Source organism: Staphylococcus simiae, from assembly GCF_002902085.1.
In the GTDB taxonomy this organism is placed as follows: Bacteria; Bacillota; Bacilli; order Staphylococcales; family Staphylococcaceae; genus Staphylococcus; species Staphylococcus simiae.
Genome location: NZ_PPQR01000051.1, coordinates 1 through 44640, shown reverse-complemented (window position 1 = coordinate 44640; position 44640 = coordinate 1). Strand labels below are relative to the sequence as shown.

Below are 44640 nucleotides of genomic sequence, written 5' to 3'. Positions count from 1 at the left end.
GCTATAAAGTACTACAATTTAAGGCTATAATGTATTAATAAATGTAAGTTAATTAACTGTCTAAGAACTATATAAATCCGAAGATAATTAATATAATAATTACACTAAAAAATAAATATAGGAGTATCAACAATGAATAAATTTTTAAAATACTTTCTGATTCTTCTAGCATTAGTTCTCCTTGTTATTCCAGTTGTCTTTGCAACTATATTGTTCAAGACTTCCGAAGAGGCTTTTAACTCATCACAAGATAGTAAAAATGCTAATAGACAATCAAATTTAAGAGATGGTAAAGTAAATCCTGAAAAGCAACCCATCTCAATCTTATTTCTAGGTATTGATGATAATGAAGGTAGACGTAAAAATGGTCAAACAGATGAACATTCTCGTTCAGATGCTATGATTTTAAGTACTTTCAACCAAGATAAACATCAAATTAGAATGTTAAGTATACCTAGAGATACTATTAGTTATATTCCTAAAGTAGGATATTACGATAAAATTACACATGCACATGCCTATGGTGGTCCTATTGCCGCAATGGATTCCGTTGAAGCTACGATGAACGTCCCTGTTGATTACTATGTCCGTGTTAATATGAAAGCATTTGTAGAAGCTGTAGATGAACTAGGTGGTATTTATTACGATGTACCATATAACTTAAATGAACCAAATACAGATGATACCGGTAAAATTAAAATAAAAAAAGGTTATCAAAAATTAAATGGTGATCAAGCTTTAGCAGTAGCTAGAACGAGACATCACGATTCTGACTTAAAACGTGGACAACGACAAATGGAATTAATTAAAATCTTATTCAAAAAAGCTCAGAATGTTGATTCAGTTGCTAAATTAGATGATGTGATACAAATTGTCGGAAAAAATGCTAAACATAATTTAACTAATTCAGAAATTAAATCATTAGCTAAAATGTATTTATCTAGTGATGTTGATATCAAGACAGCTCAATTAAAAGGTAAAGATGACTTTTTAAATAATATTTATTACTATCACCCTAGTGTCGACAGTATTCAAAAATATTCTAACCTATTACGTAAAGATTTAGATTTACCTGAAATTACAAATAAAAAAGATTTCTTAGATCAACGTGTTATAGACAAATACGGATCATTAATACCATTAACAGAACTAGATGAGAGCTTATTAAGAAAAGCTCAGCGAGATACTACTGACACAGATAAAGATAAAGACGAAGACAAAGACAATCAAGAGAATAATAATGAGCAACAATCACCACAAAATAACTACCAAGTGCCGACAAATAATCAACAACAAGCTATCCCAAATCAGAACCAGCAAATGAATAATAATCAAATGGGAGCACCTGATTATAATCAATCTGTCTATTAACTAAAATGGAGGTATTCATAAAATGAGTCGCAAAACATACGAAAAGATTGCAAACATTAATGGCATGTTTAATATACTTGAACAACAAATTGTGCATAGTAAAGATATGGCACATTTTCGAAATGAATTTTTCTATGTTAATCACGAACATCGCGAAAATTACGAAGCACTATTAATTTACTATAAAAATATCATCGATAATCCAATAGTTGATGGTGCTTGTTACATTGTTGCACTTCCAGAAATCTTTGATAAAGTAGATGTTTTTGAATCAGAGCTACCTTTCTCATGGGTATATGATGAACATGGTATTACGGAAACGATGAAAACAATTAGCATCCCATTGCAATATTTAATTGCTGCAGCACTTGAAGTAACGGATGTTAATTTATTTAAACCATCTGGATTTACTATGGGAATGAATAATTGGAACATTGCTCAAATGCGAATATTTTGGCAATATACTGCTATCATTAGAAAAGAAGCCCTATAAAATTAATCGATTTAATAATACTAAGTTAAACTGTAATATGTACTAACAAATGACGTACATATTACAGTTTTTTTAGCTATTTGATAGATAAGTCAATTTTCCTTAATTTTATGCTATTATTGATAAATTAAATTAAAAAGGAGGTATTTAATGTTTAATCAAGTAATTAATGCTGCAATGTTACAAGACTGTTTTAAAATTAGAGAAGAAGTATTTGTAAACGAACAAGGGGTCCCATTAGAGCATGAAATAGATAACTACGAAGATAGTTCTACCCATTTAATTGGTTATGAGAATGATATACCGTTTGCTACATTAAGATTGCGCCCTATAGATGAACAAACAGCAAAGATTGAACGCGTCGCTGTGTTAAAACAATATCGCGGACAAGGTCAAGGTCAAGCGCTAATGATTGCCATAGAAAAGATAGCTCAACAGCTAAACTACAAGACATTAATTTTAAATGCTCAAATTCAGGCACAAGATTTCTATAAAAGTTTAAATTATGAAACACATGGGAAAGTCTTTTTAGAAGAAGGAATCGAACACATTAAAATGTCGAAAAAGGTATGACAAAATATTACAACAACGTATGATTCTTTTTAAAATGTTTGTAATAATACTTAAGTTAAGTTGACGACAATTTTATTTATTTTCACACGTCCCTATTGGTTTAGCTTAACTTTATTGTGCTAAATTATGACTTTTTTTAAATTAAGAGTATATTACAAATTGATTAAATACCATACAGAATTTCAAGCAAATACTATAATGTTAATAAATTAATAAATGTTAGGAGTAATATATATAATGGCGAAAAAGTTCAATTATAAAGTACCTTCAATGGTGGCTTTAACTTTAGTTGGTACAGCATTTACTGCACATCATGCACAAGCTGCTGAAACAACTCAGGATCAAACATCTAATAAAAACGTCTTAGATAGTAACAAAACATTAAATAAAACTAACCAAGCTAAATCTGAGGTTTCAAATCCAACGCAAAATATCTCAGGCACACAAGTTTATCAAGATCCATCAATTGTTCAACCAAAAACTGCTGACACAACAAAAACCCATGATGCTTCATTAGAAGAAAAAACTCAAGTTGCTAATAGTGAGGCTAAATCAGAAAGCTCTAAAGACCAGCAAGCTAATGATAATGTATCAGATCAAACAGTTAATGAAGACAATGCATCATCAGCAGCTCAACAACAAACTGATAATGAACAAAATTCTGATGCTCAAGTTACTAACGAACAACAAGGTAGTCACACAAATGAAGAAGTTACGACAGTAGATAACGCTCAACAACAAAACCAAGCTATAGCTAATAAAAATGCTGAGACAAATCAACAGACTGAAACAACTAAACAACAAACAACTACTCAAGCAAACGATCAACAAGACGTTAAAAAGCAAGATGAGCATAAAGTTATTCAAACTTTAGATAATAATACAAACAGTTCGGGATATCGCTTTGATGATGATGAAGACGACGATGTAACAGAAAATGAAAGTCATACTGAGATCAATCCACAAACATTAAAATCTTTAGCTCAACCAGCGACAACTCAAGCAAATGACAAAGCAGCAACAGTAAGCGAATCAACTAATAATGTTACACCACGTGTTGCAACATTTAGTTCTATCGCCAAACCAAGAATGTTACTTGCTAAAACGTCAACAACTACTAAAAGTTTACCGAAGTATAAACCACAAGTTAATTCATCAATTAATGATTATATTCGTAGAAATAAACTTCAAGCACCAAAAATTGAAGAAGATTATACTTCTTACTTCCCTAAATATGGTTATAGACATGGTGTAGGTAAACCTGAAGGTATTGTTGTACATGATACTGCAAATGATAATTCCACTATTACTGGTGAAATTAATTATATGAAAAATAATTATAATAATGCTTTCGTACATGCATTTGTAGATGGTAATAGAATTATTGAAACACATCCTACAGATTACTTATCTTGGGGTGCAGGTCCAAACGCCAACAATCGTTTCATCAACGTTGAAATAGTACATACACATGATTATGCTTCATTTGCGCGTTCAATGAATAACTATGCAGATTATGCTGCTACACAATTACAATATTATGGTTTAGTTCCTGATAGTGCTGAAAAAGATGGTCGAGGTACAGTATGGACTCACTATGCAATTAGTAATTTCCTAGGTGGAACTGACCATGCCGATCCACACGGTTACTTAGCTAGCCATAACTACAGTTATAATGAATTATATGATTTAATTAATGAAAAATACTTAATTAAAATGGGTAAAGTTGCTGCTTGGGGAGCACCATCATCTGGAACGACTAGTGGATCAACATCTAAGCCATCAACACCATCTAAACCTGCAGCAAATAATTTAACTGTTGCTGCTAATAATGGTGTAGCTCAAATTAAACCATCAAATAATGGTCTATATACTACCGTGTATGATAAAGCTGGTAAAGCCACTAAAGAAACTCAAAAAACATTAGCAGTATCTAAAACTGCTACATTAAATAATCAAAAGTTTTATTTAGTCCAAGACTATAATAGTGGTAAAAAATTAGGATGGGTTAAACAAGGTGATGTAGTATACAATACTGCTAAATCCCCTACTGCTGTAAACCATTCTTACAGTATTAAACCTGCAACAAATATTTACACAGTACCTTGGGGTACATCAAAGCAAGTAGCTGGTAAAGTATCTGGTTCAAAAAACCAAACATTCAAAGCCACTAAACAACAACAAATTGATAAAGCAATTTATTTATATGGCTCAGTTAATGGTATTACTGGTTGGGTAAGCAAATACTACTTGTCAGAATTAGCTAATAATACACCTAAACCATCAACACCATCTAAACCTGCTACTAAACCTACAACAAACAATTTAACAGTTGTTGCTAACAATGGTGTAGCTCAAATCAAATCATCAAATAATGGTCTTTTCACAACTGTTTATGATAAAACTGGTAAAGCAACAAAAGAAATTCAAAAAACATTTGCCGTTTCAAAAACAGCAACATTGAATAACCAAAAATTCTATTTAGTACAAGACTATAATAGTGGTAAAGCTTTAGGATGGGTTAAAGAAGGCGATGTAACATATAACACTGCTAAGTCACCTATTAAAGTAAATGAAACTTACACTGTTAAATCAGGTTCTAACTTATACACAGTACCTTGGGGTAGTTATAAACAAGTGGCTGGTAAAGTATCAGGCAATGGTAATCAAACATTTAAAGCTACTAAACAACAACAAATTGATAAAGCAATTTATCTATATGGTACGGTTAATGGGCAAAGTGGTTGGATTAGTAAATATTATTTAACTGCTCCAGTAGCAACTAAGACATCAGTTAAACCAGTTTCAGCTGTTAAACCAATAGCTAAATCTGTACCTGCAACAAATACAACTCAAACTGTTAGCAAAATTGCACAAGTAAATGCTAAAAATAGTGGCGTGCGCGCTTCAGTTTATGATAAATCAGCTAAGAGTGGTACAAGATATGCCGACCGTACATTTGTCGTTACAAAACAACGTACACATGGTAATGAAACTTATGTCCTATTAAATAACTCAAGTCAAAACACACCTATTGGTTGGTTTAATGTTAAAGACTTAAATTTACAAAATTTAGGAAAAGATGTTAAAACAACTGAACAATATAAAGTGAATGCAACAAATAGCGGTTTAACTATGATTCCTTGGGGAACTAAGAATCAAATTATCTTAACGGGTAATCAAATTGCTAATAAAGCATTTAATGCTATTAAACAAGTAGCAGTTGGCAAAGATGTCTATCTATATGGTACTGTTAACAATCGTACTGGATGGGTTAACGCTAAAGACTTAACAGGTAATTCTAAACCTGCGACTGTAACTAATGCTAAAGATGTTAACTACACATATGTTATTAAAAATGACAATGGTTATTATTACGTTTCACCTAATGCAGCTAATAAATATTCTTTAAAATCTTATCATGAGCAACCATTTGCTGTTATTAAAGAACAAGTTATTAATGGCCAAAAATGGTTCTACGGTAAATTATCAAACGGTAAATTGGTTTGGATTAAAGAAAGTGATGTTGCAAAAGAATTAATTAAATACACAAAAACAGGACAAACGTTGAATCAAGCTGCTAGTATCCAATCTCATTTATATGATCGTCCACAAGTACAACGTGTAGCTGGTTCATGGACAAATGCTAACTATAGTGAAATTAAATATGCTATGGATACAAATCGTTTAGCTAAAGACTCAGCACTTAGATATCAATTTTTACGTCTTGATCAACCACAGAATATTTCAGTTGATAAAATCAATAAATTCTTAAAAGGTAAAGGCGTATTAGAAAACCAAGGTGCTGCATTTAGCGAAGCAGCTAAGAAATATGGTATTAACGAAGTCTACTTAATCTCACATGCCTTACTTGAAACAGGTAATGGTAAATCACAATTAGCTAAAGGTGCAAATATTGTTAATGGTCGTGTTGTAACTAATACAACAACTAAATATCATAACGTATTTGGTATCGCAGCATTTGATAATAATCCATTATATGGCGCTATAAATTATGCTAAAAATGCAGGATGGAATTCTGTATCTAAAGCAATTGTTGGTGGTGCTAAATTTATCGGTCAATCTTATATTAAAGCTGGACAAAATACACTTTATAAAATGAGATGGAATCCAAGCCACCCTGGTACACATCAATATGCTACTGATATTGATTGGGCTAATATTAATGCACAAATTATCAAAGGCTTATATGATAAAATTGGTGAGGTTGGTAAATACTTCGATATTCCAAAATATAACTAATTTGAGTTTCACTACTACCCAAATTAGTAGCTCATTATAAATTTAAAATTAACTTAACCACTAAAAATTGAACCCCAAATGCTGAATGTCATCAGCATTTGGGGTATTTTAATACAACTATCAATCGACTATAGTTGTTAAGGGTTCTATATTAAATGACTCTATAATAACTTCAGTTGATAAGATAATTTGAAAGTTATCTTACCAATCGAATTTGACAATGAGCCGTTATTATAGTTTCTCTACTAAATTAGATTGATATGTAATGATTATAAAATCTACCATAATTTATCAGCCACAAAAAAGTGAACCTTATTATAATCATTTAAACACAGTTAGTTACAACATTACTTATAAAAAATCGCTAAAATATGTATGAACTTTAAAAATAGGTCATTCATATATTAGCGATGATTCTATATATTTTTATACATTTATTTATCATGATATTGCTCTTCTCTTACAACATAATGCGTCTTTGGTTTAATTTATCTAGTAATTGATTTAATTGTTGTAATTCATCAGATGATAAACACTGGCATCTTGCTTCAATTAACTCACATCTAGCATTATTAATTTGCGTTATTAGTGTTCTTGCTTTGTCAGTTAATATCAACTCTTTACATCTTAAATCCTCATTCGATTGTTGACTTGTAATATATCCCTTTTGTACTAATTTTTTTATCCAGCGTGATACTATCGACTGTTCCCTGCTAATCTTCATCGTTAAATCATATTGTGATAGTCGATCAAAATTATAAAGTATACGTAATAATTCAAGTTGATCACCCGTAATATCACTTCGTTGGCCAAATCGTCTGTTTACTAAGTTCAAATCATTGTTTGTCAGTGTAATTAGCTTTTCTAGTTGTTTGTACATGTTGTTCTACTCCACTACATTTTATTTATAATATTATATTATTTTTTTATTAAATAGACAATACTATTCGACAGTTTAGACAAAATTGTTGCATAACTAGTTCTAAATATAATAAATTAGTAACAGTCTTAAGAAATAAAGGAGACAAACAATGACTACATTAAAAGATAGAGATTACTTCTTTGATAACGCACGCGCAATACTTATCTTTTTAGTTGTATTTGGACATATGTTACAACCTTATACTAGTGGAGACAAATATTTATCAGCGCTTTATTTAGTAATTTATAGTTTTCACATGCCAACATTTTTATTTATATCAGGTTATTTTGCTAAAAATATAGATCAACCATTCTATCTAGAAAAAATTGCAAAAAGATTATTAATACCTTATATCATTTTCTTTATGTTTTTCTCTATCTATTATTTTTTGACAGGAAAAAGCGATGACTTACAATTAGATCCATTTAATCCAGTATTTGCATTGTGGTTTTTAATGACACTCTTTTTCTTTCATGTCATTTTAGTAATAGTACGCAGGTTTAATCCTACTAAAGTATTAATTGTATCAATTATTTTTTCAGTGATAGCTGGCTTTTCAGTAAATATTGATAGTTACTTAAGTATTTCAAGAACCATTGTCTTTTTCCCAATCTTTTACATCGGTTATTTATTTACTAAAGATAGAACAATGATATTTAGACAAAAGAAATGGATACCAGCATCAATTATCATTTTCTTTGTTTACTTTATCATTTACATTATTCATCCGATTAATGCTGATTGGTTGTTGGGTGCTTCTCCATACACTTCATTAGAACATGAAGGATCAAATATATTCAGTCCATTTAAACGTTTATTATTGTATATGGTAATATTAGTTGCGATGTATGCTTTTTTAAATTTAGTACCAAAACATAAGCAATTTTATACATATATAGGTCAAAGAACGATGTATATATACTTGTTACATGGTTTAGTTATTGGCATAGTTAGAGGACTAGGTTGGTATCCTTTTAAAGGAACACATTCAATTATGATTTATGTATTTTTAGTTGTCATTTCGACCATTATTGTAATCATATTGTCATCTAATGTTGTTTGTAAATGGACGAATCCAATAATAAATTTAAAACAACCTTCACAATTTAAAGGTTAATTTTAATTTACCGCTAATTATTGCACATAAATAAAATTGTTGTGATATAAACTATATTCAGTCGTAATTGTTTAGATTGTAAATTATAAAAATGCATCAATATTTTATGAAACCAGTCAGTATTGACAGAGTGGATAACGTAATCAATTTTAAAAATAGCTTACGACGTCCACTCTTTTTTAAAATTTTGACATTGACTTACATGAACGATTTATATAATTAACGCTAGTATGTCTTGTCACAAATCATCTACTTTTATTAGTTTCTGCTTTATTGCTTTACTTAAAGCAATGTCAAATCCCCATTATTAAACTTAAGGTTCAGTAATCATTAAAATTATATCCCCTATCAGTATTCATTTTTCCTATATAAATCTAATGCTACTTCCTTAAAGTATGTTATGATAATACTAATTTCTAAATTTTTAGATAATAAATATTCGCTATAATATATGAGGTGTAACAATGGAACTGTCATTAAATTCAAATTCTAAATTTTTAAGGGCTCCTAGCATTAGACAATTTTCAAATCGTATGAAAGATATTGATGATTGCATTAACTTAACGATTGGTCAACCCGATTTTCCAATGCCGGATGTAGTTAAAAATGCCTATATTAAAGCTATAGAGGATAATGAAACCTCTTATTCTCATAATAAAGGATTACTTGAGACTCGACAGGTAGTTAGCAACTATTTTTATAATAAATATCACTTTTTCTATGATCCAGAAGAAATCATTATAACTAATGGTGCTAGTGAAGCCATAGATACTGCATTACGTTGTATTATTGAACCTGGTGATGACATACTTATTCCTGGCCCGATTTATGCTGGTTATATACCGTTAATTGAAGTTCTAGGCGGTAATCCGATTTATATAGATACATCAACGAGTCATTTTAAAATTACGCCTGAAGCTCTTGAAAACCACATTACGAACAACACAAAAGCAATTTTACTTAATTATCCTACTAATCCAACAGGTGCAATATTAAAACAGCATGAAGTATCAGCAATTGTAGATGTCTTAAAACAACATGACATCTTTATTATTAGTGATGAAATTTATGCTGAAAATACATTCACTGATACACATACGTCATTTGCACAATTTGATGCTATCCGTGATCAATTGCTATTAATCGGTGGTTTAAGTAAATCACATTCAGCTACAGGTATACGAATTGGATTCTTGCTTGGACCACAATATTTAATTGATAAATTAACTTTTATGCATGCCTATAATTGCATTTGTGCTAATGTCCCTGCCCAAAAAGCGTGTATTGCAGCACTCAATGAAGGCTTAGATGCGCCATCCTATATGAATCAAGCTTATATAGAACGTCGAGATTATTTAGTTGAACAGCTAACACAACTTGGTTTTGAAATTCCAGCACAGCCTGAAGGTGCTTTTTATATTTTCCCAAGTATTAAGCATTTAACTGATAATGATTTTGAGTTTTGTGTAACTCTTCTTGAACAAGCACATGTTGCTATCGTACCTGGTTCAGCTTTCACTAGCGCAGGCAAAGGCTATGTTAGAATTTCTTATGCCTATGATATGTCAATATTACAAGAAGGCATTAAACGTCTTAGAAATTTCTTACAAACTTATACTGCTGAATAATAAATAACCACTCATAACATCTAACTTGTTTATGAGTGGTTTATTCATTGTCAAATATTTAATTGTTATCCCGAAAGCTATTACCTTATGGGAATTTTGGGAATTGGTCAAAGTCTGGATCACGTTTTTCTTTAAATGCATCGCGACCTTCTTTGGCTTCATCAGTTGTATAATAAAGCAATGTTGCATCTCCAGCCATTTGTTGTAAACCAGCAAGACCGTCTGTGTCTGCATTCATTGCAGCTTTTAAGAAACGTAGTGCAGTTGGAGAATGTTTCATAATTTCGCGACACCATTGTACAGTCTCGTCTTCCACTTGTTCTAATGGTACAACAGTATTAACTAGTCCCATATCCAATGCTTCTTGAGCATTATATTGACGACATAAGTACCAAATCTCACGTGCTTTTTTATGTCCAACGATACGAGCTAAATAACCTGAACCGTAACCAGCATCAAATGATCCTACTTTTGGACCAGTTTGCCCAAAGATAGCATTATCAGCTGCAATTGTTAAGTCACAAACAACGTTAAGGACGTTACCGCCACCAACTGCATATCCTTTGACCATTGCTATAACAGGTTTAGGAATAATACGGATTAAACGTTGTAAGTCTAACACGTTTAAGCGAGGGATTTGGTCTTCGCCTACATATCCACCATGTCCACGTTTTTTCTGATCGCCACCAGAACAGAATGCTAAATCTCCTTCACCAGTTAATACAATGACTGATACATTTTGATCATCACGAGCACGTGAAAATGCATCTATCATTTCAGCTACCGTCTTAGGTGTAAAAGCATTTCTTACTTCTGGACGATTAATAGTAACTTTCGCAATCCCTTCGAAAAATTCATATTTTATTTCATCATATTCTCTTAATGTTTCCCATTGTCTAGTAGTCATTTTGCTCCTCCTTTAAAAATCCTAATATTATTGTATCAAATTCCGCTCTATCTTCCACGTGAATTGTATGTCCTACACCAGAAATAATGTTACATTTACTCTTTGGAATCAAATTTGACATTTTTTGGGCAATCGACACAAATTTTTCATCGTATTCACCAGCTAATATTAAGGTTGGTATAGTGATTGATGGAAGTAATGGCCATAAATTAGGCATTTGTCCAGTGCCATAATCTCTTAGTGCTTTTGCTAAGTTAGTAGCATTTTGAGATAAACGTTGTTGTCTAATCTGTTGCTGCAGTTCTTTAGCTAATTGCTGTTGTGACATAAATAATGGTAATTGTTCCCAATCATTAACAAACATTTCAATCCCAGCAATGTCTAACACATTAGCACGCGCACGATCAACTTGAATACGCTCTTGTTTCACTACCTCATCTTCAATACCAGCTGTCGTACTTTCTAATATCAGTCCAGATAAAAGTGACTGACCATTCAAAGCATAATAAAGTGCGACACGACCACCCATTGAATAACCACATAAATAAATTTGATAATCATGATAATTCGACAATACTTTATCTAATGCTTTAGTAATAAAATCAAAATGCCACACTTCATTATGAGATGACGTATCTTGACCATGTCCTGGTAAATCAATTGTTAGCACATGACTTTGTATTAATAAATGTTGAATGTGTTTATCATAAGTGCGACTATCACTGATAAAGCCATGTAATAGAACGATAACTTGTGACGTATGATGTGATGACTTATAAAAATGATGATTTAGCATGAACAATCTCACTCAATTTCTTATATAATTTTTGGTGTTGCTGATAATTATTTTGACGATTTGTTTGCAGCTCATAAATTGTCGAACTTATCGTAGATAATGATAACTGTGCAAAATCACTAATATTATCCATTCTGACGAAATTAAAGTCATACATTAAGGCTGCGTGTTCGAAATTCAATCCTGTCGGTGTACCAAATAAACGTTCAAAATAATCAGAAGCACTGTCTTTTTGAGGTAAATACGAAAAAATTCCTCCACCATCATTATTTAACAGTATGATGTTCATATGAATATCATTCAATTTAGACATTAATAAGCCATTCATATCGTGATAAAATGATAAATCACCAATTAAAAGTGTAATATCTTTATGTACTGCCATACCTAATGCTGTTGACGTAACACCATCAATACCATTAGCACCACGATTGGCATAAATATCAATGTTCTGATTTACAAACAAATTATCAATATCTCTGATTGGCATACTATTACTAACAAATAGTGCATGATGATCAGGTATTTTATCTAATACCTGTGCAACAAATCCACTTTCATCATTTGCTGATGCAATATAGTGTTGAATTTCAACTCTAGCCTGATGCTCTAAGTCATGCCAATACGTTAACCATGATTTTCTATTGACACTATCTTCATTCATCAATGATCTGAAAAAGTCATTGGCTGACATATCATATGCTACGTTAGGTTCAATTGGAAATACATCGATTTTATCATTATTTTGCACAATGATTTGAAAAGCATCACAAGCTTTTAACCACTGATTCGTCTGTTTTGAAATGACAGGTTTCCCTACTCTAATAACGAAATCAACTTGAGGTTTTAAACCCGAACGAAACAGTAAATCATATGTTGTAATAACATTAGGATGTTGATACTTACGAATTTTACTTAAAGGATCTGCTAAAATTGGCAAATCAAATATAGTTGAATATGTCAATAACTGGTCAATTTCTTGATGCTGCATATCACCAACAATAATCATACCTTTTGGACGTGCTAACACTTCTTTAATATCAGTAATATCAATTGTCTTTTGATAACGTGGTATTAATTTATGATGCGATGTTAACAGATGAGTTACTGTTAAATCAGGTGTTAATGGATCTCTAAACGGTAAATTAAAATGTATCGGTCCTTTATGTGGTCCATATAAATATTGACTAGCTATTTGTAATTGATACTGTATTGTACCCAAACATTCTTTACTATTATCAGCAATTGGCATATCAAACTCATAATTAACGTAATTATTAAACATATTAACTTGGTTAATTGCTTGCGGTGCACCAACGCTTCTTAATTCATGTGGTCGATCACTCGTTAAGACAATTAATGGTAAACGACTTATCTGACTTTCAGCAATTGCTGGTGTATAATTTGCTGCTGCTGTTCCTGATGTACATAATATTGCTACAGGTTTATCACTACCTTTAATTAAACCCAAAGCAAAAAATGCTGCACTACGTTCATCCGGATGTATCCATGTTGTTATATTTGGATGTGCTTCAAAAGCAATCGCTAAAGGTGTTGACCTAGATCCAGGACTAATAACAACTTCTCTTACGCCATATGCATATAGTTCTGAAGCAAATGTATAAACTTGCGTCGTTAATGCTTCGTTATGATTTGTCACTCATATCAACTCCTAAAGCTTTCATCATTGGTGAAAACTTCAAATTCGTTTCCTCTACTTCACTATCGGCATTAGAATCTTTAACAATACCGCAGCCAGCAAATAATGTAGCTTGATTTTGCTTAATTAACATAGAACGTATTGCCACAATAAATTCACAATCATTATACAGATCAATAAAACCAACTGGTGCGCCATAAAGACCTCTCGTACCAAACTCTTTTTGTTCAATAAAATCCAAAGCTTGTTCTTTAGGATACCCACCTAATGCAGGTGTTGGATGTAAATTGTCTATTAGTCCACTGTAAGACGCTTGTTTTAAAGGTGCTTTTATTTCCGTATACAAATGATATAAATAATCATTTTTCAAAATTTTAGGTGATTGATCATAATTGATATCTGTGACATACGGCTTGATATCATGTAAAATGCTGTCTACAACAAATTGATGTTCATTTAAATTCTTATTATCTTTTAAGAATGCTGCAATATGTTGTTGGTCTTCTTCCTCATCATGTGTTCTTTTAATTGTACCAGCAACTGCCTTTGTAGATAACACTTGATTCCTAATCTTTAACAACTGTTCAGGTGTTTGCGAGAAGAATATAGAATCATCAGACTCTAATAAAAAGATATAGCTATTTTTTTCCTTTGATAAAGCTTGATTAAGTATAAATGGAATACTGATATCTCTATCATATTTAATCAAACGTCTTCTTGCTAAAACAATTTTTTCATCTTTATTCATTGCATCAATAGCTTCACTTACTAACTGACGCCAGTCCTCTTTATAGATATCTTCTATTCGCGTAATATTACCAATCGTTATATCAAGTGGCTTCTTTTCAAGTCCATTGAAACGATCAACTAATTCACTAAATTGCTCAATATCAAAGTCATTACGTTTTACAGTATAAGTTAAATAGCAATCATTGTGATCTATCGAAATAAGTACTTGTGGTAATACAAAATGATTTAAACCAAATTCACGCCATTCATCATCAGACTTATGACTTGAAAATTGGAATCCTCCTACTATTCTTAAATGATGTTTCGTTTCACTTGGATTTATTAATGCAACGTCTTCTTTTACTTTTTCCCATTCTCTAAAGATAGACTGCTTATTTTTAAAATTATTTTTAAAAATTTTAACTGCTGCATAACCAAAATATGACGTTTGATTATCATTCAAACGCATATAAAAACGATCTCCTCTATGCTTATCAGTGAGTTGAAATAATGTAATCGGATCTAATTGTTGAGTTAATTTAACTTCAACAGAAACCCATTCTTTAGAGCATTCATATATTTCACTTGTAATATAGTCCTTATCTATGCCCGTAGTCATTCATTTCACTTCTTTCCTAGTCTTTTTTCACTCATTATTATATTGTATCATTTTTAAATAAATGTGTTACTAGAATTGCTTAAAACAATTGAGCAATTTTATACGTTCATTGACCTTTATGCTACTTTCTATTACACTAATTTTGTTATTAAAATAAATTTTAAAGAGGTTATGAAATCAATGGCAAATCAATATCAACAATATTCTACTGTTAACAAATATTGGCAATTGATGCGTCCTCATACATTAACTGCTGCCGTAGTGCCAGTTTTAGTGGGTACTGCCGCTTCAAAACTTTACTTTCTTGGTAGTGAAGACCACATTAAAATTATAATCTTTCTAGCAATGTTGTTAGCTTGTTTGTTAATTCAAGCAGCTACTAATATGTTTAATGAATATTACGATTATAAAAAAGGTCTTGATGATCATGAATCAGTTGGAATTGGTGGCGCAATTGTACGTAATGGCATGAGTCCGCAATTAGTAATGCGCTTAGCTATCGCTTTCTATATTATTGCTGCTATTTTAGGTATTTTCTTAGCATTTTATAGTTCATTTTGGATTTTACCTGTTGGATTAGTATGTATGGCCGTAGGTTATTTATATACAGGCGGACCTTACCCAATTTCATGGACACCATTTGGCGAATTATTTTCTGGTGTTTTTATGGGAATGATCATTATACTCATTTCATTCTTTATTCAAACTGGTAATATTCAAACCTATGCAGTTTGGCTAAGTGTCCCAATCGTCATTACTATTGGATTAATCAATATGGCAAATAATATTCGTGATCGCGTTAAAGATAAAACCAGTGGACGAAGAACATTACCTATCCTTTTAGGCAAAAAAGCTTCAATCACATTTATGGCTATTATGTATATCATTGCTTATTTATTTGTAATTGTAACTATATTTATTAAACCAGGTGGTTCACTATTTTACTTACTCGTCTTATTTTCTTTCCCAATGCCAATTAAAGTGATTAGACGATTCAAAAAAAATGACACACCTCAAACGATGATGCCAGCAATGGCAGCTGCAGGTAAAACTAATACCTACTTCGGCTTATTATATGCTCTAGGAATTTATATTAGTGCTGTTTTAGCAGGTATTTAAATAGCATTTAACACATAACACTCGTTAAGACGATTCAATCGTTTTAACGAGTTTTTTATGTTTACTTGTCCATTAGAGTTTAATAAACCATATGATAATAGTCATGTCCATATAATGTAATGTCATCTTCATATGTAAATCCTACTTTTTGATATAACTTAAATGCTTGTTCATTATATTTATCGCAATTTAAGCTCCAAAGTAATGTTGGCTGTTGTTGAAGCAGATATGTTATTAATTTCGTAGCGATACCTTGCCTTCTAAATCGGTCAAAAACAGCTACAGTTTCAATATAATACTCATTATCTTTTGCTTCTTTAACAGGTAATGGAGAGCCAAATTTCTTTATATGTAATGGTAAATCAAGTGTTGTCCAATTTTGTTCATACGTTAGTTCTTTGTTCGCATTATAAGCTATAATACAACCTGCTATTTCTCCACCTACTTCATAGACCCATATATGTTGATAATACGTTCTATAAGTCACCTCAGTACAACTTTTGATAATAGCATCAATGACCTGTGCTTTAGGTATTTCTTTTACCATATCTAACTCCATATCTTGCCACACGATATAAATTAATTGTGCAATTGTTGGACAATCAGATATTGTTGCTTGTCGAATCATGGCTATCAATCCTCTCCCTTTATCACTTTATTATAATAAATATTTGATTTTGTTAAAATATTTAGCTTGAAAATGATATGATGATATTAAGCTGATACGACAAGACGAAATTATTATATATTAATAAAAGGAGTTTAACGTTATGAAGGTTAATAAAACAATTTATGTATTAGTAGCAATATTTCTTGGAGGCGTAGGTGTTCATAAATTTTATGCTGATCAATTTGGTCAAGGATTATTACACTTACTGTTTTTCTGGACAGGCATACCAAGTGTTGTTGCCATTATCAATGCTATTATAGTTATATTCACTAAAAAAGCTGATAAAGATGGTTATATTGTCTTTCCTAAGAAAGAAAAAACAACATAATATACACATACAATCAATCAATATGGGTATATAAACTCTATAATTAATTATTGGAGTTGAAAAAATGCAAAATATTATTAAACGAATTGCAAGAATTCTTATTGTAGGATATGTAGTTAAATTTATTCGTAATAAAATGTCAGGTAATAAAAATCAATAACATAAACATACAACAGATTTTAGATAAGTTGTTATATTATCTAAAATCTGTTTTTTGTTAACAACAAAAAAATCAACCCAATAATTATAGTAAAGGTTGGATTGATTTTAATCATCATATTTAGTTATTTATTTACTTTGTTCAGCAATTTTTTCTAAATCGTGTGCCATACTCTCACTTGAAATTACACCTCTAAATTGCATCCATTTATTACGGTCAACATCATATACTTTATTATCTTTAACTGCTTGTAATGACTTCCAAACTTTAGGATCAATAAATGTAGTTCTATTCTTATCTGTTTTGCCATTACTAGCTACAATCATTACTTTAGGATCAATATCAGCCAGTTCTTCATTATTTAAATATTTGTATGGACCATCTTTTTGTTTACCGATATGATCTGTTTGTGATTTTGGCAATTCAGCTTTGACACCCATTTTATTTAAAAATTCACCCATAAACGTTTCTTCTGTATTTATAAACATGCCTTTATGAGAAACACCAAAGGCAAACGCAGATTTCAAATTACTTTGCTCAACTTTCTTTTTAGCTTCTGCAAGAATTTTATCATGCTTTTCTAACCTTTGTTGTCCTTCTTTTTCTTTATTTAAAGCTTTAGAGACCGTTTTAAATGATTTCATGTTGTCATCATAATCACCTGCGCCACTAACTAGCATAAGTGTTGGTGCAATTTTCTTTAAATCTTTTCTAATTTTTTTATGACGACTTTCATCTGCAATAATTAAATCTGGTTTGAGTTGACTAATTTTTTCTAAATTAGGTTGTTCACGTGTACCAACTGATTCGTATTTTCCCAATTTATCTCTTACTGGTTTAGTAATGTTCTTATCACTACCTTCATCCGCAATACCTACTGGTGTCATTCCTAGTGCAGCTAAATGATCAATAAAAGTATATTCTAATACAACGACTCTTTTAGGATTTTTAGTTACATGTTCTGTACCATAAGCATCCTTAATTGCCACTGTATCCTTGTTATGATGTTCTTCTTTATTACCACAAGCAGATAACACTAATAATGTAACCATAATAAAGACTATAAACTTAAATGATTTTGCCAAAATATATATCCCCCTATAAAATTATGTAATTATAAGTTGATTTTAACATTTATAAAGATTGAAAATAATAAGTTTTGAAAATGTTAATTAAATGTACACTTTTGGCTTTTAAAGAAATTATTGTTCTACTAATTTTCGTAAATTTCAAGTTTAAGTTAGCCACTTATATTTTTAAGTAGTACTAACGTTTTAGGCTCTTTTCTATTTTGTAAACCCAAAATGACTGGTAGATATTTTATCTATTACTCATCTTGGGTTAATAACAGCTAAAGTATTTAGCTGTTAAATGATTATAATAGATTTAATGCTTTTAATGCTTGAGTTCTTCTATGATGAGCTGTGTCATACTCTAATATTTTTCTAAGATAATCATTCATAAATTGTTGCATTTATTTTATGCGACATTGACTCACAGTTGATAGATCAGTTCCTTTAGGTATAAATCGACGTAACATTTTATATTGATTTTCACTGGTATCATGTTTTTTACTTATGAATTGTTTGATTTACACGTCCTAATTCATGAGCAATAGCACGATTAGAAAAACCTAAATCTTTAAGCGTTGCGAATCCGTTCTTCATAAGTTAGGTGTGTTCCTCTATGTTTAATCGTGTTACACTAGGTTTGCGTCATGTGAATTCATCCCTTTATTGAAGAGTGTGAGAGCCTCAATAATAACATGAAATTCACGTGACGTTTTTCATTTATAGGTGGCTAAGTTGATTTTAAAATCCACCAATATGAAAAGACTATGTAATTAACGCTTTATTCAAAATACAAAAATCGGACGAATAGAAAATAACTAAAAATTCTCTATCAGTCCGATTTATTATAGAGCCAAAATTCAAAACAAACACTAACGACATTTCAACAAAATAAAAAAGAACGCTGATTTAACAACGTTCTTCGATAATAGTATTAAACATATTTGCACTGATTTGTACTAAATAACGGATAAACTCGATATACTCATTAATTTTTGAGTGGACAACGAAGTGGACAAAGTCATCAAAATCTAGTTGTAATTGTCCATAGATTTACCAAAATGTTTTAAAACAAATTATTATAGATTTTCAACAAAATAAAAAAGAACGCTGATTTAACAACGTTCTTCAGGATACGTATGAATCAGATTTGCACTGATTTGTACTAAATAACGGAAACGGAGGGTGTTTTAAAAGACTATAACAGCAGTCATTTCAAGTTGTCGGGAACGTCACAGGAACGTTCCTGTTTTTTATGTTTTCCTTTATAAATTGTCGAATTTTTCAGTAGGGAAGAAAATAACTTCTTGTTCTTCGCTATTGAATTCTCCCATCCCGTTAGTTATTTCGTAATTTGTAATATAACCTTCCTTTACCATTCGTTTTAATTCTTTAATATCTTCAGAATTGGCATTAATGGCATGACTGCCATTTTCTCTAGATTTTTTCATACAATTAATTAAATTTTCATTAAACATGATATCACTCCTAATAATTTCTAATTTCTAATATAACACTTTTAAATATGTATTAGGTAATAAAAAAAGGGGCGAGCACATAAATGTCTACCTGAAACAAATAATTATTTAACTAAATCATCACCTATATTTGTGAAAAAACCTTTAACTTTCATATCTTTCAACTTTTGATACTCATCTTTATTATCTACGGTAAAAACATGCGCTTGCATGTGATGTTTCTCTATTTTATCTATAATACTTTGATTTACACTTTTAGTAGATAAGCCTATCGCATAACAATATTCACTGTACTCATCTAAACTATTATCACTCAAGTTCGGTACTTCGCTATCGTACATTAACTTAACTAAAGGTATTGTTGAGTCTATATTGTGCATTTCTTTCAAAGCATTTGCATCGAATGATTGTATAACAACATTTTCAGAGTTTAGCAATCCGTGTTTTTTCAACTTATCTGCGACTAATTTAGCCATTCCAGGATTTGCTTTTGCATTCTTTAACTCTATATAAAATTTAGTTTTACCTTTGTATTTATCAAGTATATCGTCAAATACTGGTACGGTTAAATTTCTATTTTTATCATCTTTTAGTTTTAACTTGCTTATTTGTTGAATAGTGAAGTCTTTAATATTACCTTTAGTATTTGTAGTTCTATCTAATTTACTATCATGCATAGCAATTAAGTTTTTATCTTTAGTCTCTTGTAAATCCAATTCTAAATAATCAACATCCATATCATTTACTGCTTTGTCATATGATGGATAGCTGTGTTCAGGTTCGTATGTACTTGCACCTCTGTGCGCAATAATTAAAGGCTTTTTACTAGTTCCTTCATATATCTCTGATTTAGATTGCGAAGACAAGAAAATTGCTATTGCCAATACTCCAACTAATATTGCTATGTATGTAAATATTTTTCTTTTATTTATGTCGTCCACTCCTCTTTTTAAATAAAAGACAAGCACATGCGTGCCTGTCTAATTTGAATAAGATGTTATAGTGTTATCTATTATATCATTTCCACTCTATTTTGCCCCAATACTTTTCATTTTTTATTTTTTGATTTTTATCAGTAATTTCAGTCACTGCACAATAGAAATTCTTATCGCTTGAGCCTGGTGCTTGGTATTTAAATCTAATCCACCAATAGCCATCCTTTTTAATAACTTGGTCAAATGGTACCCAATCATTTGAATTACGTAGCCATGAACCTGGATCAACCTCTGTGCCACTCAAGCCGGGCGATTTTCTCACTTTGATTGTGTCGTTTGGATAAAACGTACCCTTCCAATTCCATGTTGTTTTAGCTTTTGACGGCTTACTTTTTGGTGCATTAATTTGACGACCATTAATAGCTTCTGCAATCCTTTTAGTAAAACTATCTATATTTTTAGTAATATACCCCATATCTTTTTTACTTGTAATAAAACCAAGTTCTATGAGTCTATAGTTAAGGTTCAGTTGACCTGTAACATTTACATTAAGTAGGTCATTTCTAGGAGTAACACCTCTAATTTTACCAACTGTTTTACCTAATGCACTTGACAACGCCTTATCTATATCATCAGCTGGGAAACGGTCGGATATAATAACATGACCACCACTAGCTTGTGGACTTGCTGCGTCTAAATGAAATTCTACAATAGCATCTGGCTTAACATTGTTCTTAACCCAATATAAACCATAATCAGAATAATTACCTACACGTTGTCCGTATAATGTATCTTGATATAAATCTTGGTTCATTGTTTTACCACCATATAACACAACAGTATTACCAACACTTTCAAGATATTTCTTAACTCTAGGTATAATTTCTTTACGATTAAAGTCACGTTCATTATAACCGTTTGCTACTGCTCCAGGATCATTTGAATAAGCACCTTTACCATGTCCTGCCACCAACAATATTTTCTTTCCTTTATTTGTTTTTGCTTTCTTCACTGGAGTAGCTTTACTAACTAATTTATTGACTGTAGTTGCTTTTGCATAGAACGGACGAATAAACCACATTGGGAAGTCATAACCATGTGTACGGCGTGTTGTTACTTCAGGTGGCGTCCAATAAGCGCCTCCCAACCAGTTTTGTTCAAGTATTGTTATAGAATTTAGGGTTGCACTTAAAACGATACCTGTATGACCATATCCTTGACCATAATTACGATTAAATATTACAACGTCACCTGGTAATGCTTGGAATGATAATGTATTTTCGTACACTGTTGCCTCGTTAGTAAAATTATTCCAAGTGGGTATATCTGCAGCACCTATACCTTTTAACATATGACCAAATAAATAAAGCCAATATTGATTGACTGTATCAAAGCATTGATAACCATAAGCATTATCGGGGTTCCACGCTTTCCCTTCTAAACTTTTTAAATAACTAATTGCTTGTTGATAAGTTCTTATTGAAGTCATAATTATTCATCTCCATTCACTTGTGGTGCACCACCAGTAGAATTAACGCCAGATTTCACTTCATATATTCTTTGCTGTCCTTTTTTAGCTGCATGTGTAAAGTTATTATTTTTCCACCAAGTAACGATAGAGACAATACCTGTAATAACTGTACTTATAAACACTTCATCAACTGGAATAGGTGAAATATGTTTGATTGCTAAAAATTGGTTAATCCATGTAATTACTAATAAAATCGTACGTACAATTGTTCCTTTATCCATTTTCAAATCTCCTTTTAAATAAAATAAAAAGCCGACCTATAAAGGCCGACTATCTAAAAAATATTTGTGCAAGAACTGGTATTAAACCGCCACCACCACAAAATGCAGTGACACAACCTATAATAAGTTTGTTTCTTGCTGATACTTTTTCCTTATTTTCTTCTTGTATATTCTCTATTGATTGTCTTAACTTTGATTGCTCATCTTCTAATTTATCTGTCCGATGTACTTGAGACGTTAAATTAGTATTCATTAATTTAGTTTCTTTAAGTAGTCCCTGCATCGTCTCATGCAATGGCTTTTGACTCTCAATAAATGTTAATAAATGTATATTAACTTGATCTAGTTGATCTTCAACCTTTTTATCACCATCGTCAATATACTTCAATAATTCACTTCTTTTTTCATAAAACTCATGTCTTGGTAGATAGTAGCTTACTTCATTTTGGTTTTCTGTAGCCACACGTCTACACCTCCAACAAAAGCCATCGCACCACTTAACACTGCCAGTGTTAGACTCTGTGCTGGAATTAATAAATTTACTGCTTTTTCAAAACTAGCTAAAGTAAAAATATAATAAAATGCCATAGCAATAACATGTCCAGTGATAAATGTTGCGTGAAAAACACGTTTAGTTTTGTAGTATGGTAAATTAATTGAAGAAAGAATAATTAATATTCCAGAAAGAGTGAAAGGTATTCCCCAAATCGATAAATTAAAAACATTATTGAGTGTTGCATATAATGCCGATTCATGAGCTGCAACTTCTGATTTAACAACCCAGTACAAACCACGCCATAAAGTGTAACTACCAAACCCTAAACAATACAGAATAGCAATCATAGTGAACAAATCTAAACTTTGTTTTTTATTGTTCATAGTTCACCTTCTTATTCAAAAATAAAACCACAAGTTTTATACTCGTGGCTCTTTGTAGTCTTCTCCAGTCATTTTTTTATATTCTTCTTTAGTTAAAGCACCGTATTCAACAAATAATGCAATGTCATCATTTGTATAAGCGTTAACTTTATAAAAGTATTCAATATCCTCATATCTTGGCCACATATTAGTTACCTCCTTTTAATTTAGTCAATTCAAGTACTATTTGCCCTTGTTGCTCTTGTAATACTTGTATTGCTTTTTCTTTCTTCTGACCATCTAATAAAGACATTGCCAATTGTTTTTGCATCTGAGTGCGTTCCATATTTGATTTCATTAATTGCATTTGTAAATTGGCTATAATTTTCTCATTATCTGTTGGAACAATGGGTTCTGGTTTAGGCAATGATTGTTCCCATTCTTCCTTAGTTGCACCTATCCACTCAGAACCATTAAAATACATTGGCGTATATATTCCAGCAGGTGGTTCAACTTCAGTCCATTCATCATCAGGATAATCATATTCACCATCATCTTTTTTAAATGCTAACCATTGTTCTCCGTTATATAGATATACTATTTTAAAATCCACTATATTTACACCTCTCTTTTTATAAACATATTGAGATATCAATTGGATACCAATCTGTTTCTGACATATCACCTTGTGGGAAACTTACTCTCTCCATTTTAATATCTCCATTTTCTTTTACTCCCCATCTAGCTATATTAGCTATACCACCTTTAATTGATGTATTTTGAAGAAATGCATAATCTCTATTAATTTTTGAAGAAACATTATTAGGTAGAATAGCAATAACTGCGTCTCTTGCTGTAATACCTTTTACTGCACCTTTAAAATGTAAAGTTAAACTTCCTTGATTATCAGTTAATTTAAGCATTGGTATATCTTTATCTGAATATGGTTTTGCGTTGTTGACCAAAGTCATAGGAATCCAACCTGTGTCAGAAAAGTCTTGAGTAATTCTTTCAAACTTTTTCCATACACCATTGTATTTTTGTCTTGTATAAATAATGTTAGAATCTAGCGTGATAAATAAAATAGAAGAAAAACCATAACTTCTTTTAATTACATACAAATAGCCGTCATTTGCAGGACCGTTAATAGCATTAGTTAAAAAATAAAATCCTGTTTCTAACTGCAACGTATTAAAATTTATTCCATCAAACATTCTAGATGCTCCATCATCGTTTGTTAGCTTGTGCTTTTGCCAAGCCTTATTATCAATATATTGTTGCGCATTTCTTAAGGTTTGATCATCAAATTTGATTGCCTGATTTAGAGCTTGATTAATATTGCTACTCAAAGTCTCTTTAGAGATAAAGTCACCACGATTTATAGCATTTAAAACATCATTTTTAATTCCTTCACTTTCTTTCATGTAGGTTTTTGTAATACTTTCCAATTTATTAATTGATGTATTAGAAATACCATTAATATTATTTACTACATTTTGTGTTTTATTACTAATTTCGTTTTTAGCTTTTTCTACAGTTTCATTTATTTGTTGCAATCCTTTTTGTAATACTTCTTTCATTTCTGCTACATAATCGACACCATTAGCTATAGCTTTTTCAATATCTTTCACCCTTTTTTCAATATGCATTTTTAATTGATCAAACATTCGTATATATTCAATCTTGGTAAATGATGAAATTTTGTTAATAAGTGCATCAGCAACTTCAAATTTAAATTCTCTAAATACAGCAACTTCATTATTTTTTGGATTACCGTCTACATTATTCACTGCTATATATACTTGTCCTGTAACTACTGTAGAAGTACATGCTTGTAAAAAATCCTTATCTAAAGTAATGCTTACTACACCTTTGAATTCATCTTCAATTTGTAATTCAATAACATCCGAAGCACTCCCATTAGATGACTCAAAATAAGCATAAGCTGTTAAATTATTTTCGTGTATTAGCAATGGACCATGAACATTACTTAATTGAAATTTTAATATTGCTGTATTTTCATCCAAATTATAAAAACCAACCCCTAAATCAGAGATTGGTTTTAAATACGGTTCAGATTGAAATTTGAATAGTGCTTTTTTATCTATACCATTAGTCACTAAAGTTACCTCCTTATTTAATTAATACAACTGCCACACCATAGCCTTTTTCTGAAGAGTAAGGCGTCGTAACCTCTAACACTCTATAAAAACCATTAATATTATCTTTCGTTCCTATACCTTTATTTGGTCGAATGTAGTCGTTTTTAGATACTGTTTCATCTATTCTGGTAAATACTTGCCCTACTAGTCCTACAACGTTCCATTCAGGACGTTCAGAACGTGGTATATAGTTATCGTGTTCAACAAAATTAGGATTCTCAATAGGTACTTCTACTTCTTCAGAATACTCATTTCCTTCATCATCAGTCCATGTTTTAGTTATCCATTCTTTTAATGTAACACCAAATTCATCTTTTAAGAATTTATCTTTATGATGGAACACTTGATCACCAAGAACAACTCCAGCAGTACCTGAAATAACACCAATAGGAATATCGTTACTATTCGCTTTACGAATAAATCTACCATCTAAAGTAACTAAATAGCCGTTAGGTATCTCTTGGCCTGATTGCGATTCAAAATACTCTCCATAGTCACCGAAATTTTGTCCAGATGAAACAGTACCTTTAGTTTTGACATTACCTGTTGTACCTTTGATTTGAAATGTTGTATTTTCTTTTTTAGCGCCATCAGTACCATAGCCCATTGCAAATATATAGTTTTCATCTATTTTAACGCCACGACTATTAACGATAGTTTGACAGTATCTTCCTTCTGATGTTTCACTTTCTAAGGAATTCATCACACTTGAGCGTGACCCTCTCGCCTGTGAATTTGCTCCAACACCTGCTAACCAGCTACGATCATTATGAGCAAACGAACCACCTGTCGATGCAATTACTGCTGAACGTTCAGCAACAGCTCCTGAACCTGTAGAACCGCCACTAAAACCACCTTTAGTAACCGTTGGTACCACTTTATAATCTCTTTTAGCTATTGATGCTGCATTCTTATAACCAATTGCGTGCACACCAATAATTTCAGCAGTGTTGTTATATAACTCAATACCATTACCTGTACCTTGTCCTTGCAAATTGGCATTAATAATTCGTGTGTCATATACACCGCCACCACCTGCAATCCCACGATTTACTGATGAGTTCCATATATTAACATTACTGATTGTAATCATTTTACCTCTATTGTCCCCACCAAAAATTTTGATATCGGCTGAAGCATTCTTAAATCCTGTAATGTTAATATTATTCAACATGATATTTTCTGACATAAATTGAACTGCTATAACTGGCATGTTAGCTTTAAAAGTACCATCACCAATTGCGTTTACATTTGTAACTTGTACATTTTTATATCCACTAATAACAAGTCCTCTTGGAGACATTTCAGGATATACGTTGTTTTGAGTAGGAGTCAAAATAGCAATGTTATCTATAGCTACTGAATGTGCAGTTTTAGACTTGGGATCTCCTAATCTATGATGACCAATATGTCTAATGTTATAAGCTCTACAATCACTAATTGACGTATGATTTGAGATTAATATACCACTGGGTGCTGAAGCAGTGCCATGCGCTTTAATTTCAACTCCACCAAAACATCTTTCAGTAATATTATTATCAGTCATAACATGTCTTGAGCCATCATCAATTTCTATACCATTGTTATTCCCTCCACCAGTTGGGCTATGAGAATAGTTATTAGTAATCTTAATAAATTGTGAATGGTGCGTTGTAATACCATCGTCACCAAAATTACTTGTTTCACAATTATCAATATGAATATACTTACTTTCTAGCTCTTCGTTTACTCTTACACCATCACCTTGATAGAAATAGTCGTCACTTGCATAAGTAACATCAATACCATGTAACAATGCATTGATTGATTTAATATCATAAGCAAATCCATGTTCTACGCCTGCAAATCTTAAATTACTTGAACGTGAACCTCCTGAAGCTTTTAAAGCACCATTTTGACGTTTTTTATTACCATCGATAGTAAAGCTATGAACACCAATATTATGTGCAAGTCCTGTCATATCTTCATTTGTAACAACAATATTTTCTGCAGGTGTTTCATCAGCGAATTTGATTATTGTAATATCCTTACCTTCACCAGATAATAATGTGTTATTAGGTAACTTAATTCCCGTTACTTTATATATACCAGCTGTCATATGAACATGAACATTACCACCATGCATAGCATCTTTAAAAGCTTGTGTTGAGTCATTTTTTCCTGTAGGGTCTGCTCCATAGTCATTCACATTTACGATACGTTCAATTTTGTTATTTAAATATTGATAGTTACGTTCGATTTTGTCTTTTACTAACTCAAAGTCATATTTAATTCTCTCTGAAAGTAAGTCATGTATTTCTCCATCAAGTGAGATGCGACTATCTCTTAACTCTTGTATTCCATCACCATTATGCCCCAAAACTAAACCTTTGATTTCTCCTCTTTGATACTTCAATTCATCTTCAACTGTTGTATTACCATAATCGATTTGTTTAGCTTGATGTACATGTTTATCTGTTGTTTCATGCTTTTGAATATTTTTCTTTAATAACTCAAATAAATATTGAGTCTCTTTAAAATTTTCAATAATATAGCGTCTGAAAACACTTCCTAAATCTATCGGAAAATTGAACTTCATTTTTTCACTCCTTTACTCTATCCAATCATACTGGCCATATATATAATCAATATCACTCCAATTTGAATCACTAATATAAAATCGAATTGTTCCATCAGGTCTTAATGTAATAATGGCAGGGTTTCTACCGTTTGGTGTTCTTATATCATATGAATGGGGATTTAATGGCAAATCTAAATTATCTGGTAAGGTTGCTAATAAATCGCCATTCTTTAAATTCCTAGCATTAAGCCTTAAGCTTTTTAATTTAAATCCACCCATATCAATTGTTCTATAGCTATTTACAAATCCATTTTCTCCATCAAAAGCGTAATTACCTACTATTGGTTTCCTTACTTTAAATTCAAACCATTCATTTTTATATTGACCTTGTATAGCCTTTATATGTGTAGCTGGATAATACGGTTCTCCATATTCATCAAGAGAATATCTAATTTCAGTTGGTTCATTCATTCACTAATACACTTCCTATCGAATCAGATGCTATTTTTGGCATAGAAAAAGACGAACTTTGATTAAGTCCGCCTTTGACCATATTATTAACTTTTTGAACATTTCTATTAATTTGTTGTTGAATTTTTATAATATCAGTTGGCGAATTACTAAAATCTACTTCTATTGGCTCGTTAACATAAGGATGAGACATAGTTAATTTAACTACTTTTAAATCAACATTAAAGCCTATAGGTTTATGAATAAATCTAATCATATTATTTTCTTTGATTTTGCCATTGTTTAAATATATTTTATTATCGACGCTTCCTAAATAATTAGTAGTAACTTCAACAGTTGGTTGATCATTTAGATTTTCTTTTAACGTTTGTAATAGAGTTTCGTTATCTAAAGCATTGTCATCATAAATCGTTGGAGCTTGAGAATGACCGAATATATCATAATTAGGTGATTTGTATTCAGCTGTTGCATTATATAAGTCTGTTCCTTTTAAAACTGCTGTTAAGTTTATTATAGTTGCTTTTTCAGTACCGACATACATACAAGATTTAGATTTTTTATAATCTACACCTTTCTTATCTCCTTTGAAAACAACTTTAAATAGGTGTTTCCCTTTAGTTAATTTAGTAGCTATCAGTATTTTCTCAGTATGTGCAGTTTCACTGTAACAATCATAATTGCCAACTAATTTACCATCTAAATAAACTTCTAAAATGCCACCTTTTGACATCTTTTTCAAAGTCCATTCTAATCGTTCATTCCCCCATTTACACTCAATTTCTTTTTCATAAGAAGCACCAATTTCTTCAGTTGTCCAAGTTCCTTTTTTATTAAATACCCCAGTATATTTAAGGTCTTTAGGCTTGATTGGATTATAGTTTTTGGTTTCTGCTTTCGTTTTCTTCTTACCATAACCTTTAATATATGTTTTAACATCTGTAGTGGTAGTAGTAGCTTGAACTTCAGATGAATTATAATGATATATCAAAGGTATATCAGACATTTTATAAAACGATTCTTCATCATAAATGTATATCTTTTTATTGTCTGCAAAGTAAATATAATTAAATAAATCTGCTCCTTCGACAATCATTTCCAGTCCATTTTTGTCACCTAGTTCTTCAACTTCAATACTTTTATTAAAATTACCAATAATTTCATAAGTATAACCTAATTGATTTTCGCTAAATATAATATCAAGATATTGTTTCAGTGTCATTTGGCTTTTTGCTGGCTCTTCTACACTTTCATCAGCATCTTCGTTATTCATTTCTTCATCTTCTAAATTCTTTTCTATAAAATGATTTTGAAGTTCCATAAATATATGTTTAGCAACAATTTCATTGGTAATCAGAACACCATCATATTTTAAAGATGTAGATTTAATTACATATTCTTGACCTTGCCACTCAACGATCATTTCATTTAATAAATTATCAAATATATCATAATTTTGTGTTGTTTTATAAACAGTAAAACTTATAGAGCGTTCATTATTCTTCTCATATTCATACTTGAACGAACCAAAATCGAAATCAGTAATCACTTCGCCATATGTTCCATTCTTATTTTTCAATACTAATGTATCCATTTTAGCACCTACCTAAAAATAAAAGGAAAAATCCATTGTGATTTAACTTCAGTGATATTTTCTCCTACAATTTCAATGTCATTAAAGCCCTGTTCCAAAGTTATCCACTGCCAATTGGTATTGATTCCAACTCTTTGTTTTTCGATAAACGGATGGACACCATTAATGATTAACTGCTGATTTTTCTTGATAGCTTTCTTATATTCAAATACGTCTCCTGTTGTATTATTAATAACTTTAAAACCATTAGGAGCATTGATATTAATCTTTATTTTTAATTCATGACGTAATAATGGATCTATCTTATCATCTGAACCATTATAAATTTTAAATTCATTTGTTGAATGGTTATATTTAATATCTTCATTTGCTAATATACCAGTTTCAAATTGCCACCTACCGTTACTCAAACTAAACTTACCTGTATCATCTAATGACTCTGAATAACCTTTGAACACAACAAAAGTCACTTTAAAAGTAGCAAACGAATTTGTTAAATCTTCATTTTCATTAGCATCACAGTAGACTGCATATTTTTTTCCAGGTGCATCTGAATGCCAAATATAAAATGGTTCTCTTCTATACAATTCCTTGCGTAACCTTTGTTTAACTAGTCTTAAATCTTTTTTATCTGTACCTTTGAACGCAAAGTTTAAAGTCAAATTAAAAGAGCCGAATGTTGTCGGCCCTTTCAAAACACCATCAATACCATTGATTTCAACATTACTAGAGTTAACATCAACGTCCTCTTCTACATAATCTAAAAATATTAAGTTAGGAATATCGGTTATATTAAGTTTGAAGTTGTCGTTAAATAAACAAACTTGTTTTTTCATACTAATGTCTCACTCCTAAATTATAAGCAGTCATTATAGCTCTTTTACCTTGTGAACGGCTAATATCTGGTTCGTTAAATCCTTTTGGTTGTTGCTCAATTCTTTGCGTGCTAGCAACTAATTGAGTAAGTAATTCTACTTGTCTTTGTGTCGCTTCTAATTGTTTAGCCATTACACTTAACACTTCATCATTATTTGTATTTCCACTAATTGACGGTGTACGTAATTGATTAGGACGTTTATTTTTGTTTCCTTCAATACGTCGAGATGCAATAGCAAGTAGCTTCATTGCGTCTGATTGACGACTAGGGTCAGTAGGTATAACAAACTCTGGATAACCACCTTCAGCTAATTGATATAGTCCTGATGAATTGATTAAACCACCTGTAGCATACGCATAGTCACCCGCACGTTTAAATCCACCCCAGCCATATTTAGTTACAATATATCTCATTGCTGAAATAGCTTGATGAAGTGGATTTGTAAAGCTACCATAACCTTTCTTAGCGTATGCACGGAATGAAGGTTCAATCATTTGGAACATACCTTTAGACGGTGTACCACGTTGAGCATTGATATCCCAATCGTTTACTGCATTAGGGTCATAGTTAGATTCACGTTTTGCTACTCGCATCATTTGATTGTGTATATAAGATGATTTATATTGACCACCTAAAATATTTTGCGCTTTTCTTATGATACTACTTGCATAAGATGCACCTTTACCTCTTGCTTTGCCTTTTGTTTGACTTCTTAAAAATGGCATTGGATCTATTGGTGTTCCATTTTTTCTCATTTCGTAGTGTAAATGCGGACCGGAGCTCATACCTGTATTACCTGATATACCTAGATAACTACCTGGATGAACCTTTTTTGAACCTGTCCAAGCTAATTTACTCATATGACCATATATAATCTCATAAATGCCTGATTTAATGCGCATATGATTTCCGAAACCACCATTGTAGCCAGTATATCCCGTTGCAGTACCACTATGTGTTGAATAAAGTTTATCGTAAACATAGTTTAAATCGACACCCATATGTGGATAAGGGAATGGATAACCAGGAGCTCGTCCATGAGGGCTAAATGGGAAGTTAATACCTTTTGAAATATCAACCCAGCCACCTTCACCTTCTCCACCCTGCTCATCAAACCAACTAGTGAATAGTTTAACAGTAGCTTTTTTTAATTTATTGAACATAGCAGTCATCATATCTTTTGGTAATGAGCCCTTAATCCAATCAAAACCTACACCAAAACCTTCAAGGATTTTATCTAGTAATTTATCGGGTTTATCCATCCAATCCATTACATCCCCGATTTTATCCTTAAGCCAATCTTTACCTTTTACAGCTGTTTCTAAAGTTTTACTAACAATAGCTTTACCACCATCTATAACTTTTCCAGCTATAGCTTTAGCACCTCCACCATTTTTAGAAACAACGTCTCCTACTAGATCATCTTTATGTTTATGTGTTTTAGGTTTCTTACCTCCACCTAAAAGATTCCAGCCGGTTCCACTAGCAAATCTAGGTATACTATTATTTAATATTGCGTGTGTTTGAGCGCCGTTTAATACAGATGATCCCTTTGGTAAAAATGCTGTTGTGTCTCTATTAGGTGTAATGGCTGTTTTACCATTAGGGTATCTAATCATTTCATGTCGGAAACCACCTGGACCATTACCTCGTCCTTTGTCACCTACAGTAGCAAATGTATCACGGTTAACTTTACCGTTAGTCACGATATTATGTTTAGAAGTATGTTCTGTGCCTGTGTGTAATTTGATTTCAGGTATCTTATCCATACCGAGTTTATCACCGACCCAGTTAACACCTTTAATCAATTTATTAAGGCCTTTTTTAACTCCGTTTACCATTTTATTAATAAAACCTGATATTTTATCAATGATAGGACTCAATGCATTTTTCATTTTTTTAAACGCATTAACAACGCCGTGCCAAACACCAGTAGCCATACCTACTGTATGTTTTTTTATTCCACCCCATATACGACGTGACGTACTAGCTATACCATGGAAGATATTTGATACACCTTTTTTCAAACTATTAAATCTACTTACTACACCACGCCATAATCCTGTTGCGAGAGATACAACTTTATTTTTTAAACTATTCCAAATTTTAGATGCAGTATTACGAATAGCATTAAAAATAGCTGTGATTCCTTTTTTCAATGCGTTAAATGTATGTCGAACGCCATTAGATAAACCTTTAGCAATTCTGACCACATTATTCTTAATAGCATTCCAAACTTTAGATGCGATATTTTTTATACCGTTAAAAGTAACTGTAATAGCGTTTTTAAGTACATTAAAAGTATTTCTAACACCTGTCACTAAACCTTTTGCTAGTCTAATTGCAGTATTTTTAATTGCATTCCAAACTTTACTAGAAATAACTTTTATAACATCTAAAATAACTGAAATTACTTTTTTAAGTATAGTGAATTGTAAACGAATATATGCAACATATCCTCTCACAATCACTCCAGTAACTGTTTTAATACCGTTCCAAATGGCTAGTATTACACTTTTAATACCATTAAATATAGTTGATATAACTTTTTTAAGTCCATTGAAAATATTAATTACACCATTAGCTAATCCTTTAACCAAACTCACCACAGCGTTTTTAATAGCCGTCCATATATTAATAACGGCATTTCTAAATGTGGCATTAGTTTTCCATAGGTGTATAATACCAGCGACTAATAAGCCTATAGCTGTGATGATTAGTCCAACTGGCCCCGTCATAAATCGAATTGCTAACCCTAAACCTCTAGTTGCAATAGAAGCTGCTTTAGTTACACCTGTCCAAACAACAGTAGCTGCTGCTGCAATCTTTGTTTTAACAGCTTGAAGTGTTTGAGATGTAGTTAATGCAGCTACAGCATATTTATAACCATCAGCAATACTTTTAGCTGTTGCAGTAACTCCATTCCACACAGCCTGTCCTGCTGCTGCCATTTTACTAGCTACATTATGTTTAATTAGAAATGAAATCAAAGTAGATATTCCGCTAAACATACCACCAATGGTACTAGCTAACTTACCAAATGTTGTTAATACTGGTCCTAGCGTTATTAATGTAATACCAAGATATTTAACTAAATTACCTAAAACATTTCTAGTATTACTACCTAAGCCGTTCCACCAATTAATGACACCTTTAATTCCGTTGGAAATTGCATTGAAAGCATTACCTAGTTTTTCTCCAGTTTCTTTAGCCCATTCTTGAGCAGCAGGTGATTGTAACATTTTTTCAAATTCATGCAGTGAGCCTTTTGACTGTTCAAATACACCACTAAGCAAACTTTCTCCAATCATACCTATGTATGCTTTAGTATTTTGAACCATACCTTTAAATGATTTAGAATATGCATTTGCCATACCTCCAGCAAAGTCATCCATCACTGTAAGGAATTCTTTAGAACTCACTTCACCATTTGTAACCATTTCTCTAAATGCATCGTATGAGACGCCGAGATGTTTAGCCATCGCATTACTAAAACCAGGCATACCTTCTTCAATCATATTCAGTTCTTGAGTCATTAGTTTACCTTGACCTTGTACACGGTTAAATATCATTGCCATGTCGCCAACTGGTCTATTTGCACCTACTGCTGCATCTCCAACTAATTTAATATAATGCTCAAGTTCTTTGCCTTCCTTTACGCCTGCTGCTAAAGCACCTGCTGCAACATCTGTACCTTCTGCCATAGTGGTCATACCACCTTTAATAGCTCTAGTCACTTGTTCAGTAATGGAACCAACTTCTTTAGTAGAATAGCCTAAGCCTTCCAACTTTGCTTTGGCAGTGTCTAGTCCTACTAATCTATCAAAGCCTAGTTTAGCAGTTATACCTGCCATTGCAGTACCAGCGACTAGTGCTGGCTTTGTAATACTATTAGTTAAAGACTGCCCCATACTTTGTGCTTTTGCCCCTGCTGTTTGCAATCCTGAACCTATACGACTTAATGAATTAGAAATTTTGCCACCTAAACTAAAGTTCATTTTGTAATAATCATTTAGTTGACTATATTCATATTTCATTTTATTAATAGCATCAGCCTGTTTATTATATTCAGTTTGCAACCTTACTGCTTTTGCACTATTAGCACCTTGAGATTGAGCCACCTGCGTATATTGTTTTTCTAAATCGTTTAAATTAGATGTGCCAACTTTAATTGATTTATCTAGATCATTCATTCTCTCTTTATAAGATGACGCACTCTTTTCGCCGTATTTAAAGTTGTTACTAGATAATTTCAAACTAGAATTTAAACTTCTGAATTCACGTTTAATTGCAGCTAGTGATTTACTTACTCCGACATCATTCATAGTGAGGTCAATCTGAAGTCCTTTAATTCTTTCCGCCATCAATCCACCTCCTTACTTTTAAAATCACTTACATAAAGGCTTCAATCATACTATCTGTTTTCTTAACATTTTTCTTCGTATCTTGTTCGACAATTTCCATAAAAAAAGAAAACGGCATGTCAAGAATATCATTGATATCTTTCCCGCCGTCTTTCATCATTTTTAATATTAATTTTTTCATATTTTCTTTATGTTCTTTGTATGTGATAGTATTTAAATCATTTTGGCTAATTGCTTTTTTCTCTCTTCATCCATTTGACCTTGAGCAATAAATTGGATTTGTCGCTGTAATTCTTCTACTGCATCTGGTGCATGTAATCGGTCTAATAAATCTTCTTTAGTAAATTGGTTGTTATAAATATCTACAACAAAATCTAGCATTTCGTCAATACTTTCTTTAGATGATTTTTCTTCATCAACTTGTCCATCCATTAAATCAGCAGCATCATATATTTTACGAAACGGAATTTGTGTTGGAGTAATAAACGTATCGAATTTTACGTTACCTTCTGTATCAGTTACCGCATTACCTTGTTTATCGATTTGAGTTAATTTAATAAAATTTCTTTTAGCCATTAATATTTTCTCCTTTAAAGTTAGTTTTTTAGTTATTAAGAGGCTACAAGCCCCTATAGTAGCTATTCGTTCATTTCTTTAATTAGTACTTTACCTTGTTTATTATCACTTGTAGAAAGCTCTAAAATACGTTCATGTGACACTTTTTTATTAGCAGGTTTAGGATAAGTATCACCTATGTTATAAACTTTCTTTTTATCTTCTAAATCAACAAACTTGTGCAAAACTTCAAATTTCTTTTTAGCCATAATGTACCTCCTACTTATGCTCCTAATTCTGTTTCAGGGCTTTCAGTTGTAGTGTCATCGTTCGACGTGTTTTTTCCAAACACAGCGTTCCAAATAGCGTCTCGCATAACAGTTGAACCTTTTGCGTCGTGTCCTAATAACATTGCTTTTTCTTCTTCAAAGCCTGCTACTGGTGCTTGCATAAATTCAGCTTTAGTAGAATCTGAACTGAACTCTACACCATCCTCTTTTGTTTTGCCTTCTAGTTCAGGGAATGTGAACATACCTTTTGGCAACCCAACATATTCACGTGAACCATCTTCCATAGTTTTTGCAAACATTACTGCTACATAAGGTGGTGTATCATTTCCAACTGAAACAATACCATCCTTGGAACGCTCTAAACCAAATAACGCTACTCTGTCTTCTAACGGAAGTTTATGGAAACCTGCCTCTACTTCAATTGTTCCGTTAGCAACAGCCATTTCTGCAACTTGGTTATCACCATATGCTTTTTCGATATCTTGGTCTTTTGATACTGAAATTTCTTGTAAAAATTTAATACGTTCTGGGTCTGTAACAGCTTTTACTTCTTCGCCATGTACCTTGTAGTAAAATTCTGTTAATCCTGTAAAAGATCTATAATTTTTTTCTGCCATATTTAAACACTCCTAAATTTTATAATATTGTTTACCTTCAAATCTTTTAGCTTGTCGGTATATATTGAACTCTTTTATATATTCTGGTTTCATTGATGAAGTTTCACCAAAACCTAATTGTTCCCACATGATTCTTTGCAATAAAAAAACGAGTCTATCTGATAGAACTCGTCCGTTTATTCCTATATTTTGTTTAACAAATACATCAATTTGATAAAAATATTCATAAGTTAAATTATCGTTATCTGCAAAATCTCTCGGCGTTGGTGTATCTAATGGATCAATCACAATTACCACATCTTTAATTTCTTGTGCGTTTGGATAATCAAAGAATTTAATGTTATTTTTTTGAACATGTCTCATAATTTCTTCATTTTCAACAATCGCATTATATATTTTCATAGTAATATCTTCCATCTATAATCTCCTAGATAACTCAGACTTAATTGTATCAAAGTAAGTTTGTCTACCTTTTCTCATTGCATTATCTATAACGCCTTTACCTGCAGTGTTAACCCATTTTCCTGAGCGATCAAAATGCCCATATTCATTAAGATGTATAATTCTATAGCGTTCTCCACTACTTCCATCATTCCAATGAATTTTGACTTGTCTAACACCACCAATAGTTTGAGGTTTAGAAACTGAAGTTGCTTTTACTGATTTACCAGTATCAGCAAAACTTTTCATATCTCTAGCGATAATTGAAGCAACTACACCAGCAGCTTTAGTTAAAGCATAGTCTACAACTTTTTGCATTCTATTTTTTCCAAATCGTCTTTCAAGTTCCTGTTGTAGCTCTTTTTCTCCTTTTATAGTTAATTTCACTCTTCTTCACCTACAATTTTAATATAGTTAGGTGTTTTAGCGGGTGCGACATTTTTAATGTTAAATGACATTCTTGCATATATACCGTTTTTGATTTCAAACGTTTGATTAACAGTTGGAACAAATTGTGGTTGTGCATTCCTGATATTTAATGTCACTGATTTTTTACTTAATTCTAAGTTACCTAATTGTACATCTTTTTGTGTAGGCTCATACAAACCAGCAAAACAGCTATATACTTCTTTCCATTCATTCATACCCGCTTCAGGACCATCATTAGTTACATCATAAAAAACGACTCTATAATCTAGTTGATTAAGGTTCATTATTTGTCACCTCAATATTGTCTTGACGCCATTTAACTAGATCACTACGTAATGTTTGTACTAACTTCATAGATGACGATGGCATATCGAAAGACTGCTCATTAGAAGTAGTAGAACGATTATCATAGTGATGTGCTACGATATTTAAAACAGCCAGATTAAATACTGTATTGTTAAAGAAAAACGGAGCATCTTCTTTAAGAGACACTGCCGTTTTAACTTCTTTAATTGCACTAGGCAAATATACATATTTAATTAAATCATCATCGAAATCATGGTCAACACGTATAGCCTTTTTTATGCTTTTTATATCATCAATGTTAAACATTGAACTCACCTACTTTATACTCCGATATCTTCTTTATTATCTTCAAAAGTGACGAAGAAACCAGCATTTTTATCAGCTTGTTTTACATCAAAACGGAACGCACCCATTAAGTATTTACCATAAATTTCATTGTCAATCCATTGAACTGACATATCAGTACGATCAGCAAATAATACTCCACGTTTAATATCACCAATAAATGCTTTTGCCTCACCGTTAACGCCTAATAAGTCATCGCGTACAACAGTTACATTCATACCCAACACTGTATTACCAGCTGTATTAATAATGCTATCTTGCAATAAGTAACGACCATTTCCATCTTTTAATGTATCTAATTTTTGATAGAAACTTTGTGTGCAAATGGTTTGACGGTCATATCCAGGGTCTAGTTTAACATTAATAATTTCTTTTAAATCATCAACATTTGAAACCGAAGTAGGATTGAATGATTTTAATACTTCACCAATACGTTCATTCAATGTATTGATTTTTTGTTCATTGATATTTTCTGATACAATAGCAGTTAAATTAGCTACAGAATCATCAAGTGCTTCTTGCGAAATAGGAATAGCGCCACGATAAGTTTGTACTTCCCAATTAATTGTTTCGAATTCTGGACGCGCTAATTCAGGATTTTTCTCTAATTCAGCCACAGTATTAAATTTAGCATTTGCGCGTTTTAAAATTGGATATTTACCACTTGCTGTAGAAACCGAAGTTTTTTGCACTAGTTCAGATAAGTCTTGAACAGTATTAACTTCTTTTTCAGGGATATATTTAATATCTTCTGGAATAGTTACACCAACATCATCTGATTTAACGTTATCTCGTTTTTGTCCTTTTGTTTTCATGTATTGTTCAAAAGCTAAAATTTCTTCATTTGTTTCTTGTTTAGTATTAATTTTCATAGATCTTTTCGCTCCTTCTTTTTTCTTTTTTTCTTTTTCTTCATCTAATTCATCTTCAGTTGGTTTTTCAACTTTTTCAATGTCAGGCATTTCTATTTTTTCTTCATCATCGTCTTTATCTTTTTTATCTGGTTCTTCTACTGGTTTATCGTCAGCAGGTGGTTGAGTTAGTTGTTCTTCTGAAGATTTACCTTCTGTTTTATCTCGGTTGTCGTCACTTTTTTCTGTGACAACTTCTTTTGACTCTTCTTGTTTAGGCATTGACGCCTCAATTTCCTCAGAAATTTTTTGTAACTCTTCATATTCTTTCTTCTGAGCATCAATATCAGCCTTTAGTGAACGTGCAGTTTCAAGGTCGCCTTTTTCTACAGCTTCTTGAGCTTTTCTAATTAAATTATTAAGCTCTTCTTTACGACTTTCTAAATTACTCGCCATTTTATTACACTCCTTTATTAAAATTTTCTATAAAAAATAGCCTTACGTTTCAAAACGTAGGCTTTCCAAATCTAATGCTATTTTAATTTGTTCTAATTCTTTAAATTTTTCAAACGACTTTGTACGCTGTCCTACTTCAACCGATGTATCTTTATAAGCAGGAACTGTTACAACACTCACTTCAATCAATTCATCAATTTTGTTGATTGTTTGGACATACTCACCATCTTGTCGCGACCATGTACGAGCTGTTGTATCGTTTACGGGCAATGTATAGAAAAAACTACATTGGTTAACATTACCAGCTTTAATGTTTTCGTATATATCTCTCGCATATGAAGTATTAGGTAAATAACATTTAAAGTACAATCCTTTGTCATCAACTTCTAACTCCAATGTTCCTGCTTGTGTTCGACCAATAATGTGATCAAAGCTATGATTGATTAAACACTTAACATCACTGATATCTACATTATCTAACGCATTAGGTGAAACTATTTCTCTAAAACCGCCTAAGTCATCACTCAAAGTATTAAACAATATTGCGTAACCTTCAATAACCATTTCCTGTTGTCCAGTATCAACATTGCTATTGCTCATCAAAATCACCTCCTATAGAGGCGTTTTTTTCAATTTCTTTATTAATTTTTGATTTCTGATAAGTTTCTAACGTATTCAGTGGTGCACGGTTTAAGTCAACTAATGGTTGGTCTCCATAATCAATTGGTTGATAACCAAATACACTACGTGCTTCATCAGTAGTGATAATACCTTTACTATGCAATTCAGTAATTCTCTGTAATTGTAATTCAGGGTCAATATCGATAAGTCTAGATGAATCGAATTCTAGTTCAAATTCATTATCAATAAATCTAAATATTTTTGTATCTAATTCTGCTATCATCATTTTAAAAATAGGATCTAATGTGCTTTGTAGATACTCTAGGTTTGCTTGTGTTATAGATGTATTTACTGTTTCAATACCTAATTTTGATACTGGTAAGCCAAATGCTTTAGCTACCTGTGTTGTGCTGAATTTATAACTGTTTAAAAAGTTCAATACTTCTGTTGGTATCTGTAATCGACTAAATTCCATCGTATCATCAATAGCAACGAGACCATTATTGCTACTTAATTGACTTTTCGCAAAATCTTTCTTTAACTCTTTTAACTGCTCAGCACTAATTTGACCTTTTTTGTATTTTAATACTGATGTTGATGTTCCACCATTATCAAAGAAGTTGCGTAAAAAACTTTTAGAACCTTGAGAAATACCTATTTCATGAGCCAATGCATACAAAGGGCTATAACCAACATAACCATCAAGTGTTATATATCTAAAATGTAAGATGTCATCACTTGTTATTTTAGATGCATTACCTTCAAAATCTTCACTAACATTATAAATAACATCTCCATCTTTTTCTTCTATTCCAACTAGATCGTTATGTAAAAAGAAAAAGCCTATTGGAAAGTTATTTTTATTTCTGATAATTTCAACAAAGGATTGACCATTCAATAACATATTAGCAATGATGATAAATTTAAAGTGCCAACCTGGTAAATCAGTATGTGGATTATCATTAAATAATTTCAATATATCATCCATTACTTCATTTTTTTCATGGCCTTTTACTTTTAATTTTGTACTGGCTATATCAGCCGAAATAATTCTAGTAGCTGTAAATATATCACTATTACGTAAGGCATTTATGCCAGTATAACTTGCGTGTATTCCGTGTTCTTGCCAATATAAAAGACGTTCAAGGTCTCTATTCATTTTATCTGTTTTACTACTAAATCCTAAATCTAGTAATGGCATAACTAACTCCCACCTCCTTTATTAGGTGGATGATCATAGTTTTGATTTAGCACTATTGATATTAACACTAACAATGTGCCACCAATAATGTATGCTAAAGGTTTCCATATAATATATAAACCATACAAGGCACTTATTAAACCAATTAGAAAAATAATAATAATCAATAAAGCATATAGAAACTTTACCAATTTAACACCTCCTTAAATAAATAATGGCATTATCGTTTCTACGTCCCATTCATGTTCACATGCGATTACATAAGCAAATATTGTTGCCATTAATGGATCGATTTTTTGTCTGTTCATTTTCTTTTCAATCATAATAGAATCATTAACATTTTTTGCAACTGCATTTTTAACAGCTATATCTAATAATGGATTTGTATGATGTTTAATATCACCATTAATAACATTTAATCTGAAATCTAAATTAGGATTAGATAACGTTTGTGGACCTTGTCTAATTTCATATAAGTCATAGTACCATTCACGCCTTTCTATCTCGGCTAAAACACCATGTATTGAGTAAGGGTCATAACAAACTGCCTGCACATCTAAATTATATTTACTAATGTAGTTTTCAATATAATCTAATACTTGGTTAGTATTAATAATTCCGCTAGATAAATTTGTAATAGTACAATATCCATCATGTGCTAATTGTCGATAATCTATAAGATCTCTTTCAATCTTTCCTTGCAGTCCACCTTTAGTACCGACAAATGAATGTGACGTAACATAATATTGTTTCTTTATTTCGTCTAAATGAATAAATGAGACTGCAGTTAAATCATCAGCTCTTGATAAATCAAGACCTATATATACTTTAGTATCATTAATATCAAAATCCGCTTCATTCTTTTTCCAATCATTAAAGTCTAAATAAGATTCTTCGCTAGCTTGCATCCAATAATTAAAGTTTTTGACTAATACTCTAAACATTGATCCCTTTTTAGTTGCTTCAGCAACACGTTTATCAAGAAATTCTTCAATTTGTTCTTTTAATTCGTCAGTCTCATTGATTAATGGATTTGATTTTGCCCAAAGTGACTTATCTTGCCACTCATCTTCATTATCTTGTTCAAAGATAATCGCAAAATACTCATCATCGTCATACTTATCATCAAGTATATCTTTTGAATACGGCCATTCATCAGTATACATAGGCGCGTTCAAATTAAATCCTGCTGTAGATATAATAAAAATCATTGATTGTAGTAAGTTACCTTGACCAGACTCTATAAGTTCTACCATTTCATTTGTTTTAGCGGCATGGTATTCATCTATAACAGCTAAAAATGGTTCGAAACCATCAACAGCACCTGTATCACGTGACAAAGGACGAATGTATGAACCATCTTTTATATGTGTTAGTAGCTCTCGTACTTTTTTCACATCTTTTTTTAGCTCTGGAACTTTAGATACAAAGTACATCAGTTGTTTAGCAACCATATTAAATACAATGCTTGCTTGAGATTTATCATTTGCAGCCGTAAACATTTGTCTACCTTCTTTAGGTTCTCTATCGAATAAAAAAGCGTATAAAACAAGACCAGAAACTAAAATAGACTTACCATTTTTTCTAGCCATTGATATAAACGCTTTTCTAAAACGCAACATGTCAGTATCTTTTGTAAACCAACCACGTACACTTGCAATAATGAATTTTTGGAATAAACCTAATTGGTTTATGTTGCCTTTTGTATCAGGTAACGCCTCAATGAATTTAATAACCTTTTTAGCGCGTTTGGGTTTATAGGTATAATTCCATTCAGAATTATTTATTGACCTGTGTATGTCTTTCAAATGACGTATACAAGCAAATCTTGTGTATTTAGAAGTGATATATTCACCCGAAAGTACTTTCACACAGTATTTATATGCATCATCTTTATATTCAATCGGTATATCTAATAATTCTTCATTTGTCTTAGGAACATATGCGCTAGTCATCGTCATCAATTCCAAATTCATCATATACAGATTGTTTTTGCTCGTTTGGTGTTGGTACCACTATTCTCATTCTTGAGTCAATTGTTAATCCTAATGAACCACAAATCGCACGTAACTCTTTTAGGGTCTCCATGTAAACTGCAAAAGCACCAGTTTTCTTATTTGTTTCAGTATCAAAAGTACCAACAATTTGAATTTGGTGGTAAGCGTTATCGTTTATATCTACTAATTCACAATATTTCTTAATTAATGTGAAGTCTAAATCTGCGATTGGTAAATCTTGCAATAACGGTACTATTCTTTTCCACTCTCTTTGTGCATTATCAGTTAATTCAATAGGCAAATTATCAACTGATAACTTTTCAAACTTTTTCAATCCATTTTCCTTTAATTCAGCTAATTCTAAATCTTCTTTATTGTGATTTCCTACTTTTGTAGCATTTAGTTTAGGCTTTCTTCCTGCCATTCCATCACCTCCAACAGTAAAACTTACCCTTAAAATATTTCATTTCTAGAATTTGGTTGCAGAAAAGGTCGGCTCGTTTAACTCGAACACTAGAGCGACGGGGGGTTAAAAGATACCCCTTCAAAATAATTAAATATAATAAAATTATTTAAATCCGTGAATTTTATTATGGCATGTATTACATACTGCCTCTAAATTATCCATATCCAGTCTTTTCGACCAATCCCGTTTCAATTCAACCTTATGGTGAACAATTAGATTACGGTCGTTAACAATACCATTAGCTAAGCAGTGTTGACATAGATAATTATCACGCATTAATACCTGTTCACGTGTTCTACGCCACTGTGTACTGTGATAGAAAGCTGTATAACGCTTGTTGTCATTGTTATACCTAATGTCTTGGTTATAACGTTTAGCATTGGCTTTCCTATAGTCTTGTAACTCCTTTTGACTATAACTTCTGTTTCCTAATCTAACTTTTGGTTCTTTAAACAAAAATGTTTTCAACTTCTTTCAAATAAAATTAATAATCAAATCTAATTAATAAATATAATTATTCGTTGTTCATTTCTAAAACTAAATATTAAATATATAAACTCAAATCATCTTTTACTTATTAATTGTTTCTTCA

The 44640-nt window shown here is 31.6% G+C and carries 45 protein-coding genes; 9 read left to right on the top strand and 36 right to left on the bottom strand.

Annotated elements, in window-relative coordinates:
* Positions 1-132 precede the first annotated feature (132 nt).
* From CD113_RS06675 to CD113_RS06660, 4 genes are all read left to right on the top strand, one after another.
* The gene (locus tag CD113_RS06675; protein WP_002462675.1) at positions 133-1371 is read left to right on the top strand and encodes a polyisoprenyl-teichoic acid--peptidoglycan teichoic acid transferase; all 1239 of its coding nucleotides are present in this window, start codon (positions 133-135) and stop codon (positions 1369-1371) included.
* Between the two features lie 22 nt (positions 1372-1393).
* Positions 1394-1864 carry a DUF2538 family protein gene (locus CD113_RS06670; protein WP_002462674.1) on the top strand — a complete coding sequence of 157 codons (471 nt, stop codon included), beginning with the start codon at positions 1394-1396 and terminating at the stop codon, positions 1862-1864.
* Between the two features lie 150 nt (positions 1865-2014).
* On the top strand, positions 2015-2437 hold the full coding sequence (locus CD113_RS06665; protein WP_002462673.1) for a GNAT family N-acetyltransferase: 423 nt from the start codon (positions 2015-2017) through the stop codon (positions 2435-2437).
* A 237-nt stretch (positions 2438-2674) separates the two neighbouring features.
* Positions 2675-6700: a glucosaminidase domain-containing protein gene (locus tag CD113_RS06660; protein ID WP_002462672.1), complete on the top strand. Its 4026-nt coding sequence runs from the start codon at positions 2675-2677 to the stop codon at positions 6698-6700.
* Positions 6701-7160: 460 nt separating this feature from the next.
* Here CD113_RS06660 and CD113_RS06655 read toward each other — a convergent pair whose 3' ends face one another.
* The gene (locus tag CD113_RS06655) at positions 7161-7580 is read right to left on the bottom strand and encodes a MarR family transcriptional regulator (RefSeq protein ID WP_002462671.1); all 420 of its coding nucleotides are present in this window, start codon (positions 7578-7580) and stop codon (positions 7161-7163) included.
* A 151-nt stretch (positions 7581-7731) separates the two neighbouring features.
* Between CD113_RS06655 and CD113_RS06650 the strand changes: the two genes are divergently transcribed.
* Together CD113_RS06650 and CD113_RS06645 are read left to right on the top strand one after the other, a co-directional pair.
* Positions 7732-8739, top strand: a complete 1008-nt coding sequence (locus CD113_RS06650; RefSeq protein ID WP_002462670.1) for an acyltransferase family protein — start codon at positions 7732-7734, stop codon at positions 8737-8739.
* Positions 8740-9203: 464 nt separating this feature from the next.
* Positions 9204-10367 carry an aminotransferase class I/II-fold pyridoxal phosphate-dependent enzyme gene (locus CD113_RS06645; RefSeq protein WP_002462669.1) on the top strand — a complete coding sequence of 388 codons (1164 nt, stop codon included), beginning with the start codon at positions 9204-9206 and terminating at the stop codon, positions 10365-10367.
* Positions 10368-10452: 85 nt separating this feature from the next.
* On the opposite strand, the gene menB is transcribed toward CD113_RS06645, so the two are convergent.
* From menB to CD113_RS06625, 4 genes are read right to left on the bottom strand one after another with little or no spacing between them, the layout of a single operon-like run.
* Positions 10453-11274 (bottom strand): 1,4-dihydroxy-2-naphthoyl-CoA synthase, encoded by an 822-nt coding sequence (gene menB, locus CD113_RS06640; protein ID WP_002462668.1) that lies wholly within the window; start codon positions 11272-11274, stop codon positions 10453-10455.
* Positions 11264-12070 (bottom strand): 2-succinyl-6-hydroxy-2,4-cyclohexadiene-1-carboxylate synthase, encoded by an 807-nt coding sequence (gene menH / locus CD113_RS06635; RefSeq protein WP_002462667.1) that lies wholly within the window; start codon positions 12068-12070, stop codon positions 11264-11266. Before menH ends, menB begins: the two co-directional genes overlap by 11 nt.
* Complete coding sequence (gene menD / locus CD113_RS06630) at positions 12048-13730, bottom strand: 2-succinyl-5-enolpyruvyl-6-hydroxy-3-cyclohexene-1-carboxylic-acid synthase (protein WP_002462666.1); 1683 nt, start codon at positions 13728-13730, stop codon at positions 12048-12050. Before menD ends, menH begins: the two co-directional genes overlap by 23 nt.
* On the bottom strand, positions 13717-15078 hold the full coding sequence (locus tag CD113_RS06625) for an isochorismate synthase (RefSeq protein ID WP_002462665.1): 1362 nt from the start codon (positions 15076-15078) through the stop codon (positions 13717-13719). The genes menD and CD113_RS06625 overlap by 14 nt, the downstream gene beginning before the upstream one ends.
* A 180-nt stretch (positions 15079-15258) precedes the next feature.
* On the opposite strand from CD113_RS06625, the gene CD113_RS06620 reads away from it, so the two are divergent.
* Positions 15259-16197, top strand: coding sequence for a 1,4-dihydroxy-2-naphthoate polyprenyltransferase (locus CD113_RS06620; RefSeq protein WP_002462664.1), 939 nt, complete (start codon positions 15259-15261; stop codon positions 16195-16197).
* Between the two features lie 79 nt (positions 16198-16276).
* Here the strand turns inward: CD113_RS06620 and CD113_RS06615 are convergent, their stop codons facing one another.
* Positions 16277-16825 carry a GNAT family N-acetyltransferase gene (locus CD113_RS06615; protein ID WP_002462663.1) on the bottom strand — a complete coding sequence of 183 codons (549 nt, stop codon included), beginning with the start codon at positions 16823-16825 and terminating at the stop codon, positions 16277-16279.
* Between the two features lie 142 nt (positions 16826-16967).
* On the opposite strand from CD113_RS06615, the gene CD113_RS06610 reads away from it, so the two are divergent.
* Entirely contained in the window at positions 16968-17195 is a 228-nt protein-coding gene (locus tag CD113_RS06610) for a TM2 domain-containing protein (RefSeq protein ID WP_002462662.1), read from the top strand.
* Between the two features lie 64 nt (positions 17196-17259).
* Complete coding sequence (locus tag CD113_RS12875) at positions 17260-17355, top strand: SAR1012 family small protein (protein WP_002462661.1); 96 nt, start codon at positions 17260-17262, stop codon at positions 17353-17355.
* 128 nt (positions 17356-17483) lie between these two features.
* Here the strand turns inward: CD113_RS12875 and CD113_RS06605 are convergent, their stop codons facing one another.
* From CD113_RS06605 to CD113_RS06465, 30 genes are all read right to left on the bottom strand, one after another.
* Positions 17484-18407, bottom strand: coding sequence for an ABC transporter substrate-binding protein (locus CD113_RS06605; protein WP_050801503.1), 924 nt, complete (start codon positions 18405-18407; stop codon positions 17484-17486).
* A gap of 1283 nt (positions 18408-19690) precedes the next feature.
* Positions 19691-19903: a hypothetical protein gene (locus CD113_RS06600; protein ID WP_002462658.1), complete on the bottom strand. Its 213-nt coding sequence runs from the start codon at positions 19901-19903 to the stop codon at positions 19691-19693.
* Positions 19904-20007: 104 nt separating this feature from the next.
* A complete protein-coding gene (locus tag CD113_RS06595) occupies positions 20008-20787 on the bottom strand; it encodes a glycerophosphodiester phosphodiesterase family protein (RefSeq protein WP_157738308.1) in 780 nt (259 codons plus the stop codon).
* A gap of 133 nt (positions 20788-20920) precedes the next feature.
* The gene (locus CD113_RS06590) at positions 20921-22327 is read right to left on the bottom strand and encodes an N-acetylmuramoyl-L-alanine amidase (protein ID WP_002462656.1); all 1407 of its coding nucleotides are present in this window, start codon (positions 22325-22327) and stop codon (positions 20921-20923) included.
* A gap of 2 nt (positions 22328-22329) precedes the next feature.
* Positions 22330-22590 carry a phage holin gene (locus CD113_RS06585; protein WP_002462655.1) on the bottom strand — a complete coding sequence of 87 codons (261 nt, stop codon included), beginning with the start codon at positions 22588-22590 and terminating at the stop codon, positions 22330-22332.
* Positions 22591-22639: 49 nt separating this feature from the next.
* Complete coding sequence (locus CD113_RS06580) at positions 22640-23053, bottom strand: hypothetical protein (protein WP_002462654.1); 414 nt, start codon at positions 23051-23053, stop codon at positions 22640-22642.
* Positions 23026-23469 carry a hypothetical protein gene (locus CD113_RS06575; protein ID WP_002462653.1) on the bottom strand — a complete coding sequence of 148 codons (444 nt, stop codon included), beginning with the start codon at positions 23467-23469 and terminating at the stop codon, positions 23026-23028. Before CD113_RS06575 ends, CD113_RS06580 begins: the two co-directional genes overlap by 28 nt.
* A 36-nt stretch (positions 23470-23505) precedes the next feature.
* A complete protein-coding gene (locus CD113_RS06570; protein ID WP_002462652.1) occupies positions 23506-23655 on the bottom strand; it encodes an XkdX family protein in 150 nt (49 codons plus the stop codon).
* A gap of 1 nt (position 23656) precedes the next feature.
* The gene (locus CD113_RS06565; protein WP_002462651.1) at positions 23657-24061 is read right to left on the bottom strand and encodes a hypothetical protein; all 405 of its coding nucleotides are present in this window, start codon (positions 24059-24061) and stop codon (positions 23657-23659) included.
* 19 nt (positions 24062-24080) lie between these two features.
* Positions 24081-25568 (bottom strand): BppU family phage baseplate upper protein, encoded by a 1488-nt coding sequence (locus CD113_RS06560; RefSeq protein WP_002462650.1) that lies wholly within the window; start codon positions 25566-25568, stop codon positions 24081-24083.
* Positions 25569-25581: 13 nt separating this feature from the next.
* Complete coding sequence (locus CD113_RS06555; protein WP_002462649.1) at positions 25582-28188, bottom strand: peptidase G2 autoproteolytic cleavage domain-containing protein; 2607 nt, start codon at positions 28186-28188, stop codon at positions 25582-25584.
* A gap of 12 nt (positions 28189-28200) precedes the next feature.
* Complete coding sequence (locus CD113_RS06550; protein ID WP_002462648.1) at positions 28201-28641, bottom strand: hypothetical protein; 441 nt, start codon at positions 28639-28641, stop codon at positions 28201-28203.
* Complete coding sequence (locus tag CD113_RS06545; RefSeq protein ID WP_002462647.1) at positions 28634-30232, bottom strand: prophage endopeptidase tail family protein; 1599 nt, start codon at positions 30230-30232, stop codon at positions 28634-28636. Before CD113_RS06545 ends, CD113_RS06550 begins: the two co-directional genes overlap by 8 nt.
* 8 nt (positions 30233-30240) lie before the next feature.
* Positions 30241-31068: a phage tail domain-containing protein gene (locus CD113_RS06540; RefSeq protein WP_002462646.1), complete on the bottom strand. Its 828-nt coding sequence runs from the start codon at positions 31066-31068 to the stop codon at positions 30241-30243.
* A gap of 1 nt (position 31069) precedes the next feature.
* Complete coding sequence (locus CD113_RS06535; RefSeq protein ID WP_002462645.1) at positions 31070-35473, bottom strand: peptidoglycan DD-metalloendopeptidase family protein; 4404 nt, start codon at positions 35471-35473, stop codon at positions 31070-31072.
* 28 nt (positions 35474-35501) lie between these two features.
* Positions 35502-35654, bottom strand: coding sequence for a phage tail assembly chaperone GT (gene gpGT, locus CD113_RS13050; protein ID WP_002462644.1), 153 nt, complete (start codon positions 35652-35654; stop codon positions 35502-35504).
* 32 nt (positions 35655-35686) lie between these two features.
* Complete coding sequence (gene gpG, locus CD113_RS06530; protein ID WP_002462643.1) at positions 35687-36049, bottom strand: phage tail assembly chaperone G; 363 nt, start codon at positions 36047-36049, stop codon at positions 35687-35689.
* Positions 36050-36111: 62 nt separating this feature from the next.
* Positions 36112-36297 carry a hypothetical protein gene (locus CD113_RS06525; RefSeq protein WP_002462642.1) on the bottom strand — a complete coding sequence of 62 codons (186 nt, stop codon included), beginning with the start codon at positions 36295-36297 and terminating at the stop codon, positions 36112-36114.
* 14 nt (positions 36298-36311) lie between these two features.
* Positions 36312-36935: a major tail protein gene (locus tag CD113_RS06520; RefSeq protein ID WP_002462641.1), complete on the bottom strand. Its 624-nt coding sequence runs from the start codon at positions 36933-36935 to the stop codon at positions 36312-36314.
* Between the two features lie 12 nt (positions 36936-36947).
* The gene (locus tag CD113_RS06515; protein WP_002462640.1) at positions 36948-37352 is read right to left on the bottom strand and encodes a hypothetical protein; all 405 of its coding nucleotides are present in this window, start codon (positions 37350-37352) and stop codon (positions 36948-36950) included.
* A complete protein-coding gene (locus tag CD113_RS06510) occupies positions 37353-37763 on the bottom strand; it encodes a hypothetical protein (protein WP_002462639.1) in 411 nt (136 codons plus the stop codon). It lies immediately after the preceding gene.
* A complete protein-coding gene (locus CD113_RS06505) occupies positions 37760-38089 on the bottom strand; it encodes a phage head completion protein (protein WP_002462638.1) in 330 nt (109 codons plus the stop codon). Before CD113_RS06505 ends, CD113_RS06510 begins: the two co-directional genes overlap by 4 nt.
* A complete protein-coding gene (locus tag CD113_RS06500) occupies positions 38079-38417 on the bottom strand; it encodes a head-tail connector protein (protein ID WP_002462637.1) in 339 nt (112 codons plus the stop codon). Before CD113_RS06500 ends, CD113_RS06505 begins: the two co-directional genes overlap by 11 nt.
* A 14-nt stretch (positions 38418-38431) precedes the next feature.
* The gene (locus tag CD113_RS06495; protein ID WP_002462636.1) at positions 38432-39763 is read right to left on the bottom strand and encodes a phage major capsid protein; all 1332 of its coding nucleotides are present in this window, start codon (positions 39761-39763) and stop codon (positions 38432-38434) included.
* A 42-nt stretch (positions 39764-39805) separates the two neighbouring features.
* Entirely contained in the window at positions 39806-40363 is a 558-nt protein-coding gene (locus tag CD113_RS06490; protein WP_002462635.1) for an HK97 family phage prohead protease, read from the bottom strand.
* Positions 40353-41585 carry a phage portal protein gene (locus CD113_RS06485; protein WP_002462634.1) on the bottom strand — a complete coding sequence of 411 codons (1233 nt, stop codon included), beginning with the start codon at positions 41583-41585 and terminating at the stop codon, positions 40353-40355. The genes CD113_RS06490 and CD113_RS06485 overlap by 11 nt, the downstream gene beginning before the upstream one ends.
* A 2-nt stretch (positions 41586-41587) precedes the next feature.
* Entirely contained in the window at positions 41588-41776 is a 189-nt protein-coding gene (locus tag CD113_RS06480; RefSeq protein WP_002462633.1) for a hypothetical protein, read from the bottom strand.
* A gap of 12 nt (positions 41777-41788) precedes the next feature.
* Entirely contained in the window at positions 41789-43540 is a 1752-nt protein-coding gene (locus CD113_RS06475) for a terminase large subunit (protein ID WP_002462632.1), read from the bottom strand.
* Complete coding sequence (locus tag CD113_RS06470) at positions 43533-44006, bottom strand: phage terminase small subunit P27 family (RefSeq protein ID WP_002462631.1); 474 nt, start codon at positions 44004-44006, stop codon at positions 43533-43535. Before CD113_RS06470 ends, CD113_RS06475 begins: the two co-directional genes overlap by 8 nt.
* A 144-nt stretch (positions 44007-44150) precedes the next feature.
* A complete protein-coding gene (locus tag CD113_RS06465) occupies positions 44151-44504 on the bottom strand; it encodes an HNH endonuclease (protein WP_002462630.1) in 354 nt (117 codons plus the stop codon).
* Between the last annotated feature and the right edge of the window lie 136 nt (positions 44505-44640).

Bases quoted from the DNA above. Each gene is read 5' to 3' on its own strand.
- CD113_RS06675 (WP_002462675.1), top strand. From the start codon at position 133: ATGAATAAATTTTTAAAATACTTTCTGATTCTTCTAGCATTAGTTCTC.
- CD113_RS06670 (WP_002462674.1), top strand. From the start codon at position 1,394: ATGAGTCGCAAAACATACGAAAAGATTGCAAACATTAATGGCATGTTT.
- CD113_RS06665 (WP_002462673.1), top strand. From the start codon at position 2,015: ATGTTTAATCAAGTAATTAATGCTGCAATGTTACAAGACTGTTTTAAA.
- CD113_RS06660 (WP_002462672.1), top strand. From the start codon at position 2,675: ATGGCGAAAAAGTTCAATTATAAAGTACCTTCAATGGTGGCTTTAACT.
- CD113_RS06655 (WP_002462671.1), bottom strand. From the start codon at position 7,580: ATGTACAAACAACTAGAAAAGCTAATTACACTGACAAACAATGATTTG.
- CD113_RS06650 (WP_002462670.1), top strand. From the start codon at position 7,732: ATGACTACATTAAAAGATAGAGATTACTTCTTTGATAACGCACGCGCA.
- CD113_RS06645 (WP_002462669.1), top strand. From the start codon at position 9,204: ATGGAACTGTCATTAAATTCAAATTCTAAATTTTTAAGGGCTCCTAGC.
- menB (WP_002462668.1), bottom strand. From the start codon at position 11,274: ATGACTACTAGACAATGGGAAACATTAAGAGAATATGATGAAATAAAA.
- menH (WP_002462667.1), bottom strand. From the start codon at position 12,070: ATGCTAAATCATCATTTTTATAAGTCATCACATCATACGTCACAAGTT.
- CD113_RS06625 (WP_002462665.1), bottom strand. From the start codon at position 15,078: ATGACTACGGGCATAGATAAGGACTATATTACAAGTGAAATATATGAA.
- CD113_RS06620 (WP_002462664.1), top strand. From the start codon at position 15,259: ATGGCAAATCAATATCAACAATATTCTACTGTTAACAAATATTGGCAA.
- CD113_RS06615 (WP_002462663.1), bottom strand. From the start codon at position 16,825: ATGATTCGACAAGCAACAATATCTGATTGTCCAACAATTGCACAATTA.
- CD113_RS06610 (WP_002462662.1), top strand. From the start codon at position 16,968: ATGAAGGTTAATAAAACAATTTATGTATTAGTAGCAATATTTCTTGGA.
- CD113_RS12875 (WP_002462661.1), top strand. From the start codon at position 17,260: ATGCAAAATATTATTAAACGAATTGCAAGAATTCTTATTGTAGGATAT.
- CD113_RS06605 (WP_050801503.1), bottom strand. From the start codon at position 18,407: ATGGTTACATTATTAGTGTTATCTGCTTGTGGTAATAAAGAAGAACAT.
- CD113_RS06600 (WP_002462658.1), bottom strand. From the start codon at position 19,903: ATGTTTAATGAAAATTTAATTAATTGTATGAAAAAATCTAGAGAAAAT.
- CD113_RS06590 (WP_002462656.1), bottom strand. From the start codon at position 22,327: ATGACTTCAATAAGAACTTATCAACAAGCAATTAGTTATTTAAAAAGT.
- CD113_RS06585 (WP_002462655.1), bottom strand. From the start codon at position 22,590: ATGGATAAAGGAACAATTGTACGTACGATTTTATTAGTAATTACATGG.
- CD113_RS06575 (WP_002462653.1), bottom strand. From the start codon at position 23,469: ATGAACAATAAAAAACAAAGTTTAGATTTGTTCACTATGATTGCTATT.
- CD113_RS06570 (WP_002462652.1), bottom strand. From the start codon at position 23,655: ATGTGGCCAAGATATGAGGATATTGAATACTTTTATAAAGTTAACGCT.
- CD113_RS06555 (WP_002462649.1), bottom strand. From the start codon at position 28,188: ATGAAGTTCAATTTTCCGATAGATTTAGGAAGTGTTTTCAGACGCTAT.
- CD113_RS06550 (WP_002462648.1), bottom strand. From the start codon at position 28,641: ATGAATGAACCAACTGAAATTAGATATTCTCTTGATGAATATGGAGAA.
- CD113_RS06545 (WP_002462647.1), bottom strand. From the start codon at position 30,232: ATGGATACATTAGTATTGAAAAATAAGAATGGAACATATGGCGAAGTG.
- CD113_RS06540 (WP_002462646.1), bottom strand. From the start codon at position 31,068: ATGAAAAAACAAGTTTGTTTATTTAACGACAACTTCAAACTTAATATA.
- CD113_RS06535 (WP_002462645.1), bottom strand. From the start codon at position 35,473: ATGGCGGAAAGAATTAAAGGACTTCAGATTGACCTCACTATGAATGAT.
- gpGT (WP_002462644.1), bottom strand. From the start codon at position 35,654: ATGAAAAAATTAATATTAAAAATGATGAAAGACGGCGGGAAAGATATC.
- gpG (WP_002462643.1), bottom strand. From the start codon at position 36,049: ATGGCTAAAAGAAATTTTATTAAATTAACTCAAATCGATAAACAAGGT.
- CD113_RS06525 (WP_002462642.1), bottom strand. From the start codon at position 36,297: ATGGCTAAAAAGAAATTTGAAGTTTTGCACAAGTTTGTTGATTTAGAA.
- CD113_RS06520 (WP_002462641.1), bottom strand. From the start codon at position 36,935: ATGGCAGAAAAAAATTATAGATCTTTTACAGGATTAACAGAATTTTAC.
- CD113_RS06515 (WP_002462640.1), bottom strand. From the start codon at position 37,352: ATGGAAGATATTACTATGAAAATATATAATGCGATTGTTGAAAATGAA.
- CD113_RS06505 (WP_002462638.1), bottom strand. From the start codon at position 38,089: ATGAACCTTAATCAACTAGATTATAGAGTCGTTTTTTATGATGTAACT.
- CD113_RS06500 (WP_002462637.1), bottom strand. From the start codon at position 38,417: ATGTTTAACATTGATGATATAAAAAGCATAAAAAAGGCTATACGTGTT.
- CD113_RS06495 (WP_002462636.1), bottom strand. From the start codon at position 39,763: ATGGCGAGTAATTTAGAAAGTCGTAAAGAAGAGCTTAATAATTTAATT.
- CD113_RS06490 (WP_002462635.1), bottom strand. From the start codon at position 40,363: ATGAGCAATAGCAATGTTGATACTGGACAACAGGAAATGGTTATTGAA.
- CD113_RS06485 (WP_002462634.1), bottom strand. From the start codon at position 41,585: ATGCCATTACTAGATTTAGGATTTAGTAGTAAAACAGATAAAATGAAT.
- CD113_RS06475 (WP_002462632.1), bottom strand. From the start codon at position 43,540: ATGACTAGCGCATATGTTCCTAAGACAAATGAAGAATTATTAGATATA.
- CD113_RS06470 (WP_002462631.1), bottom strand. From the start codon at position 44,006: ATGGCAGGAAGAAAGCCTAAACTAAATGCTACAAAAGTAGGAAATCAC.